Annotated in this window: 47 protein-coding genes (1 of these 47 cut by a window edge); 28 read left to right on the forward strand and 19 right to left on the reverse strand. The window is 64.0% G+C overall.

The window, feature by feature from the left end; all coding sequences use genetic code 11:
• Positions 1-39: 39 nt before the first annotated feature.
• Both EDF71_RS17405 and EDF71_RS17410 read left to right on the forward strand, forming a co-directional pair.
• Positions 40-1,029 carry an aromatic ring-hydroxylating dioxygenase subunit alpha gene (locus EDF71_RS17405; RefSeq protein WP_133857825.1) on the forward strand — a complete coding sequence of 330 codons (990 nt, stop codon included), beginning with the start codon at positions 40-42 and terminating at the stop codon, positions 1,027-1,029.
• 1 nt (position 1,030) lies between these two features.
• Positions 1,031-2,080, forward strand: a complete 1,050-nt coding sequence (locus tag EDF71_RS17410; RefSeq protein WP_133857826.1) for an adenosine deaminase — start codon at positions 1,031-1,033, stop codon at positions 2,078-2,080.
• A 53-nt stretch (positions 2,081-2,133) separates the two neighbouring features.
• Here EDF71_RS17410 and EDF71_RS17415 read toward each other — a convergent pair whose 3' ends face one another.
• Positions 2,134-2,598 carry an HIT family protein gene (locus tag EDF71_RS17415; protein WP_133857827.1) on the reverse strand — a complete coding sequence of 155 codons (465 nt, stop codon included), beginning with the start codon at positions 2,596-2,598 and terminating at the stop codon, positions 2,134-2,136.
• 450 nt (positions 2,599-3,048) lie between these two features.
• Here EDF71_RS17415 and guaD point away from each other — a divergent pair, with 450 nt between their 5' ends.
• From guaD to EDF71_RS17435, 4 genes are all read left to right on the forward strand, one after another.
• On the forward strand, positions 3,049-4,350 hold the full coding sequence (guaD, locus tag EDF71_RS17420; protein WP_133857828.1) for a guanine deaminase: 1,302 nt from the start codon (positions 3,049-3,051) through the stop codon (positions 4,348-4,350).
• Between the two features lie 102 nt (positions 4,351-4,452).
• The gene (gene dcd, locus EDF71_RS17425) at positions 4,453-5,019 is read left to right on the forward strand and encodes a dCTP deaminase (RefSeq protein ID WP_021027736.1); all 567 of its coding nucleotides are present in this window, start codon (positions 4,453-4,455) and stop codon (positions 5,017-5,019) included.
• 223 nt (positions 5,020-5,242) lie between these two features.
• Positions 5,243-6,124, forward strand: coding sequence for a neutral zinc metallopeptidase (locus tag EDF71_RS17430; protein ID WP_133857829.1), 882 nt, complete (start codon positions 5,243-5,245; stop codon positions 6,122-6,124).
• Between the two features lie 185 nt (positions 6,125-6,309).
• The gene (locus EDF71_RS17435) at positions 6,310-7,761 is read left to right on the forward strand and encodes a DEAD/DEAH box helicase (RefSeq protein WP_133857830.1); all 1,452 of its coding nucleotides are present in this window, start codon (positions 6,310-6,312) and stop codon (positions 7,759-7,761) included.
• A 59-nt stretch (positions 7,762-7,820) separates the two neighbouring features.
• Here EDF71_RS17435 and EDF71_RS17440 read toward each other — a convergent pair whose 3' ends face one another.
• Positions 7,821-8,663 (reverse strand): symmetrical bis(5'-nucleosyl)-tetraphosphatase, encoded by an 843-nt coding sequence (locus EDF71_RS17440; protein WP_133857831.1) that lies wholly within the window; start codon positions 8,661-8,663, stop codon positions 7,821-7,823.
• A gap of 53 nt (positions 8,664-8,716) precedes the next feature.
• Between EDF71_RS17440 and EDF71_RS17445 the strand changes: the two genes are divergently transcribed.
• The 5 genes from EDF71_RS17445 (at position 8,717) to EDF71_RS17465 (ending at position 18,120) form a co-directional block, all read left to right on the forward strand.
• Positions 8,717-9,997: a hemolysin family protein gene (locus EDF71_RS17445; RefSeq protein ID WP_347876678.1), complete on the forward strand. Its 1,281-nt coding sequence runs from the start codon at positions 8,717-8,719 to the stop codon at positions 9,995-9,997.
• Between the two features lie 120 nt (positions 9,998-10,117).
• On the forward strand, positions 10,118-10,405 hold the full coding sequence (locus EDF71_RS17450) for an H-NS histone family protein (RefSeq protein WP_021027731.1): 288 nt from the start codon (positions 10,118-10,120) through the stop codon (positions 10,403-10,405).
• A gap of 475 nt (positions 10,406-10,880) precedes the next feature.
• Positions 10,881-13,805, forward strand: a complete 2,925-nt coding sequence (locus tag EDF71_RS17455) for an aconitate hydratase (RefSeq protein WP_133857832.1) — start codon at positions 10,881-10,883, stop codon at positions 13,803-13,805.
• A gap of 158 nt (positions 13,806-13,963) precedes the next feature.
• The gene (locus EDF71_RS17460) at positions 13,964-16,822 is read left to right on the forward strand and encodes a bifunctional diguanylate cyclase/phosphodiesterase (protein WP_166656572.1); all 2,859 of its coding nucleotides are present in this window, start codon (positions 13,964-13,966) and stop codon (positions 16,820-16,822) included.
• Positions 16,823-16,911: 89 nt separating this feature from the next.
• Complete coding sequence (locus EDF71_RS17465) at positions 16,912-18,120, forward strand: FAD-dependent monooxygenase (RefSeq protein WP_133857834.1); 1,209 nt, start codon at positions 16,912-16,914, stop codon at positions 18,118-18,120.
• Positions 18,121-18,129: 9 nt separating this feature from the next.
• Here the strand turns inward: EDF71_RS17465 and EDF71_RS17470 are convergent, their stop codons facing one another.
• On the reverse strand, positions 18,130-19,401 hold the full coding sequence (locus EDF71_RS17470) for an MFS transporter (RefSeq protein ID WP_133857835.1): 1,272 nt from the start codon (positions 19,399-19,401) through the stop codon (positions 18,130-18,132).
• 176 nt (positions 19,402-19,577) lie between these two features.
• The gene (gene kynA, locus EDF71_RS17475; RefSeq protein WP_133857836.1) at positions 19,578-20,438 is read right to left on the reverse strand and encodes a tryptophan 2,3-dioxygenase; all 861 of its coding nucleotides are present in this window, start codon (positions 20,436-20,438) and stop codon (positions 19,578-19,580) included.
• Between the two features lie 107 nt (positions 20,439-20,545).
• On the opposite strand from kynA, the gene ada reads away from it, so the two are divergent.
• From ada to EDF71_RS17490, 3 genes are all read left to right on the forward strand, one after another.
• Positions 20,546-21,715: a bifunctional DNA-binding transcriptional regulator/O6-methylguanine-DNA methyltransferase Ada gene (ada, locus tag EDF71_RS17480; protein ID WP_133857837.1), complete on the forward strand. Its 1,170-nt coding sequence runs from the start codon at positions 20,546-20,548 to the stop codon at positions 21,713-21,715.
• Complete coding sequence (locus EDF71_RS17485; RefSeq protein ID WP_133857838.1) at positions 21,708-22,523, forward strand: 2OG-Fe(II) oxygenase; 816 nt, start codon at positions 21,708-21,710, stop codon at positions 22,521-22,523. Before ada ends, EDF71_RS17485 begins: the two co-directional genes overlap by 8 nt.
• Positions 22,524-22,630: 107 nt before the next feature.
• Positions 22,631-23,551, forward strand: coding sequence for a DNA-3-methyladenine glycosylase 2 (locus EDF71_RS17490; protein WP_133857839.1), 921 nt, complete (start codon positions 22,631-22,633; stop codon positions 23,549-23,551).
• Here the strand turns inward: EDF71_RS17490 and EDF71_RS17495 are convergent.
• Positions 23,545-25,083 (reverse strand): MFS transporter, encoded by a 1,539-nt coding sequence (locus EDF71_RS17495; RefSeq protein ID WP_208301077.1) that lies wholly within the window; start codon positions 25,081-25,083, stop codon positions 23,545-23,547. The two genes, EDF71_RS17490 and EDF71_RS17495, sit on opposite strands and share 7 nt — an antisense overlap.
• A gap of 106 nt (positions 25,084-25,189) precedes the next feature.
• On the opposite strand from EDF71_RS17495, the gene EDF71_RS17500 reads away from it, so the two are divergent.
• Entirely contained in the window at positions 25,190-26,098 is a 909-nt protein-coding gene (locus EDF71_RS17500; protein ID WP_133857840.1) for a LysR substrate-binding domain-containing protein, read from the forward strand.
• Positions 26,099-26,116: 18 nt separating this feature from the next.
• Here EDF71_RS17500 and EDF71_RS17505 read toward each other — a convergent pair whose 3' ends face one another.
• On the reverse strand, positions 26,117-26,698 hold the full coding sequence (locus EDF71_RS17505) for an XRE family transcriptional regulator (RefSeq protein ID WP_133857841.1): 582 nt from the start codon (positions 26,696-26,698) through the stop codon (positions 26,117-26,119).
• A gap of 66 nt (positions 26,699-26,764) precedes the next feature.
• Between EDF71_RS17505 and EDF71_RS17510 the strand changes: the two genes are divergently transcribed.
• On the forward strand, positions 26,765-28,198 hold the full coding sequence (locus EDF71_RS17510) for an L-lactate permease (protein WP_133857842.1): 1,434 nt from the start codon (positions 26,765-26,767) through the stop codon (positions 28,196-28,198).
• Here the strand turns inward: EDF71_RS17510 and EDF71_RS17515 are convergent.
• The 5 genes from EDF71_RS17515 to rtcR all read right to left on the reverse strand — a co-directional run bounded on the left by EDF71_RS17515 (position 28,173) and on the right by rtcR (position 34,817).
• The gene (locus tag EDF71_RS17515) at positions 28,173-28,874 is read right to left on the reverse strand and encodes a 3'-5' exonuclease (protein WP_133857843.1); all 702 of its coding nucleotides are present in this window, start codon (positions 28,872-28,874) and stop codon (positions 28,173-28,175) included. The two genes, EDF71_RS17510 and EDF71_RS17515, sit on opposite strands and share 26 nt — an antisense overlap.
• Positions 28,875-28,904: 30 nt before the next feature.
• Complete coding sequence (gene kynU / locus EDF71_RS17520) at positions 28,905-30,221, reverse strand: kynureninase (RefSeq protein ID WP_133857844.1); 1,317 nt, start codon at positions 30,219-30,221, stop codon at positions 28,905-28,907.
• A 72-nt stretch (positions 30,222-30,293) separates the two neighbouring features.
• Positions 30,294-30,971, reverse strand: coding sequence for an arylformamidase (gene kynB / locus EDF71_RS17525; protein WP_133857845.1), 678 nt, complete (start codon positions 30,969-30,971; stop codon positions 30,294-30,296).
• A 14-nt stretch (positions 30,972-30,985) separates the two neighbouring features.
• A complete protein-coding gene (locus EDF71_RS17530; RefSeq protein ID WP_133857846.1) occupies positions 30,986-32,353 on the reverse strand; it encodes an amino acid permease in 1,368 nt (455 codons plus the stop codon).
• Between the two features lie 847 nt (positions 32,354-33,200).
• Complete coding sequence (gene rtcR, locus EDF71_RS17535) at positions 33,201-34,817, reverse strand: RNA repair transcriptional activator RtcR (RefSeq protein ID WP_133857847.1); 1,617 nt, start codon at positions 34,815-34,817, stop codon at positions 33,201-33,203.
• 264 nt (positions 34,818-35,081) lie between these two features.
• Here rtcR and EDF71_RS17540 point away from each other — a divergent pair, with 264 nt between their 5' ends.
• From EDF71_RS17540 to rtcA, 4 genes are all read left to right on the forward strand, one after another.
• Positions 35,082-36,659 (forward strand): TROVE domain-containing protein, encoded by a 1,578-nt coding sequence (locus EDF71_RS17540; RefSeq protein ID WP_133857848.1) that lies wholly within the window; start codon positions 35,082-35,084, stop codon positions 36,657-36,659.
• A 741-nt stretch (positions 36,660-37,400) separates the two neighbouring features.
• A complete protein-coding gene (locus EDF71_RS17545; protein WP_133857849.1) occupies positions 37,401-38,621 on the forward strand; it encodes an RtcB family protein in 1,221 nt (406 codons plus the stop codon).
• Positions 38,622-38,664: 43 nt separating this feature from the next.
• A complete protein-coding gene (locus tag EDF71_RS17550) occupies positions 38,665-39,321 on the forward strand; it encodes a zinc-ribbon domain containing protein (protein WP_133857850.1) in 657 nt (218 codons plus the stop codon).
• 51 nt (positions 39,322-39,372) lie between these two features.
• A complete protein-coding gene (gene rtcA, locus EDF71_RS17555) occupies positions 39,373-40,443 on the forward strand; it encodes an RNA 3'-terminal phosphate cyclase (RefSeq protein WP_133857851.1) in 1,071 nt (356 codons plus the stop codon).
• Positions 40,444-40,472: 29 nt separating this feature from the next.
• Here rtcA and EDF71_RS17560 read toward each other — a convergent pair whose 3' ends face one another.
• The 6 genes from EDF71_RS17560 to EDF71_RS17585 all read right to left on the reverse strand — a co-directional run bounded on the left by EDF71_RS17560 (position 40,473) and on the right by EDF71_RS17585 (position 47,364).
• Positions 40,473-40,793, reverse strand: a complete 321-nt coding sequence (locus EDF71_RS17560; RefSeq protein WP_133857852.1) for a YkgJ family cysteine cluster protein — start codon at positions 40,791-40,793, stop codon at positions 40,473-40,475.
• A 114-nt stretch (positions 40,794-40,907) separates the two neighbouring features.
• The gene (gene proX, locus EDF71_RS17565) at positions 40,908-41,921 is read right to left on the reverse strand and encodes a glycine betaine/L-proline ABC transporter substrate-binding protein ProX (protein ID WP_133857853.1); all 1,014 of its coding nucleotides are present in this window, start codon (positions 41,919-41,921) and stop codon (positions 40,908-40,910) included.
• A 230-nt stretch (positions 41,922-42,151) separates the two neighbouring features.
• Positions 42,152-43,159 carry a glycine betaine/L-proline ABC transporter substrate-binding protein ProX gene (proX, locus tag EDF71_RS17570; protein WP_133857890.1) on the reverse strand — a complete coding sequence of 336 codons (1,008 nt, stop codon included), beginning with the start codon at positions 43,157-43,159 and terminating at the stop codon, positions 42,152-42,154.
• 163 nt (positions 43,160-43,322) lie between these two features.
• Positions 43,323-44,615 (reverse strand): glycine betaine/L-proline ABC transporter permease ProW, encoded by a 1,293-nt coding sequence (proW, locus tag EDF71_RS17575; protein WP_208301078.1) that lies wholly within the window; start codon positions 44,613-44,615, stop codon positions 43,323-43,325.
• Positions 44,612-45,916, reverse strand: coding sequence for a glycine betaine/L-proline ABC transporter ATP-binding protein ProV (proV, locus tag EDF71_RS17580; protein WP_133857854.1), 1,305 nt, complete (start codon positions 45,914-45,916; stop codon positions 44,612-44,614). Before proV ends, proW begins: the two co-directional genes overlap by 4 nt.
• 845 nt (positions 45,917-46,761) lie before the next feature.
• Positions 46,762-47,364 carry a TIGR00645 family protein gene (locus EDF71_RS17585; RefSeq protein ID WP_133857855.1) on the reverse strand — a complete coding sequence of 201 codons (603 nt, stop codon included), beginning with the start codon at positions 47,362-47,364 and terminating at the stop codon, positions 46,762-46,764.
• Positions 47,365-47,703: 339 nt separating this feature from the next.
• Between EDF71_RS17585 and acs the strand changes: the two genes are divergently transcribed.
• Together acs and EDF71_RS17595 are read left to right on the forward strand one after the other, a co-directional pair.
• The gene (gene acs, locus EDF71_RS17590; RefSeq protein WP_133857856.1) at positions 47,704-49,704 is read left to right on the forward strand and encodes an acetate--CoA ligase; all 2,001 of its coding nucleotides are present in this window, start codon (positions 47,704-47,706) and stop codon (positions 49,702-49,704) included.
• 159 nt (positions 49,705-49,863) lie between these two features.
• Positions 49,864-50,328 (forward strand): LapA family protein, encoded by a 465-nt coding sequence (locus EDF71_RS17595; RefSeq protein ID WP_133857892.1) that lies wholly within the window; start codon positions 49,864-49,866, stop codon positions 50,326-50,328.
• 91 nt (positions 50,329-50,419) lie between these two features.
• On the opposite strand, the gene EDF71_RS17600 is transcribed toward EDF71_RS17595, so the two are convergent.
• The gene (locus EDF71_RS17600) at positions 50,420-50,725 is read right to left on the reverse strand and encodes a c-type cytochrome (RefSeq protein WP_133857857.1); all 306 of its coding nucleotides are present in this window, start codon (positions 50,723-50,725) and stop codon (positions 50,420-50,422) included.
• 156 nt (positions 50,726-50,881) lie between these two features.
• Between EDF71_RS17600 and EDF71_RS17605 the strand changes: the two genes are divergently transcribed.
• Entirely contained in the window at positions 50,882-51,124 is a 243-nt protein-coding gene (locus EDF71_RS17605) for a TIGR04438 family Trp-rich protein (RefSeq protein ID WP_133857858.1), read from the forward strand.
• 245 nt (positions 51,125-51,369) lie between these two features.
• Complete coding sequence (gene ilvD / locus EDF71_RS17610) at positions 51,370-53,235, forward strand: dihydroxy-acid dehydratase (RefSeq protein ID WP_133857859.1); 1,866 nt, start codon at positions 51,370-51,372, stop codon at positions 53,233-53,235.
• A 112-nt stretch (positions 53,236-53,347) separates the two neighbouring features.
• Here ilvD and EDF71_RS17615 read toward each other — a convergent pair whose 3' ends face one another.
• Positions 53,348-54,355 (reverse strand): NAD(P)-dependent alcohol dehydrogenase, encoded by a 1,008-nt coding sequence (locus EDF71_RS17615; protein ID WP_133857860.1) that lies wholly within the window; start codon positions 54,353-54,355, stop codon positions 53,348-53,350.
• 188 nt (positions 54,356-54,543) lie between these two features.
• Here EDF71_RS17615 and EDF71_RS17620 point away from each other — a divergent pair, with 188 nt between their 5' ends.
• From EDF71_RS17620 to mgtA, 4 genes are all read left to right on the forward strand, one after another.
• The gene (locus EDF71_RS17620) at positions 54,544-54,912 is read left to right on the forward strand and encodes a helix-turn-helix domain-containing protein (protein WP_166656573.1); all 369 of its coding nucleotides are present in this window, start codon (positions 54,544-54,546) and stop codon (positions 54,910-54,912) included.
• A 58-nt stretch (positions 54,913-54,970) separates the two neighbouring features.
• Positions 54,971-55,990, forward strand: a complete 1,020-nt coding sequence (locus tag EDF71_RS17625; RefSeq protein ID WP_133857861.1) for a tripartite tricarboxylate transporter substrate binding protein — start codon at positions 54,971-54,973, stop codon at positions 55,988-55,990.
• Positions 55,991-56,323: 333 nt separating this feature from the next.
• Positions 56,324-56,530: a hypothetical protein gene (locus tag EDF71_RS17630; protein ID WP_133857862.1), complete on the forward strand. Its 207-nt coding sequence runs from the start codon at positions 56,324-56,326 to the stop codon at positions 56,528-56,530.
• Between the two features lie 121 nt (positions 56,531-56,651).
• Positions 56,652-56,946, forward strand: the beginning of a protein-coding gene (mgtA, locus tag EDF71_RS17635; RefSeq protein WP_133857863.1) for a magnesium-translocating P-type ATPase. 2,453 nt of this gene lie beyond the right edge of the window; only the first 295 of its 2,748 coding nucleotides appear in the window; it begins with the start codon at positions 56,652-56,654; its stop codon lies off the right edge, out of view.

Below are 56,946 nucleotides of genomic sequence, written 5' to 3' on the forward strand. Positions count from 1 at the left end.
CTCAGGGCAGCCTTGTCATTTATACAAAGAGATTCCCCGATGATCGAAGCCCAACAATGGCACCCGGTTGCCTTGTCTGATGCCGTGGTGAGCGCCCCGCTGCCGGTGCGCCTGCTGGACCAGGAACTGGTGCTGTGGCGCGATGCGCAAGGCCAGGTGCAGGCCTTTGTCGACCGCTGCCCGCACCGTGGCGCCCGCCTGTCGCTGGGCCGCGTGCAGGATGGCCAGCTGGAGTGCCCCTACCATGGCTGGCAGTTTGCCAGCGGTGGCCAGTGCGTGAAGGTGCCGGCCGTGCCCGCCTTTGTGCCACCTGCCAAGCACTGTGTCGCGTCCTACGGCGTGCAGGAGGCCCATGGCCTGGTGTGGGTGCAGCTGGCGCCCGACGCCGAAGGCCAGCCCGCCACGCCGCTGCCGGTGTTCGAGGCCGAGGCCGATGAGCGCCTGCGCAAGCTCAACTGCGGCCCCTACGATGTGGAGGCCAGCGCGCCCCGCATCATCGAGAACTTTCTGGACATGTCGCACTTCGGCTTTGTGCACGAGGGCTGGCTGGGCAGCCGCGATGCGACCGAGATGTCGCACTACGAGGTGGAGACCACGGAGAGGGGCGTGAAGGCCACCGGCTGCAAGGCGATCCAGCCCCAGTCGAACCTGCACTCGACCAAGCCCGCCGAAGTGGACTACACCTATGAGGTGACCGCTCCCTACACCGCCTTGCTGACCAAGGTGCCCGAGAGCGGATCGAGCAAGCAGGGCTGGCGCGAAGCGATTGGCCTCTTTGTCTGCCCGGTCACGCCCGAGCGCAGCCGCGTCTGGTTCCGCCTGGCCGTGGCTGATTTCGACAGCACGGACGAGCAGCTGCAGCAGTTTCAGCATACGATCTTTACCCAGGATCAGCCCGTGCTGGAGTCCCAGATGCCCAAGCCGCTGCCACTCGATGCCAAGGCAGAACTGAACTCACCGGCCGACCGCATGTCGGTGGCCTACCGCCGCTACCTCAAGGCCAGTGGCGTCACTTTTGGAGTGTGTTGAGATGTACACCGTCCCACAAATCGATGCCGCCCGCCTGCCGGACCTGCTGCGTGCCATGCCCAAGGCCGAGCTGCATATGCACATCGAAGGCTCGCTGGAGCCCGAGCTGATTTTTGCGCTGGCCCAGCGCAACGGCGTGGCCTTGCCCTATGCCGATGTCGAGAGCCTGCGCGCCGCTTATGCCTTTACCAACCTGCAGAGCTTTCTCGATATCTACTACGCGGGCGCCAGTGTCTTGCTGACCGAGCAGGACTTCTACGACATGGCCATGGCCTACCTGGAACGCGCCGTGGCCGACAATGTCCTGCACACCGAGATCTTCTTCGATCCGCAGACGCACACCGCCCGTGGCGTGGCCATGGCCGATGTGATCCAGGGCCTGCACAAGGCCTGTGTGGATGCGGAAAAGCGCTGGGGCATCAGCTCGCAGCTGATCCTGAATTTTCTGCGCCACCTGAGCGAAGAAGAAGCGCTGCAGACCCTGGAAGAGGCCCTGCCATACCGCGCCTACTTCAGCGGCGTGGGCCTGGACAGCAGCGAGGTCGGCAACCCGCCGGAGAAGTTTGCCCGCGTGTTCAGCCGCTGCAAGGACCTGGGCCTGCGCCGCGTGGCCCATGCCGGTGAGGAGGGGCCACCCGCCTATATCTGGGGTGCGCTGGACCTGCTGCATGCCGAGCGGGTGGACCATGGGGTGCAAGCCGTGCATGATGACGCACTGATGCAGCGCCTGCGTGATGAGCGCATTCCGCTCACCGTCTGCCCGCTGTCGAACCAAAAGCTGCAGGTCTTCCCCGACCTGGCCGACCACAATATGCCGCAGCTGCTGGCGGCCGGCCTGGTGGCCACCGTCAACTCGGACGATCCGGCCTACTTTGGTGGCTATATCAACGAGAACTTTGTGCAGCTGTTTGCCGCCACCGGCATGAACTCCGAGCAGGCCTACCAGCTGGCGGCCAACAGCTTTGAGGCGAGCTTTGTGCCAGCCAGCCGCAAGCAGGCCTGGCTGGGCCAGCTGCAGATGGCCTTTGCCGAGGCCGCCCGCCAAGGCTAAATGCAGCAAGGGCGCCGTAAGGCGCCCTTGTTCTTTGGTGGGTGTATAGAAACTTAAGCTGCCACTGGCACCGATTCGGACAGCATCGCATTGCGCAGCTGCAGCGCATAGCCTTCCAGCACGGCGCCACCGGGTTCCTTGCGCGGCCAGCTGAAGCTCACGCCATCATCGGCGTGGCGCGGCACCACATGCAGGTGGAAGTGCGCGACGGTCTGACCGCCTTCCACGCCATTGGCCTGGAGCAAGGTCAGGCCTGCGGGCTCGAAAGCGATCTTGGCAGCCAGCGCCACCTTGCGCGCGGTCTGCATCACCGCTGCCGATTCTTCGTCGGTGATCTCGAAAATATTGGCCGCATGGCGCTTGGTCGCCACCAACACATGGCCGGGGTTGACCTGGCCCAGGTCCATAAAGGCAATCGTCAAGGCGTCTTCATACACCTTGGCTGAGGGAATTTCTCCTTGCACGATTCGGCAGAAAATGCAGACACCGGCAGGGGACGGATCAACAAAATGCGGCATGGGCCAAGCCTCCTCCTTGGGCTTTGGTAGCAGCAGCTGCCTATACAGCGCGGCCACCAGTTGGTGAAAGGATTCTCTGCAAAACTCCCTGCCGTGGTCTGAACGCGGTCTCGGGCGATCCGCTGCGTTGTCTTCCTTGTCAATAGCTACGGCTATTGACTGCAAAAGACGCCTTGCGGCTCATCCCGATCCGCGTCCATACCGCTTGGCGAGGGTTATCCAGAAAATCCTTAACCAACAAGTAAAACAAACACTATAGACCGCAGATATGACCTGCGTATGCATCTAGGCCTGGGGTTTTCCCTGGTTAACGATGTGCGTCCTGTCAGCGTACTGCCCGTGTTGCACGCCGCCCGCGCCTGGCAGGTCCGGCAGGCCCTGCAGCGGCGCATAGAAACTATTGCTGCGCTTATATAACGGCAGCCTTTGGCAGCCGCTAAGCTTGGCGCCATGCATATTTACCGATCCGCCCTGTTGCGCTTTGCCGATGACGGCCAGGCGCTGTATGAAGAAGATGGCCTGCTGGCCGTGGCACCCGGCGCCGATGGGCGCGAGCGCGTGCTGGCCGCAGGCAGCTGGCAGGCGCTGTCTGCCCAGCTGCTGGCCCAGGCGGGGGCCGATGCCGTGGTCGAGCACCTGCCAGGCCGCATCATTGCGCCGGGCTTTGTGGACATGCACATCCACTACCCGCAGACCGATGTGATCGGCTCGCCCGCCAGCGGCCTCTTGCCCTGGCTCAATGACTACACCTTTCCCCATGAATCGCGCTTTGTCGATGCCCCCTACGCGGGCGAAGTCGCGCATTTCTTTGTCGATGAGCTGCTGCGCAATGGCGTGACCACGTCGCTGACCTTTGCGACCTCGCACCCGGCATCGGCCGATGCGCTGTTTGCCGAGGCGCAAAAGCGCCAGATGCGGCTGATCACCGGCAAGGTGCTGCAGGACCGCCATTCGCCTGACGGCGTGCGCGATGAGACCGAACAAAGCCTGATCGACACCGAGGCGCTGATCCGCCGCTGGCATGGGGTGGACCGCCTCGGCTATGCGATCACGCCGCGCTTTGCGCCCACCAGCACCGATGCCCAACTGCGCGGTGCCGGCGAGCTGGCGGCGCGCTACAGCGATGTCTGGATCCAGTCGCATGTGGCGGAAAACCTGGACGAGATTGCCTGGGTGCGCGAGCTCTTCCCCGACAGCCGCAGCTACCTGCAGGTCTATGCGGACCGGGGCCTGATGCGCGAGCGCGCCGTCTACGCGCATTGCATCTATCTCGATGCGCGTGACCGCGCGCTGATGCACGAGACCGGCACCGCTGCGGCCATCAGCCCCACCAGCAACCTGTTTCTGGCCAGTGGCTTTTTTGACTATGCCCAGGCCGATGCGGCGCAGATGCTGTACGGCCTGGCCAGCGATGTGGGTGGTGGCACCAGCTTCAGCCCCTTCCGCACCATGCTGGCGGCCTATTTTGTGGGCCGCGAGGGGCGCGACAAGCAGGGTCTGTCGCTGGCGCCCAGCCATCTGTGGTGGCAGCACACGGCCGGTGCCGCGCGGGCGCTGGGCCTGGCGGGCGTGGTGGGCAACCTGCAACCGGGCTGCGAGGCCGACTTTGTCGTGGTCAACCCACAGGCCACACCGCTGATCGCCCGCAAGACGGCGCAGGCCCGCAATCTGGAGGAGCTGCTGTTCAGCCTGATTGTGCTGGGCGATGACCGTCTGATCGAGCGCAGCCAGATCGCGCAGAAGGTCGGCTGATCCTGGTGCAGCGGTAGTGGAGCGAGGCCCCGGGGCGGCTGCAGATGCCGCCCGCTGGGGCCATGCCTTTCGCTACAATGCCGCCTAGGAGTTTTTTCAGACATGAGCATTCAAAGCGACAAGTGGATTCGCCGCATGGCGGAACAGCACGGCATGATCGAGCCCTTCGAGCCCGGTCAGGTGCGCCAGGTGGATGGCAAGAAAATCATCAGCTACGGCACCTCCAGCTATGGCTACGACATCCGCTGCGCCCGCGAATTCAAGGTGTTCACCAACATCCACAGCACCGTGGTCGACCCCAAGAACTTCGACGAGAAGAGCTTTGTCGATTTCGAAGGCGATTACTGCATCATTCCCCCCAACAGCTTTGCGCTGGCCCGCACCGTTGAGTACTTCCGCATTCCGCGCGATGTGCTGACCGTCTGCCTGGGCAAGAGCACCTATGCGCGCTGCGGCATCATCGTCAATGTGACGCCGTTCGAGCCCGAGTGGGAAGGTTATGTGACCCTGGAGTTCTCCAACACCACGCCGCTGCCGGCCAAGATCTATGCCGGCGAGGGCTGCGCGCAGGTGCTGTTCCTGCGCGGCGATGAGCCTTGCGAGGTGAGCTACAAGGACCGCAATGGCAAGTACCAGGGCCAGCACGGCGTCACCTTGCCAAAGGCCTGAAAACGCCCCGCCCAGTACCGCAGCCACTCCCGTCTTGGAGTGGCTTTTTTACTGGCAGGTGGCAGTGTGGCCCGGGGCTTTGCAAATTTTCTTCAATGGGGGCGCTGCAGGCGGTTTTTCTGCGCGCTCGGGAGCCGGTCTTACGGACCGGCCCACCCCAAATGCGCTACTGTAGGCGGATCAATAACAGAGGCAGTGCCAGGGCACTGCAAGGAGAGCGACCATGAAATGGGAAGGCAACCGCGAATCGAGCAATGTGGAAGACCGCCGCGGCGATGGCGGCGGTGGGGGTGGCGGAGGCTTTGGCCTGGGCGGGCGCAGCATCGGCATTGGCACCGTGGTGCTGGCGCTGATTGGCTGGGGCGTGTTCGGTATCAACCCGCTCACCACCATTGGCGTGCTCTCGGGTGGCGGCTCGCCCGCGCCCACGCAGCAAGGCCCGGCCAAGGCGCCGCCGGCCAATGACCAGGGTGCCAAGTTCGTCTCCACCGTGCTGGCATCGACCGAAGATGTCTGGACCGATATCTTTACCAAGGGCGGTGCCCAGTACCGCGCTCCGCGCCTGGTGTTGTTTACCGGCGTCACGCGCACCGCCTGCGGCACCGGCCAATCGGCGATGGGCCCGTTCTACTGCCCCGGTGACCAGAAGGTCTACCTGGACATGGATTTCTTCAACACCATGAGCCGCCAACTGGGCGCGCCCGGTGAGTTTGCACGTGCCTATGTGGTGGCGCATGAGGTGGGCCACCATGTGCAGAACCTGCTGGGTATCTCGGGCAAGGTCGATGCGATGCGCGGCCGCATCAGCGAACGCGAGCAAAACGCACTGTCGGTGCGCCTGGAGCTGCAGGCCGACTGCTATGCCGGCATCTGGGCCAACCATTCGCAGCAGGCCAAGAGCTGGCTGGAGCAGGGCGATATCGAATCGGCGGTGAATGCCGCCCAGCAGATCGGTGACGACAAGCTGCAGCGCGAAGCCACCGGCACCGTGCGCCCCGACAGCTTTACCCACGGCTCCAGCGCCCAGCGCGTGCGCTGGTTCACCCAGGGTTACAAGACAGGCAGCGTCCAGTCTTGCGACACCTTCCAGGCCGGTAGCCTGTGATGCACCGGGCCCAAGCCGCAAAAACCGGGCTGGGCCCGTCGGCTGCAACACCCCGGGCTGCAGTCTCTGGCAGCAGCATCTACGCTGGTCTGCCAGGATTTGCACTGGCGCGGGGCGAATCCGTAAGGCAAGACAGGGTTAAGCCAAGCGCCGATTTGTCTGCAGTGCGACAATAGGGGGCTTACATGACAAATTCTTTCTCCAACCTTCATCTGGCCGAGCCCCTGGCCAAAGCCATCTCCGAGATGGGCTACGCATCCATGACTCCCATTCAGGCACAGGCGATCCCTGTGGTGCTGACTGGCAAGGACGTCATGGGCGCGGCACAAACTGGCACGGGCAAGACAGCTGCTTTCTCACTGCCGCTGCTGCAGCGGATGATGGTGCACGAAAACAGCTCGGCATCGCCTGCCCGCCACCCGGTGCGTGCGCTGGTGCTGCTGCCAACGCGTGAGCTGGCCGACCAGGTCGCCCAGCAGATTGCCCAGTTCGCCAAACACACCAAGCTGCGCAGCACTGTGGTGTTCGGCGGCATGGACATGAAGCCCCAGACCCTGGAGCTGAAAAAGGGCGTGGAAATCTTGGTGGCAACGCCCGGCCGCCTGTTGGACCACATCGAGGCCAAGAACGCGGTGCTCAACCAGGTGGAGTACGTGGTGCTGGACGAGGCCGACCGCATGCTCGACATCGGTTTTCTGCCCGATCTGCAGCGCATCCTGTCCTTCCTGCCCAAAAAGCGCACGACCTTGCTGTTCTCGGCCACGTTCTCGCCCGAGATCAAGCGCCTGGCCGGCAGCTACTTGCAAGACCCGATCACGATCGAGGTTGCACGCCCCAACGAAACCGCATCCACCGTCGAGCAGCGTTTCTACGCCGCCTCGGACGACGACAAGCGCCGTGTGCTGACCAAGGTGCTGCGGGATCGCCAGATCCGCCAGGCCTTTGTGTTCGTCAACAGCAAGCTGGGCTGCTCGCGCCTGGCCCGCACCCTGGAGCGTGAAGGCCTGCGTGCCGCAGCGCTGCATGGCGACAAGAGCCAGGACGAACGCCTCAAGGCGCTCGAAGCCTTCAAGCAAGGCGAAGTGGATCTGCTGGTCTGTACCGATGTGGCCGCGCGCGGTCTGGACATCAAGGATGTGCCCGCTGTCTTCAACTTCGATGTGCCCTTCAATGCCGAAGACTATGTGCACCGCATTGGCCGCACCGGCCGTGCTGGCGCATCGGGTCTGGCCGTCACCCTGGTCTCGCATGCCGATGCCCGCCATGTGTCGGACATCGAAAAGCTGATTAAGAAAAAGATCGACGTCGAAAACTTTGGCCTCGACGAGCAGCCCCAGCGCGAGCGTTTCAACGATGGCAACCGCGAGCGCCGTGAGCGTGAAGCCGGCCGTGAGCGCGACAACTCGCGCAGCCGCGACCGCCGCGCACCCCGCGAAGACGAAGGCCAGGACCGCCGCGAGCGCTACCGCCCGGCACCCGTCTCGCGCGATCCCTTCTTTGACAAGCCCTACGAGCCCAAGGCGGCCGAGCCTGCTGCCTGGGATGCAAATGCCAAGCCAGCACCGGCACGCGGCCCCGGCATCAAGCCACGCCGCAAGGTGGCAGCGCTGTTCAAGCCTTCGCCTGCTTCTGAATAATCGCTGTAACGACGATGGACCAAGGCCTCAGCTAACCGCTGAGGCCTTTTTTGTTGCGCTCAGCCCGGCTGCTGGGCCTGCTCGCAATCCACATGGATCAGCTCGCGCTCAGCCAGGCTGTTGCCAAAGCGTACCGCGCTCAGGCAGCCGCCCCAGACGCAGCCGGTATCCAGCGCCAGCAGGTGGGGGCGTTGCAGATCGCCCAAGGTGGACCAGTGGCCAAAGGCGATGGTGGTGTTGGCAGTGGCGCGGCCGGGCAGGTCGAACCAGGCGGTCAGGCCTTCAGGGGCTTCGGCCAGGCTTTCGGTGCTCTCAAAATCCAGGCTGCCATCGGCATGGCAAAAGCGCATGCGGGTCAGCACATTGGTGATCATGCGCAGGCGCTCCATGCCACTCAGTTGCGGATCCCATTGCGCGGGCGTATTGCCATACATGGCTTGCAAGAAGCTGGTCAACGCGTCGCTGCGCAGCACGGCCTCTACCTCGGCGGCATAGCGCAGCGTGTCGGCGGCGTCCCAGCTGCGGTGCACACCGGCATGCACCATCAGCAATTGCTCGCCACCCAAGGTGTGCGTGCGGGCCAGCGGCTGCTGGCGTACCCATTCCAGCAACTGCGCGGCATCCGGCGCCTGCAGCACTTCCAGCAGGGTATCGCGCCGGGAGAACTTGCGCCGGCCATGCGCTGCGGCCAGCAGATGCAGGTCATGGTTGCCCAGCAAGGCCAGGATGCTGCCGTCCGAAGCCATGCAGCGGCGCAGGGTCTGGGCGGATTCCGGTCCCCGGTTGACCAGGTCGCCCAGCAGATAAACGGTATCGCGGCTGGGCGAGAAATCGATTTTGGTCAGCAGACGGCCCAAAGCGCTATCGCAGCCTTGGATATCGCCGATACAGTAAAGTGACATGCTTGTAGAACTACCTGTGAACTATTTTGTTAGACGTACTCTTGATCGCGCTTTTGACCTTGTTGAACGGGGTCTTCGCCATGTCCGAGCTGGCGCTCGCCAGCAGCCGCAAGTCCCGTTTGCTGGCCATGGCCGAAAGTGGCGACAAGGGCGCCAAGGCGGCGCTGGATCTGCTCAGCAATCCTACCCAATTTCTGTCCTCGATTCAGGTTGGCATCACCTCGATCGGCATGCTCAACGGCATTTTTGGTGAAGCAGCGTTCAGCGACGGGCTGGCGCAATGGCTGATCACCTGGGGCATGCCGACCTCGTTTGCCTCGGTGGTGGCCACCACCACGGTGATTATTGTCATTACCTTCATGACCATTGTGTTTGGCGAGCTGGTGCCCAAACGCATTGGCCAGATGTACCCCGAAGCGTCCTCGCGCATCATTGCGCTGCCGCTGACCTGGGTGTCCCGAATTGCCAAGCCCTTTGTGTGGCTGCTGGCCATTTCTGCACAAGGCGTGCTGCGCCTGCTGCGCATCAAGGATGAATCGGACCGCGCGGTGACCGAAGAGGAAATCGTCGCCAGCCTGGATGAAGGGCGAGACGCCGGCGTGATTGAGCACCACGAACACCAAATGGTGCAAAACGTATTCCATCTGGACGACCGCCCGCTGATTTCGATGATGGTGCCACGTGGCGATGTGGAATGGCTGGATGCCAATCTGACGGTGGCGCAGGCCTTGCATGAGGTGCGCGCCTCCAGCGGCAAGGGCGCGCATTCCTGGTACCCGGTTTGCCGCGAATCCCTGGACAACGTGGTGGGCCTGGTCAGCGTGGCGCAGCTGCTCGACGTGGTCGATACCCACAACACCTCGATTGCCAAGGTGGCCGTGGCGGCCAGCTATGTGCCTGAAACGCTGAGCGGTTTTGAACTGCTGGAGCAATTCCGTGCCCGTGCGGGCCGCATGATTTTCGTCGTTGATGAATACGGGGTGGTGCAGGGCATCATCACGCCGCGCGATGTGCTGGAAGCGATTACCGGTGAGCTCAAACCGGGTGCCGCCAGCGAAGCCTGGGCGGTACAGAATGAGGACGGTTCCTGGTACCTCGATGGCCTGATGCCGGTGTCTGAATTGAAGGCGCGTTTGGAAATCAAGGAGTTACCCGATGAGGACAAAGGCCGCTATAACACCCTGGCGGGCATGCTGATGGCGGAATCGGGCCATCTGCCGCCTTTAGGCGAAAAGATTTACTGCGCAGGCTGGGTATTTGAGGTGTTGGCGCTGGAAGGCAAGCGCGTCGACAAGGTAATGGCCCGGGTCGATGCGATGGGACTTGATTACTAAAAGTTACAGCTGGATGGGCCTCGTTTACCATTCCTTTAAATAGAAAAATGTGTGGGCTTACTCGGTTATTGCATTTTTAGGTATACTGCCCACGTTAACCGAATTGAATGGATATTAAACATGCCTACTTTGAAGGAAATCGATGCCCAACTGGCAGCCCTGCAACAACAGCGTGAAGAAGTTCGTCGCAACGAACTGAAGACCGCCGTCGATCAGGTGCGCAAGCTCGTGGCGGATTATGGCCTGACCGAACAGGACGTATTCCCTCCTGCCCGCGGCCGCTCGGCTTCCGCAGGCTCCAAGGTTGCTCCCAAGTACCGCGATCCCGCAACGGGCGCTACCTGGACCGGCCGTGGCAAGGCGCCAAAGTGGATTGAAGGCCAGGACCGTGAAAAGTTCGCGATTTAAGTCTGAAATCCTTCAAAGAAAAACCTGCTTCGGCAGGTTTTTTTTCGTTGCGGGGTCGACGGTTTGGGCAGCTTTATAAAAATTAGCACATATCTTCTTAATTTCTCCTATTTTTGTAGGACTGGATTGTCGCTAACTATCCCTTAAGCCATCTGTCATATCTGATCGATGCTAAATGTATGCAATTATTCATAGCGCCTTGCTATAATTGTCTTTGTTAATCTATAGGCTTATTCATTTTTTTTACGATTTTGTAGATTCTGTGGAGGCCTGGCAGCCGATTGGCAGCTTGTGGAGTGGTTCGCATTTCCATACCGATGTGCGGCCATGCCGGTGGTTAATGCGAAGGCGCAAACCAAGGTTGCTGATTGCATAGACGATTGCAGGGCTTAGGCTTTGGATGACATATGCAAGACCTGCCCCGGGAGTAGACTGTTTGCGGCGTTCGGTCTAATACCGCAAAACAGGAGTCACGATGAAATCAGGTGTGCAAGAGACAGCGCAACATGCGTTCGCCTCGACCTTCAAATCCCTCTCGATCGCTTCGTCCAAGAAGTCGGAAAAAGGCAGCAAGGGCAAGTTCTACTCGCTGCCCGAGCTGAGCAAGCAATTCCCCAATATCCAGCGCCTGCCGATGTCCCTGCGCATCGTGCTCGAGTCGGTCTTGCGCAATTGCGATGGCCAGCGTGTGCTGCCCGAGCATGTGGAGCAACTGGCCAACTGGAAGCCGCAGGCCGAGCGCACCGAAGAGATTCCCTTTGTCGTCGCACGCGTAGTGCTGCAGGATTTCACCGGCGTGCCGCTGCTCGCCGATCTGGCGGCCATGCGCAGCACGGCCGAGCGCATGGGCAAGAACGCCAGCGCCATCGAGCCGCTGGTGCCCGTCGATCTGGTGGTGGACCATTCGATCATGGTCGACTACTACGGCAGCAAGAACGCGCTGGACCTGAACATGAAGCTGGAGTTCGAGCGCAACAACGAGCGCTACCAGTTCATGAAGTGGGGCATGCAGGCCTTTGACACCTTTGGTGTCGTGCCTCCGGGCTTTGGCATCGTGCACCAGGTCAATCTGGAATACCTGGCGCGCGGCGTGCACCAGGACAAGCAACATGTCTACTACCCGGATTCGCTGGTGGGCACCGACAGCCACACGACCATGATCAATGGTGTGGGCGTGGTGGCCTGGGGTGTGGGCGGTATCGAGGCCGAGGCCGCGATGCTGGGCCAGCCGGTCTACTTCCTCACCCCCGATGTGGTGGGTTTTGAGCTCTCGGGCAGCCTGCGCGAAGGCGTGACCGCCACCGACCTGGTGCTGACCGTCACCGAAATGCTGCGCCGCGAAAAGGTGGTGGGCAAGTTTGTCGAGTTCTTTGGCGAAGGCACGCGCAGCCTGTCGGTGCCCGACCGCGCCACCATCGGCAATATGGCGCCCGAGTACGGTGCCACGATGGGCTTCTTCCCGGTCGATGACAAGACCATGGACTACTTCAAGGGCACCGGCCGCAGCAAGGCCGAGATTGCCGCGTTTGAGGCTTACTTCAAGGCCCAAGGCCTGTACGGCGTGCCCAAGGCCGGTGATATTGATTACTCCCAGGTCGTGCGCCTGGACCTGGCCACGGTGGCGCCGAGCCTGGCCGGCCCCAAGCGGCCACAGGACCGCATCGAGATCGGCCAGGTCGCTGCCAAGTTTGACAACTTGTTCAGCGCACCGGTTGCGCAAAACGGCTTCAACCTGCCGGCGGACCAGCTGGCTCGCCCGGTCAAGGTGCATATCAATGGCGCTGGCGAGACGGCCGAGCCGCAGACTAAGCCTCTGCCAGCCGGCTCGCCGCGCAATGCGGTCGAGATGGTCGCCAACAAGCCGGCCGTGGTGGACGAAGAAGCCGCGTTGGAAGCCGCCGATGCCCATGCCGAGCGCATCGAAGGCCGCGATGTGGACCTGCACAACGGCGATGTGCTGATTGCCGCCATCACCAGCTGCACGAACACCTCCAACCCCAGCGTGATGCTGGCGGCGGGCCTGCTGGCCAAGAAGGCCGTCAAGGCCGGGCTGCGGGTGCAGTCGCATATCAAGACATCGCTGGCGCCCGGCTCGCGCCTGGTGACCTTGTACCTGACCGAATCGGGGCTGCTGCCCTATCTGGAGCAACTGGGCTTCAGCATTGCCGGTTATGGCTGCACCACCTGCATCGGCAATGCCGGTGATCTATTGCCCGAATTCAACAGCGCCATCCAGCACCATGACCTGGTCTGCGCGGCCGTGCTCTCGGGCAACCGCAACTTCGAGGCACGCATCCATCCCAATATCCGCGCCAACTTCCTGGCCAGCCCACCGCTGGTAGTGGCCTATGCGATTGCCGGCAATGTGCGCAAGGACCTGATGACCGAGCCGGTCGGCCAAGGCAAGAACGGCCGTGACGTCTACCTGGGCGATATCTGGCCGACCACCGACGAGGTGCAGAAGCTGATGAAATTTGCGATGAATGGCAAGGCGTTCCGTGCCAATTACGAAAAGGTCAGCAGCGAACCCGGCAAGCTTTGGGAAAAGATCAAGGGCGTGACCGGTGCCACCTACACCTGGCCGGACAGCACCTATATCGCCGAGCCGCCTTTCTTCAAGGACTTCTCGCTGGCGGCGCCCGAGCCCGGTGCCGAGCAGCGCGACAATGCGGTGCGTAAGGCCCGAGTGATGGCTTTATTTGGCGATTCGATCACCACGGACCATATCTCGCCCGCCGGCTCGATCAAGGACAGCTCGCCCGCCGGCCAGTGGCTGCTGGCCAACGGCGTCAAGAAGAGCGACTTCAACAGCTATGGCTCGCGTCGGGGCAACCACGAGGTGATGATGCGCGGCACCTTCGCCAATGTGCGTATCAAGAACCAGATGCTGGCGGCCAAGCCGGATGGATCCCGTGAGGAGGGTGGCCTGACGCTGTACCAGAATCCGGGCGAGGAACAGGGCAGCAAGCTCTTCATTTACGATGCCGCCATGCGCTATATGGCAGCAGGCACGCCGACGGTGGTGTTTGCCGGTGAGGAATACGGCACCGGCTCCAGCCGCGATTGGGCGGCCAAGGGCACCCAGTTGCTGGGTATCAAGGCGGTGGTGGCGCGCAGTTTTGAGCGTATCCACCGCGCCAACCTGGTGGGCATGGGCGTGCTGCCACTGCAGTTCAAGCAGGGCGAGAGCTGGGAGACGCTGAACCTGCGCGGCGATGAGCTGATCGACATCGTTCCCGACCCCTCGCTGGCGCCGCGCAGCAAGGCCAAACTGGTCATCCAACGCGTGGATGGCAGCGTTACCGAAGCCGAGCTTGTGTTGCGTATTGACACGCCTATCGAGGTCGAATACTACAAGGACGGCGGTATACTCCCCTTCGTTTTGCGCCAGTTGCTGTAAGAGCTGACCTACGCGCGACTAACACGGGCCTTGTTTACAACGAGGCCCGTTTGCATTTGTTGACCGTTACTGGTCAAATAGATGGACGTTAGTTTACTTTTAATTACATTTAGCCAACGATGGCCCATCCTTACACCCCCTTGTCGCTTGGCAGGCGCATGCACGAGATCCACACGCGGATCATGTGGTGCTTGCTGGCTGGCGGGGTGCTGTTGGCGGGCTTGGTGTCCACCGATGCGCAGGGCGTAGGCTTTGCCCGGGCGCTGCAGACCTGGGTGCAGGTGCTGCTGCTGCTCGCCGCCCTGGCCACCTTGGGCTGGGGTGGGCGCCTGCTGCTGCAGGGCACCGCCGGCAGCGCCTTCATGGGCCGCCCGCTGTGGGTGTGCAGCGCCGTCGCGCTGGGCGGTTTTTCAGTGGTGCTGGCACTGCCGCTGCGCATGTCTGAACATGGCAGCCGGCCCGCCTTGTGGATGGAGTTGGCGGTCAACCTGTTGCTATCAATAAGCCTATTGATAGTCTCCATAGATTTATTGTCGTCTGCGCGGCGCAACAGCCCGGGTACCGTGGCCCGGGCCAGCCAGTGGCTGTACCTGCAAAGCAATCGCGCGGTGCTGACCGCAACAGCGCTCCTGGTGGCGGTCACGGCCGTGGTCGCGCAGGGCCTGGTCGATCTGGACGGCGTACGCCGCTATCTGTTGCCGCTGGGCATGCTGGCTTGCTGCGCCTGGGCTGCGCTGCAGAGCCGCCATTTTGCCGGCCAGTCCGGCCGCTGGACGGTGTTGAGAATCGCAGCCGCCTTGGCCGTGGGCGCCGCAGCTATCTTGTTCGGCGCGGGCAGCCACTGGGCCATGCTGCTGGAGCAGGCCGCCTGGTGCTATGCGCTGTCGGTGCTGGCGCTGGTGTTGATCATGGCCTCGCTGCGCCACAGCCTAGTCGGCTGGGCATCGGCCCATCCTTCGCGCCTGCAAGGCGAGGAATGGCTGGAGCAGGCCCCCATCGGTGTGGTGCGGGTCGATGGCACGGGCACCATCGTGCATGCCAACCGCACCCAACTGGACTGGCTGGGCGTGCCCAGCCTGGTGGACCAGCCTTGGACCGAGGCGCTGGCACCCAGCCTGCGCGGCCAGGCCCCGGATTGGCTGGCACGGCTGCGCGCCGGGCAATCGCTGGCCTTTGAACAAAGCATTGATACACCCCAGGGCCTGCGCCATTTCCAGACCGATATCCTCGTCGCCCCGCAAGGCCGTGATGCGCATGCCTTTATGCTGCTGTCGCACGATGTGTCCATGCAAAAGCTGATGGTCGGCCGTGTGCAGGAGCAACAATCGCAGCTGGTGTCGCTGGTCAGTGCGATTCCGGATCTGGTCGTGCTCAAGGGGGCCGATGGGCGCTTCTTGCACTGCAACCAGGCTTTTGAGCGCCTGGTGGGCCTGGCGCATGCGCAGATCATCGGCCGCACCACCTCGGACCTGGGCCTGCAAGGGCGCATGCCCTCTGATTGGGAAACCGACCTGCGCGCCCGCAACAGCAACACGCCGGTGGTCTATGAGGAGACCCTGCAGTTTGCCGACAACGGCTACCAGGGCCGTTTTGAGATCACCAAATCGGCCATCCGCGCCGCCAATGGCGAGGTCACCGGCCTGCTGTGCATCTGCCGTGACCTGGCCGAACGCAGCCGCGCCCGCAAGGAAATCGAGCGCCTGGAGTTCTTCGATGTGCTCACCGGCCTGCCCAACCGCCGCATGCTGATGGACCGTCTCGAATGGTCCATCATCGCCTGCAAGCAGCGTGGCACCTATGCGGCGCTGCTGTTCATCGATCTGGACAATTTCAAGGACCTCAACGATTCGCTGGGCCACCAAAAGGGTGACCGGCTGCTCTGCGAAGTAGGCAAGCGCCTGATTGCCAGCGTGCGCAGCGGCGATGTGGTGGCGCGCTTTGGCGGCGACGAATTTGTGGTGCTGGTCGAGAACCTGGGCGCGGAGCGCAACCAGGCCGAGGCCCATGTGCGCTCGGTGGTCGAGCATGTCATCACCCGCTTCAAGCAGCCGTTTGCGCTCGATGGCCAGTCCCACCACAGCACGCCCAGCATCGGCGTGACCGTGTTTGGCGACCATGAATCGCTGACGGTGCAGGAGCTGCTCAAGCGCGCCGACCTGGCCATGTACGAAGCCAAATCTGCCGGCCGCAACACGCAGCGCTTCTTTGATCCGCAGATGCAGGCCATCGTCAATGCGCGCGCCAACCTGGAAAGCGACCTGCGCCAGGCCATCCACGACGGCGAGCTGCAGGTGTACTACCAGCCGGTGATGAACGGCAGCGGCAGCCTGGTGGGTGCCGAGGCGCTGGTGCGCTGGCGCCACCCGGCGCGTGGCCTGGTCATGCCGATCGAGTTCATCGACCTGGCCGAGCAGACCGGGCTGATTGTGGATCTGGGCAATTTTGTAATGCGCACCGCCTGCGAGCAGCTGGCGCTGTGGGCAGCCAGCCCCTCCACCCAGGCGCTGACCATGTCGGTCAATGTCAGCCCCCGGCAGTTTCACAACCAGGGCTTTGTTGACGAGGTGCTGGGCATTGTGGCGCAGACGGGTGCCAACCCCGCACGGCTGAAGCTGGAGCTGACCGAGAACCTGCTGCTGGGCGACGTCAACGAGACCGTGAACCGCATGCGCCAGCTCAAGGAGCGTGGTGTGGGCTTCTCGCTCGATGACTTTGGCGTGGGCTATTCCTCGCTGGCCTACCTCAAGCGCCTGCCGCTGGACCAGCTGAAGATCGACCGCAGCTTTGTCAGCGATGTGCTGAGCGATGTCAGCGACGCGGTGATCGTGCGCACCATCCTGGCGCTGGCGCAGAGCCTGGAGCTCGAAGTGGTGGCCGAAGGCGTGGAGAACTCCGAGCAGGTGGACTTCCTCGTCAGCAACGGCTGCAAGCGCTTCCAGGGCTTCCACTTTGGCCGCCCGGTGCCGATTGGCGAGTTCGAGCGCCTGCACGGCTTCCCCAGCTTGCGCCCGGCTTGAGCCAAGCCATTCCCCGTTGCTGCAGCCAGCCACGAGGGCTGTTGCGCTAGCGCACAAGGCACGCCCTGCAATCTGGGCACAATGGCGGCATGCAAGAACAGATTTTGATTGCCGGCGGCGGCATCGGCGGCCTGGCTGCTGCGCTGGCCGCCATTCGCGCGGGTACCGAGGTGCGCCTGTCTGAGCGCGCTGCGCAGTTCAGCGAAGTGGGCGCCGGTGTGCAACTGGGCCCCAATGTCGTGCGGCGCCTGCAGGCCTGGGGTTTGCAAAGGCCGTTGCAGGCGGTCGCAGCCTTTCCGCAGGCGTTGGTGTCGCGCAATGCGATCAGCGGGCAAGAGCTGGCCCGGCTGGACCTGGGCGCGCAAGCGGTGGCCCGCTATGGTGCTGCCTACGCCACCATCCACCGCGCCGATCTGCACCAGCTGCTGCTCGATGCCATACGGCCCAGCGCTGACTTGCACCTGAATTTGGACAATCCCGTGGACTACCACGAGGACAACGGCCGGGTCGTCACCATCACCACCAAGCAGGGCAAGCAGATTGAAGGCGATGCGCTGGTGGGTGCCGACGGCCTCTGGAGCCGCACGCGGCTGCGCCTGCTGCATGATGCGCCACCGCGCGTGACCGGCCACCTGGCCTACCGTGCGCTGGTGCGCCAGAGCGATCTGCCGGTGGCTTGGCGCACTGATGTGGTCACCGCCTGGATGGGGCCGCGCTTTCATGCGGTGCAGTACCCCGTGCGGGGTGGCGATATGCAGAACCTGGTCATCATTGTGGAAGGCCAGGCGCCCGATGACCTGGAGCACTGGGACCATGCCGGCAATGGTGCGGACCTACAGCGTTGCCTGGCCGGCGCGCACCGCCAATTGCTGGGCCTGGTGGACGCGGTGAATGCCACAGGCGCGTCCTGGCGGCTCTGGCCACTGGCGGACCGCGCACCGATGGCTGGCCCCCAGGAGATGGCGCAGGGCCTAGTCGCGCTGCTGGGCGATGCCGCCCACCCGATGCGGCCCTACCTTGCACAAGGTGCTGGCATGGCGATTGAAGATGCCGCCGAGCTGCAGCGCGCCCTGACCATGCATGACCTGGAGATGCCACTGCGCCTGCGGCGCTATGCCCTCAACCGCTGGCAGCGCAATGCCCGGGTGCAGGCGCGTGCGATCCGCAATGGCGAGATATTCCATGCCCGGGGCCTGGTGGCCTTGGGGCGGGATACAGCGCTGCGAGCGCTGGGCGCCAAGCTGATGGATGTGCCCTGGTTGTACCGGGGCGATGGGTCTTCGGCCTCGGTGCTGTAGCCGCTCCGGTCAGCTGCGCGCCGGGGTCTGCGGCGCCAGCAAGGGCGACTGCGGCAGAAACCGGAAGGCCAGGCAGCCCAGCATCAGCATGCCGGCCACAAACAGCATCACATACTGGTAGATCTCGCCACCATGGTGCTGTGCATAGGAGGCGACGATGCCCGAGAGCCACTGCATCAGCGCGACGCCGAGGAACATGGCCATCGTGTAGACCGACAGCGCGCGGCCGGTGGTTTCCTTGGGATAGGAGGAGCGCACATCGGCATACTGCAGCACCGAATAACCCGAGGCCAGGCCCATGAACATGATCAGCGCCACCGTAGCGGCCGCATGGTGCACAAAGGCCAGCGCGCAGAAGATGCAGGCCATCACCGTCGCCCCGGCGATGATGCGGCGCCGGCGGCGCGCCGGGCCCGGGTCCAGCCGGCCAAAGATTGAGGGTGTGAACAGCGAGATCATCGAGACAATCAAGGCCACGTTGCCAGTCGCCACCAGCGAGAAACCGTAGCGGTCGATCAGCATGGGGCTGAGCCAGAGGCCGCGCACCGTCAGAAACGAGGCATAGCCGACCATGCCCATGATGGCGATGGCCCAGGTGTGAGGCACCAACAGCAGCCCGCCAAAGCCTTTGACGGCGGTGAGCCAGCTGGGCTTGGGCAGGTCATCGCTGGGCAGGTGCGGCTCATGCACGCGCAGAAATATCGCAATCCAGGACAGCGCACACAGCACCGCCAGCAGGCCAAAGCCCCAGCGCCAGCCATGGTGCTGCACCAGCCAGGCCAGTGGCGTGCCGGTAAACAGCAGGCCCAAACCCCCCACGCCCATGCCAACGCCGGACATGAAGGCAAAGCGGTCGCTCGGAAAATGCCGGGCAATGAACATGGTGCAGGCCAAGAAGGCCGGCGAGCAGCCAATGCCGATCAGCAGCTGGCCCAGCATCAGCCCGTGGTAGCTGGGCGCCAGTGCCGATATCAGCGAGCCGGCAATGGCCAGTGGGAAAGCGGTGAGCACGGTCTTGCGCAGGCCATACAGGTCCATGCCCACGCCCATGAAGAGCTGGGTCACCCCGAACGACAGGCCAAACAGCCCGGCAAAGGCGCCCAGCGATTCGGCCGAGAGCCCGAAATCGGTGCGCAGCCCATCGGCAATGATGGAGGTGACGGTGCGGAAGGCCTGGCTCAGCGAGAAGGCCGACAGCAAGGTCAGCAGCATGGCCCAGAGCAGGGTGGACGAGGGCGCCGCAGGGCGCCCGGTGGGGGAGGGTGTAAGTGGGACCGGCATGGCTGAGAGTGCGGGCAACAAGCCAGGGCCAGAGGGGGCCGGTCCTTTTGTATGCGCCATCGGCCAGCAGGGGGCGGGCGCGGCTTGTTATATGCGCCTGCCACTATAGAGGACTCTGGCCGGCTCTGCACGGCACAGTGTCACTTGGGGCAACCCCTGGGCGGGGTTGCTGTGGGTCAGAGGTTGGTGCGCAAGGTCCAGATCTCGGGGAAGAGCACCACGTCGAGCATTTTCTTGAGGTAGCTCACGCCGCCGGTGCCACCGGTGCCGCGCTTGAAGCCGATCACGCGCTCAACCGTGGTCACATGGCGGAAGCGCCAGAGGCGGAAGGCATCCTCGATATCGGTCAGCTTCTCGCCCAGCTGGTACAGGTCCCAGTATTTGTGCGGATCGCTGTACACGGTGATCCAGGCCTGCTTGACGCCTTCGCTCTCCACATAGGGCTGGGTCCAGTCGCGCTGCAGCGCCTCGGCCGGCACGGCAATGCCTTCGCGGGCCAGCAGCTGCAAGGCGATGTCGTAGAGCGATGGCGATTCATAAGCCGCCTGCACCTGGGCCAGCAGGTCTGCGCGGTGCGCATGGGGCTTGAGCATGGCGGCATTCTTGTTGCCCAGCGAGAACTCGATGCAGCGGTACTGTGCGCTCTGAAAGCCGCTGGATTTGGCCAGGTAGGGACGCATGGCCGTGTACTCGGGCGGCGTCATCGTCGACAGCACGGTCCAGGCACTGACCAGCTGCTCCATGATGCGCGAAACGCGCGCGAGCATCTTGAAGGCTTCGGGCTTGGTGTTGGCCTCGGGGTTGGCAATGGCCTGCATGGCGGCGCGCAGCTCATGCAGCATCAGCTTCATCCACAGCTCGCTGGTCTGGTGCTGCACGATGAACAGCATCTCGTCGTGCGCGGGCGACAGCGGGTGCTGGGCATTCAGGATCTCGTCCAGGTGCAGGTAGTCGCCATAGCTCATGTCTTTGCTGAAGTCGAGCTGGGCGCGCTCTTCATGCACAATGGATTCGGGCTTGCTGTTGGTGTCTCGCATGGTGTGTGGGGCAGTGGAAGCGGCTTCAATTGCAGCGCAAGAATGGCACTGCGCAACGGGGCCGCAAGGCCTAAAGTGGCTGCATCGATTGTACTGAGGTGATCCGTATGAAACAGTCTGCCCCATCCACACCACGTTCCACATCGGCTGCCAGCACGTCCAACGCCGCTGCGCTGGCCGCCAACCGCGCACAGCAAACCCTGGCCGATCCGCGCTGGGCCGATGTGCAAGGCCGCCACGCTGCGGCCGACGGCCGCTTTGTCTATGCGGTGCGCAGCACCGGCATTTTTTGCCGGCCGTCCTGCAGCTCGCGCCTGGCCAAGCCCGAGAACGTCAGCTTTTTCGACACCGCCGCGCAGGCCCAGGCCGCCGGCTACCGCGCCTGCAAGCGCTGCCAGCCCGAGGCCACAGCCAAACCCGGCCATGCGGCCTTGATGGCCCAGCTCTGCGACTGGATTGCCAGCGCCGAAGAAGAGCCCAGCCTGGCCGAGCTGGCCGAGCGGGCCGGCATGAGCCCCTTCCATCTGCAGCGCGTCTTCAAGGCCGCCGTCGGCGTATCGCCCAAGGCCTATGCCAAGGCCCAGCGCCGCCAGCGCCTGCAAACCGCGTTGGGCGATGCACAAGAGGCGCCCCGCGTCATCGATGCGATCTTTGATGCCGGCTTTGCCAGCACCGCCCAGTTGTACCGCGACAGCCAGGCCGTGCTGGGCATGACACCGCGCCAGTACCGCACGGGCGGCGCGGCGCAGCAGATCCGCTTTGGCGTGGCCGAATGCAGCCTGGGCCCCATCCTGGTGGCCGCCACTGCGCAGGGCATTTGCGCCATCTTGCTGGGCGACGATGCCGATGCGCTGGTGCAGGACCTGCAGCAGCGTTTTCCCAAAGCCCAGCTGGCCGGTGGCGATGCCGACTTTGAGCGCTGGATGGCCCAGGTCATCGGCTTTGTCGATGAACCCACGCGCGGCCTGGCACTGCCACTGGATGTGCGCGGCACCGCCTTTCAGCAGCAGGTCTGGCAGGCGCTGCGGCTGATTCCCGTTGGCAGCACCGTCAGCTACAGCGAGCTGGCACGCAAGCTGGGCATGCCCCAGGCGAGCCGCGCCGTCGCAGGCGCCTGCGCGGCCAATGCGATTGCTGTCGCCATTCCCTGCCACCGGGTGGTGCGCAATGACGGCGGCATCTCCGGCTACCGCTGGGGCGTGGACCGCAAGCGCGCGCTGCTGCAGCATGAGGCCGAGCTGGCGCCGCAGGCTCCGCGCGTGGCCCGCCATGGGTAAGCGCCTGGCCAGCGCTGCACAGGTTGCATTGCCGCTGGATGTGGAGACCAGTGCGACGCCAGCAGGCTTAGCCGCTGCCGACGCGGATGGCGCGGGTGTCGCGGGTGAGGCCGCCTTGCAGCGCTATGACTGGACTGCGGTCGGCAGCCAGCTGTACCGCCAAGGCTGGGGCTTGCTACCCCGTTTGCTGGATGCGGCGCAGTGCCAGCAGATGGCCGCGATGTACGACGAGGCTGCGCATTTTCGCAGCCGCATCCAGATGCAACGCCATGCCTTTGGCCGGGGCGAATACCAGTACTTTGCCTACCCGCTGCCAGCGCTGCTGCAGGCCTTGCGCACGTCGCTCTATGCCCGGCTGCAACCCGTGGCGGAGCAATGGCGCCAGCAGCTCACATCGGCTGCCCCGCCTTGGCCCGCGCAGCATGCGGCCTTGCTGGCCCAGTGCCATGCAGCGGGCCAGTTGCGGCCCACCCCGCTGCTGCTGCGCTATGGCGCAGACGATTACAACTGCCTGCACCAGGACTTGTATGGTGCGTTGGTGTTTCCGCTGCAGGTGATCGTGCTGCTGTCGCAGCCGGGCGAGGATTTTGACGGCGGCGAGCTGGTGCTGACCGAGCAGCGCCCCCGCATGCAGTCGCGCGTGCAGGTGCTGCCGCTCCAGCGTGGCGATGCGGCCATCATTGCGGTGCGCGAGCGGCCGGTGCAGGGCACGCGCGGCAGCTACCGGGTGCAGCACCGGCATGGGGTGTCCACGGTGCTGCGCGGCCAGCGCCATACGCTGGGCATTGTGTTCCACGACGCGGAATAGCGCGAAATCGCGCGTCGGGTGCCTGGAGACAGCCCCGATTTCATCGCCCAGCCCCCATCCTCTATAGTGGGGATCCACGGCAGCCGCCGCCATCTACCGACCACGCCATGCCCCTGGTTCTGCGCACCCAAGTCGCCCTGCCTGCCAACTACCGTCCGCAAGACATGCTGGCCCTGCATGCCCGCGATGCCCTGCAGGCCTCAGAGAAGGTCGAAGGCCTGCGCGTCAGCAAGGGCTTGACCTGGCAGGGCCAGCCGGCACTGCTGCAGCTGGAGCTGGCGGAGGGCGCCGCGCTGGCGGTTGCCAGCTTGGCGGTTGATGGGCCGGCCGACCCTGGCGAAGACCAGGCCGCGCTGGATGCGATGGTGGCGCGCATGCTTGGCCTGGGCGATGGGGTCGACCAGCTGGCGCTGCAGCATGGCAAGCACCCGGTGCTGGGCCCCTTGTTGCTGAGCCAGATGGGGCTGCGCGTGCCTGCCTGCAGCAGCCCGTTCGAAGCTCTGGTGTGGGCCATCACCGGCCAGCAGATCAGCGTAGCGGCGGCCATTGCGCTGCGCCGGCGCCTGATAGCGGCAACAGCCGTGCAGCACAGCAGCGGCATGCTCTGCCACCCCGATGCCAGCGCGCTGGCGGCGCTGACGCCTGAACAACTGCGGGCCGCTGGCTTCTCGGTCAGCAAGATCGCCACCCTGGAGCGCGTTTGCGCTGCCGTGCTGGATGGCAGCCTGCCGCTCGATGCCTGGGCCACCCAGCCCTTGCAGGCGCAAGACGCCCAGGCGATTGAAGATGCGCTGCTGGCCATCAAGGGCATTGGCCCCTGGACGGTGCACTACGCGCTGCTGCGCGGCTTTGGCTGGCTGGATGGCAGCCTGCATGGCGATGTGGCGGTGCGCAATGCGCTGGCCCGGCTGCTGGATGTGCCCAGCGTCTCGCAGCGCGAGGCCGAGCAGTGGCTGGGCGCGTTTGCGCCCTGGCGGGCGCTGGTGGCCGCCCATCTCTGGGCCAGCCTGTCGGCCAAAAGCTACTGAGCGGTCGCTTCGGCGCCCTGCAGCGCATCGCCGCTGGCCGGGCGCAGCAGGCCCAGCACCACCAGGGCCGAAACCGTGGCGATGGCCGCCAGCACATGCAGCAGCTGTGCAAAGGCCTGGCCATAGGCCTTTTGCAAACCCAACGCCGCTGCCGCATCGGGCTGGGCGGGCAGCAAGGCCAGCGCCTGGCGCAGCTCGCCCATTGCCAGTTGCTGGGCGGCAGTCTGCAGGCTGGCCACATCCAGTGCTGCCGGCAGGTGCGGCGTGATAAAGCCGGCCAGCATGGCGGTCACCATCGCCAGCGCAATGCCTTCGCCCGCCACCCGCACGGTGCTGAAAATGCCGGTGGCCATGCCGGCGCGCTCCTTGGGCACCAGGCTCACGGACAGCCCATCCATCAGGCCCCAGGGCAGTCCCGCGCCGCTGCCGATCAGCAAGAGTGGCAGCACACGCGCCATGCCATCGGCATCCACAGGCACCTGCGCCAGCCACACCAGGCCCCCGGCGGCCAGCAGCAAGCCAGCGGCTGAGATATGGCCGGCGTGGAACCAGCGCGTCAACCAGGCTGCGGCCAGCGGCACGACCAGCATCGGTGCGGACAGCGCCAGCATCCACCCGCCCGCTGCCACCTCGCTGTAGCCGCCAATGCCGATCAGCTGCAGCGGCAGCAGTACCAGTAACACCACATAGCAGTAGCAGGTCGCAATGGGCAGCACCTGCACGCCGATAAAGCGCGGGTAGCGGAACAGGCTCAGGTCCAGCATGGGCCGTGCCACCCGCCGCTCCACCGCAATGAAGAGCAGCAGCGCAACGGCCGAGGCCAGCAGCAGCGCGATGACCAGCGGGCTGCGCCAGCCCAATGCAGCGGCCTCCACCATGCCCAGGGTCAGCAAGGCCAGCATGCTGGTGAACAGCAGCGCGCCCGGCCAGTCCAGGCCCTGGGCTTGCGGGTCACGGGACTCACGCATGGCCCAGATGCCCACCAGCAAGGCCAGCAGCCCCAGGCCGGTGCAGAGCGCAAAACCGGCCTGCCAACCGGTGTGCTCGATCAGCCAGCCCGTCAGCAGCGGGCCAAAGGCCAGGCCGGTGCCAAAGGTGGTGCCCAGCAGGCTGAAGGCCTGGGCGCGCTGCGCGGCTGCAAACTCCTGCGCCAGCGCGGCCGTGCCGCCGGCCAAGGTGGCCGCAGCGGCCACGCCTTGCAGCGCACGCAGCAGGTCAATCTGCCAGACGCTGCGCGCCAGCATCAGCGCCAGACCCGCCAGGCAAAAGGTAGACAGGCCCAGCAAAAACAGCCGCTTGCGCCCCCACTGGTCAGCCAGCGCGCCAGCGGCCATCAGGCAACTGCCAAAGCCCAGCATGAAGGCATTGGTGATCCAGCCCAGGCTGGTGGCGCTGCCGCCCAGTGCGCGGCCAATCGCCGGCGTGGCCACGGCCCCGCCAGAAAAACTCAGCGGCAGCACCAGCGCTGCCAGACAAACGGATGCCAGAACCATCCAGGGCCCGCGCCAGGCGGCGGGTAAAACGCGATGCATAGCCAACTCCTGCAAAAACACGCTGTGCAGCTTAATGAGGAATGGATTGGCAATAAACAGGCCATTCGTTGTTTAATTAACAACCAAATGTCCGTAATATGCGCGCATGGACAACCTGAACCATATCGCCGCCTTTGTGCAGGCGGCCGAGCGCCGCAGTTTTGTGGCCGCTGCCCGCGCCTTGGGCATCTCGGCCTCGGCCGTCGGCAAGAGCGTGGCCAAGCTGGAGGCACAACTGGGCACGCAGCTGCTGGTGCGCACCACGCGGCGGGTGTCGCTGTCGCACGAGGGCGAGCTGATGTACACGCATTGGCGCCGCATTCTGGATGACCTGCAGGATGCGCAGGCGCTGCTGTCGAGCACGCAGAGCAGCCCCCGGGGCCTGCTGCGCATTGGCCTGCCCACCATCGGTTACCGCTTCTTGCTGCCAGTGATTCCGGCCTTTCGCGCGCGTTATCCGGATATCGAGCTGGACCTGGACTTCAACGACCGGTTGGTCGATGTGGTGGAGGCGCGCCTGGATGCGGTGATCCGCAGCGGGGTGCTGGCCGATTCCAGCCTCAGCGCCCGGCGCCTGGGCCTGTTCCGCTTTGTGCTCTGCGCATCCCCGGCCTATCTGGCGCAGCGCGGCCGGCCCCAGCGGCCCGAAGATCTGGCAGCGCATGACTGCCTGCGTTTTCGCTTTCCCACCTCGGGCAAGCTGCAGCCCTGGCAGATGGGCGGCGATACCGCCGAGGCCGCGCAGGATGCCGCCGCCCACCCGCCGGCGCTGACCTGCAACAACATGGAGGCCTTGCGCGGCGCAGCGATCGGCGGCCTGGGCATTGCCTATATGCCCGACTTTCTGGCCCGCGATGCGCTGGCTGATGGCAGCCTGCAGACGGTGCTGGACGACTGTCTGACCTATTCCGGCCAGTTCAGCATCCTCTGGCCTTCGGGCCGGCTGATGTCGCCGCGCCTGCGTGTGTTTGTGGACTTTGTGGCCGAGCGGTTGTTCCAGCCATCTTCGCAATAAAGGCGCAGCGTTGGGGTATTAGCCGCCGTGCGCAGGCGCTGCCACCAGCAGGATGAAATGGGCCACGCCCCGGCCTTCGTTGGCAAAGTGGTGCTCGGTGTCCATCGCCAGCTGGGCGCTGTCGCCCGCCTGCAGCAGCACCGAATCAGTACCGGTGAAGACGCGCAGACTGCCGGTCTCGACATAGAAGACCTCGCGCGTGCCCGGGCGGTGCGGCGCAAAGTGGCTGGAGGCCTGGCCGGGCGGCACGGCATAGTGCAGCAGCTCCAGCCCCGGCATCGGGTGGGCCAGGGCCAGGCGCACGATGCCAGTGTCCTCATGCACAAAGCGCGCATGCTCGCCCGCGCGGGTGATCTGCGCGGGCGCAGGGCTTTGCACCAGCTCGCTCAGCTCGCAGCCCAGGCCGCGCGCAATGGCCATGGCGTTGCGCAGGCTGACGCTGAGCAGGCCCCGCTCCACCCTGGACAGCGCCCCCGAGGTGACGCCGCTGGCCTGGGCCAATTGGTCCAGGGTGATGGCCAGCTGCGCGCGGCGGGCGCGCACGGCCAGGCCGAACTGCAGGTCGGAATCGGTGCTGGGTGGGGAATTTTCAGTCGACATGGATTGACTATATTTCGTGTAGGAAATATTATTTGCTTATATGCAATTTCAACAAGAGCTCTCCCAATGTACCTGTTCTTGAGTGCGTCACCGGTCCTGGCTGTCATCGCGGGGCTGCTGCTGGGGCTGCGTTCGCTGTATGCGGCGCTGATCGGTGTGGTGCTGGCGCTGGCCGGCTGTCTGCTGGCTTTTCCGCTCAGTGGGCCCGCGGCGCTGCAGGCCGTGGCCAGCTGGATGCCCGTGCTGGTCGAGGTGCTGCTGATCGTAGGCGGCGGCCTGCTGCTGTCCGAAGTGCTGCGCGCTGCCGGTGCACAAAAGGCCCTGGCGCAATGGGTGATGGGCCGCACCGGCGAAGGCGTGGGCGCCGTGTTGCTGGTGGTGCATGGCGTCACGCCCTTTGCCGAATCGCTGACCGGCTTTGGCATTGGCATCACCATCGGCATTCCGCTGCTGGCACACAGCGGTTTGCCGGCACGCAAGGTCGCGCTGATTGGGCTGCTGGGCCTGTGTGCCGTGCCCTGGGGCTCCATGGGCCCGGGCACCTTGATTGCGGCCACGATGGCCGGGCTCGGCTTTGATGCGCTGGGCGTGGCCTCGGCGGCGGTGAGTGTGATCCCGATGGTGGTTGTCGGTGTGGTGGCAGCGGGGCTGGCCAGTGCGCCGGGCCGGCGTGTGGGGGCCATGCTGCAGGGTGCCCTGTCGGGCCTGGTGCTGGCGCTGGCCATTGGGCTGAGCAATGCGCTGGCAGGCACCTCGGCCGCTGGTGCGCTGGGCGCCTTGCTGATGACCGTGCTCTGGCTCTGGCTGGGCCGGCGGGGTGCGGCTGCCTCTGCGGGCCAGGCTGCTGCGCCGCTCGGCCCCCTGGGTTGGCGCGCGCTGGCCGCCTATGGCTTGTTGCTGCTGGGCGTGTTGGTGGCGGGTGCCGTGCTGCGGGCCTTGCAAGGCGCAGGCGCCTGGCATTTGCTGGCATCACCAGCCTTGTGGCTGTTTGTGGCGGCGGCCTGGTTTGCAGGTGGCCTGCCGGCGGCCAGCAGCCTGCAGCGGGTGTGGCAGTCCTGGCGCCAGGTGGCGCCGGTCACGGGCTTGTTCATCGTGCTGGGGGTGGTGATGGCCGTGTCGGGCATGGCGGCGCAGCTGGCCCATGCCTTGGCGCAGGGCGGCAGCGCCTATGTGTTTGCCGCGCCTTTTGTGGGGGCCTTGGGTGGTTTTGTGACCGGCTCCAACACGGGCGCCAATGCCATGTTTGCGGCCACCCAGGCCGAGATTGCGCAGGCCCTGGGCGTGGCCGTGCTGCCCTTTATGGCGGTCCACAATGTCAGCGCGGCGCTGTTGCTGATGGCATCGCCCGGCAAGGTGGAGATGGCCTGCCAGCTGGTGCCCGGGGCGGCGCAGGCCGAGCGCGCCTGGGTGCAGTCCAAGGTGCTGCTGGTCACCGGGCTGGCGGTGCTGCTGATGGCGGCGCTGAATGTGCTGCTCAGCGCGGTGCTGCGGCAGCCTTAGGCGCCAAGCTGTGGGCCAGCTCGGGCAGCTGCGGCTGGGTTTGGCGTGCCGAGGTGTTGCTGAGCCAGCGGCCCAGGTGCTTGCGCTGGCAGACCTGCAGCTCGCTCAGCAGTGCATGGCTGGGGTCGGGGATATGCCAGCGGCTGCGCAGATCGGCCTGCATGCGCAGCAGCAGGTGGGCGGTCATCTCGGCATCGGCCAGTGCCCGGTGGGCCTTGTCGGCCGGCGGCAGTTGCAGGTGGCGCACGATCTTGCCCAGCGAGTGGCTGGGCGCCTCGGGGTAGAGGCGGCGCGACAGCAAGACCGTGCAGGCAAACAGGCTACCGACAGGCGCTGCGGCGGGGCTGGCCGCGCAGCCTGCGCGTTCCAGCTCGTCCAGCCAGAACTTGCTGTCGAACGATGCATTGTGTGCCACCAGCGGCGCCGTGCCGACAAAGTCCGCTGCCTCGCGCATCACCTGCTCTGAGGGCGCTGCCGCCTGCAGCATCGCGGTGGTGATGCCGGTGAGCTGGGTGATGAAGCTGGGCATGCGCTGGCCGGCATTCATCAGGTTCTGGTAGCGGTCCACAATGCGGCCGTTCTCGACCATGACAATGCCGACCTCGGCCGCCCGCGCGCCATGCGCCGGGCTCATGCCGGTGGTTTCAAAGTCGAGAATGGCGATGCGTTCGGACATGGCGGGCCGGGTGCTGGGCGTACTGTGCAATCAGGTCACCGCGTTGATGCGGTTGAACTCGGGCTTCTGCCATTCGCCCGATTCCAGCACCTGGCGCAGGTGCTCGACCGCATTCCACACGTCTTCAAAACGGGTGTAGAGGGGGGTGAAGCCAAAGCGCAGAATGTCCTTGTGCGGGCCGTTGCCGCCGTCGCCCTTGCGGAAGTCGCCAATGACGCCACGGGCGATCAGCGCCTGCACGATGGCATAGGCGCCGCTGCCCTGGCCGTCCACACCCGCGCCGTCGTCGCGGGTCAGGCAGACCTGGGAGCCGCGCGCAAAGATGTCGCGTGGCGTGGCCAGGCCCAGGCCGTAGCCGGCGCAGCGCGTCTCCACCAGCTCGATGAAGAGGTCGGTCAGCGCGATGGACTTGCGGCGCAGCGCCGTCATGCCGCCGTATTTCTCGGCTTCGCTGAAGATGTCCAGGCCGCACTGCAGGGCCGACAGCGCAATCATCGGCTGGGTGCCGCACATGTAGCGGCGGATGCCGGGCGCAGGCTGGTAGTCGCTGTTGAAAGCAAACTGCTCAGCATGGCCAAACCAGCCCGAGAGCGGCTGCCAGAACTTGTCGGTATGGCGCGCATGCACCCAGACAAAGGCCGGGGCGCCGGGGCCGCCGTTGAGGTACTTGTAGCTGCAACCCACGGCATAGTCGGCGTTGGCGGCATTCAGGTCCACCGGCACGGCGCCGGCGGCATGGGCCAGGTCCCAGACGGTCAGCACGCCCTGCGCATGCGCATCGCGCGTGACCTGGGTCATGTCGTGCATATGGCCGGTGCGGTAGTTCACGTGGCTCAGCAGCAGCACGGCCACGTCGGTGGTCAGGCAGGCGGGCAGCTCTTCGGGCTCGATCAGCACCAGCTCCAGGTTGTGCTGCTTGCACAGCGATTCGGCGATGTACAGATCGGTGGGGAAGTTGCTGCGCTCGCTGATGACCTTGGTGCGCGGTGCCGGGTCGGAGAACTCTTGCTGCGACAGGCGAATGGCTGCGCTCAGCACCTTGTAGAGGTTGACCGAGGTGGTGTCGGTGAACACGACTTCGCCGGGCTTGGCGCCAATCCAGGGCGCAAACTGGTCGCCCAGACGCTGGGGCAGGTCGATCCAGCCGGCATCGTTCCAGCTGCGGATGAGGCCCTGGCCCCATTCACGCTGCACCACATCGGCCACGCGCGCCGCGGTGGCCTTGGGCAGCGGGCCCAGCGAGTTGCCGTCCAGGTAGATCACGCCTTCGGGCAGGTCGAACAGGTGGCGCAGCGATGCCAGCGGCTCATGCTGGTCAACGTCGCGGCAGGCTTCCAAGGTGGTCATGGCTAGGTCTCTTTGTCAATGGTGGCGGGCAGGCGCTGGTGTGCCAGGCGCCCGCCGCAGGGGATGAGGGGTTCAGGCGGTGGCCTGATTGTAGGTGCCGGGCAGGGCGCGCAGCACGGCGCGCACCGGCGATGCATCGGCCTGCACAAGCTTGAGCGGCAGCGCGATCAGTTCGTAATCGCCTTCGGGCACGGCGTCCAGCACCAGGTTCTCCAGCACGCGCATGTCGTGGCGGCGAATGGTCTGGTGGCTGGGCAGGGCCTTGCTGTCGGCCGGGTCGATACTGGCGGTGTCAATGCCGATCAGGCGCACGCCCAGCGCCGCCAGGCGCTCCACGGTCTCGGCCGCATAGCCGGTCAGGCCGGCATCCCACTGGGTTTGCGGCATCTGCTGGTAGGTGCGCACCAGCACGCGCTCGGGCAGGTCGCCGCTGATCGCGTGTTCGATGTGCTGCCACTCGATCAGCGGGCCGCAGCCGATCGCATGGACCACGCGGCAGCGGCCCAGGTAGGGCGCCAGGTCAACCTGGCCGATGGTGGCGCCATCGGGCGCATAGTGCAGCGGCGCATCGGCATGGGCGCCGGCATGCGGGGTGCTGGTGATGCTGGCCACATTGACCGGGCAACCCGGCCCGATGCTGGCCACCCATTGCTGCTGGTAGGGCGTGTCGCCGGGGAACACCGGCATGCCGACATAGACGGGCGGCGAGATGTCCCAAAGGCTTGGCGCAGAGTGAGGCGTGTTTGGCATAGCTATGCAATGTATCAGCGCTTGCGGTACCAGATCAGGTAGACGGCGGTCATCACCAGCAGCATGGGCACGCCGATCAGGGTGGTCATGTGGAACACATCGGTGAAATAGGTGGTGATGATCACGGCCAGCATCAGCACGGCGCCCAGCAGGGTCAGCACCGGAAAGCCCCACATGCGGAACTGCAGGCGTTCACCCGGATGCTCGCGCTGCCAGCGGCGGCGGAAGAAGAGGTGGGTGACAAACACCATGAACCAGGCAAACATGGCGCCGAACATCGAGATCGACATCATCAAGGTGAGCGACTCCTCGGGCTTGAGCACATTGAGCACCATGGCCACGGCCATGCCCAGGCAGGAAATGGCAATCGCGCCCATCGGCACGCCCCGGCTGTTGACCTTGCCCAGCGCTGCTGGCGCATAGCCGCCGCGCGAGAGGCTGAACATCATGCGCGAGGTGACATAGAGCTGCGCATTCATCGCCGAGAGGCTGGCGACCAGCACCACAAAATTGAGCACGCTGGCTGCGCCGGGGATGCCGACGATCTCCATCACCTTGACGAAGGGGCTCTTGTCGGTGCTGGCATGGCTCCAGGGTACGATGGCCAGCATCAAGGCCAGCGACAGCAGGTAGAACAGCACCAGGCGCAGCACCGTGGTCTTAAACGCCGAGGTGACCGCCTGGCGCGGGTTCTGCGCCTCACCAGCGGCAATCGCGATCGACTCCAGGCTGAGGTAGCTGAAGATGGCGACGATCACCCCCACCCAGGTGCCCCACCAGCCATTGGGGAAAAAGCCCCGGTCGGCGGTGTAGTTGGAGAACCCTACACCCTCGGGCCGCGAACCGAACACCACATAGGCGCCGATCAGGATAAAGGCAACGATGGCCACGACCTTGATCATCGAGAACACATACTCCATCTGCCCAAAGGCCTTGACGCTGGTGGCATTGACGGCAGCCAGAATGACCGAGAACAGCGCCACCCAGACCCATTGCTCCACCTCGGGGAACCAGTACTTCATGTACTTGCCGACGGCGGTAACCTCCATCCCCACCGCCAGTACCACGGCCGCCCAGTAGGCATAGCGCACCACAAAGCCGGCGAGCGGGCTGAGGTAGTGCTCGGCATAGGCGCCGAATGATCCGCTGGTGGGATGCGCGACGGTCATCTCGGCCAGGCAGCCCATCAGCAGCAAACCAATGAGCGCGCCGATGGCGTAGCTGATGAGCACGCTGGGCCCGGCGAAGCCGATGGCAAATGCGCTGCCCATGAAGAGGCCGGTGCCGATAGCGCCGCCGATGGCGATCATCGTCATTTGGGCTGCAGTGAGTTGCTGCAGCAGCCCGCTTTCGCGGCGGGCAATGGATTCAAAAGGGGACACGGGTGATTTTGCCTGTTATGCCTGTGGTGGCGCTGGGGTGGCTTTGGTTGCTGCCTCTGCGCGCGAGAAGGTGAGGATTTTAGGATTTGTGGGAAATCCATGTTGTCTGGTTTTTGTTGCTGTGCGATTTGGCCTTATCTTGTTGCTTGCTTGCTTGCTTAGCTAGCAGCTGCTGGCCGGGTCTCGCCCCGGCGGGCGAGGTACTTTTCTTGCGCGGCCAAGAAAAGTACCCAAAAGAAGGCCGACCCTACTGACTGCGTCCCTTCGCTTCGCTGCGGGCAACCTGTGGTGCGCGGGCATGGGCTGCACCGCGAAACTCACTACGCGCCAGGGCGCTCCGTTCAAACAGACGCGGTGAGTCAGTTCACGAAGCAGTTGCACTCTGCGGTGCAACTGCCCAGCCCATACCCTGTGCTCCTCGGCGCATTCAGAAGGGGTGGTGCGCAGACGCAGGCCATCGCTGCGCTCGGCATTCAAACAGGCCGAGCGCAGCGATGGCCTACTGGTATTTGGCTGTTGTTTGCATCCCCCCTTTTGCATGCGCCTGGGGCGTGGTGTTTGTGGGGTGGCGCTGGCACCGTAGAGTGCCAGCGCTTCGTCAACTAGCTTGCCGCGTCTGTTCGAACGGAGCGCGCAGCGCGTAGTGAGTTTCGCGGCACACCCCACAAACGCCACGACACAGGTTGCCCTTCGCAACGCGAAGGGCCGCAAGCAGCAGGGGCGACCTTCTTTTGGGTACTTTTCTTGGTCGCCAAGAAAAGTACCTCGCCCGCCGGGCGAAATCCGGCCAGCAGAAATCAACCAAACAGCAGTCGCTAAAAAGTATCAATAAAGCAGAGCATCCACCTCAACGAGCAGAACAAACCAAATCCCAACTCAACCCAAACTTCTGCAAATACTTGCGCAACCGATCCGCATCATTCACCACCGCCCGCTGCGCCCGCGAAGCCTGAAACAACTGCCTCCCCGCCTCCGACAAACTGCTAGAAGCACGACACACCCGCACCACCGACGCCAACTGCATCCGGTCAAACAAATCCATCGCCTCAATGGCATCACCAGGCAACAAGGCCTCCAACGCCACGTCAGCAGAACCATCGACAGACGAAGCCACAGCCTCCGGCCGCTGCCACAACCACTGCAGCCGACCAATCTCCGCCTCCACCTGGCCCTCGGTGATGCGACCACTGGTCGACAAGGTCGCCAGCCGCGTCACGCTCGCATGCAGATCGCGGAAATTGCCGCTCCACAGGGCTTGCGGGCTCTGGGCGAACTGCAGGTAGCGCTTGCGCGCCTCGGCGTTGAAGCGCTCGGTGCGGTGGGTTTGCTGGGCGTGTTGCACCAGCAGGTGGTCGATGTTGGGCTCGATGTCTTCGCTGCGCTGGGCCAGGCCTGGCAGGTTGTAGGTCCAGAGGTTGATGCGGGCGAACAGGTCTTCGCGGAAGCGGCCGGCGCTGACCTCCAGGCGCAGGTCGCGGTTGGTGCCGGCTATCAGCTGGAAGTCGCTGCTCACCTCCTTGTCCGAGCCCATGGGGTAGAAGCGCTTTTCCTCGATGGCCATCAGCAGCATGGCCTGCTCGTCGGCGCCCAGCTCACCGATTTCGTCGAGAAAGAGCAGGCCCTGGTCGGCGGTGCGCAGCAGGCCGGCGCGCTCGGTGGCGGCGCCGGTGAACGCCCCTTTCTTGTGGCCGAACAAGGTGCTGGCGGCGCTGTCGCCGCGCAGGGTGGCGCAGTTCACCTCGACAAAAGCGCCGCTGATCTGGTGGCGGGCCTTTTTCAGCTCGTACATGCGGCGCGCCAGAAAGGACTTGCCCGCGCCCGTCGGGCCCACCAGCAGCATGGGTGCCTGGGAGCGGCCTGCCACTTGCTCTATCTCGGCGATCAATTGATTGAAGCGCGGGTTGCGGGTGGGGATATGGCTTTTGAGAAAGGCCACCGCATCCTGCTGGGCCTGGGCATGGCGGGTGGCCAGCGCGTCATAGCGCGACAGGTCCAGGTCGATCAGCGCATAGTTGCCCGCTGCGCCATCGATCTGCCGCTTGGGCGGTGAGGCCTGCAGGATCACGCCGGGTATCGCGCGCGATTCCGCCAGCAGGAACAGGCAGATCTGCGCCACATGGGTGCCCGTGGTGATGTTGAGCCAGTACTGGGCCTGGTCGCTGTCGAAGGGGTAGCTGCTGGTCCAGTCGTAGAGCGCGCCGTAGACCTCTTCAAAGTCCCAGGGGTCGCGGATCGGCAGCTCCACCAGGTGGACTTCGGTCTCGGGGCTGACCGTGGCAATGTCCTTTTGCACCAGCCGGGCCAGGTCCACATGCGAGCGCGTGTAGAGCAGCTCCATGCGGGCCACCACCATGTCTTCATGCTGGGTGACTGCGACAGAGGGCCGCCATTTGCTCCAGCGGCCCGCGCCGCGCCCGCTGTCGAGCTGGGTGCCGAGAAAACCGATGACGGTGATAGGTTTCATGCGAGTGCAATCTTGAAGACGATTCCATATTCTAAATAGCATAGCTAAAAAGATAAAAATAACGAGACGATGTCCAAATGGAAATTGGCGGTGGAATGAAAATTTATATTTAAATCAATAATTTATTTGTGGGTGAGTGCTGGATATAAAAGTTGGCACGCTTTTGGCAATAAACCTAACAAGCGCCACGTGGCGTGTGTTGGGGAAAGCAGAGCAGGGTCTCTGCTTTCCCGAGGCGTTGAATGAACAAGAAAGAAGAACACCATGGTCAACCTGCAACTGTTTCGAAGCTACAAGGGCGCCCAGCTGGCAACGGCGGATACCACCAACCAATCGGGTGTGGCGGCCTATGCATTGGGCCCGCAGCACCAGCTGGCGCAAATGGCGCTGACCGGCTGCCTGAGCCAGACTTTTTATGCCAGCCCGCAGGACCAGCTCTCGCAACTGATAGAGGTGCTGGCCACGGTGGATGCGCCCTTTATTGCGAAGACGGCCATCTATGCCCGTGAGCGTGGCTATATGAAGGACATGCCTGCCACCTTGGCGGCGGTGCTGGCCGTGCGGGATGTGGAGCTGCTGGCGCAGATCTTTCCCCGTGTGGTGGACAACGGCAAGATGCTGCGCAACTTTGTGCAGATCCTGCGCAGCGGAGTGCTGGGGCGCAAGTCGCTCGGCACCCGGCCCAAGAAGCTGGTGCAGCAGTGGTTGCTGACGGCGACGGAAAAGCAGCTGCTCAACGCCGCCATCGGTAGCCAGCCTTCGCTCGCCGATGTGCTGAAGATGGTGCACCCCAAGCCCCAGGAGGCATGGCGCGCCGCCTGGTTTGCCTGGCTGATTGGCAAGTCGTATGACGAAGCCAGCCTGCCACCCATCACCTTGGCGTTCGAGCGCTTCAAGCGTGCGGTGGCCCAGGGCCAGATGCCCGAGCAGGTGCCGGAGGTGCCGTTCCAGATGCTGACCGCGCTGGGCCTGGGTGCGCAGCAATGGGCGCAGATTGCGAGCCAGGGTTCGTGGCAGATGCTGCGGCAGAACCTGAACACCTTGGCGCGCCATGGTGTGTTCGAACTGCCCGGGATGGCTGAGCGCGTGGCCGCCAAGCTGCAGGATGCGGCAGCCGTGGCCAAGGCCCGTGCCATGCCTTACCAGCTGCTGTCGGCCTACCAGGCTGCGGGCCAGCAGGTGCCGGCTGCCGTGGCAGAGGCGCTGCAGGATGCGATGGAGCTGGCAACGGCCAACGTGCCGCAATTTGCGGGCCGGGTCGCCGTCTGCCCTGATGTCTCTGGTTCCATGCACTCGTCGGTGACGGGTTACCGGGCCGGTGCCACCAGCGCGGTGCGCTGCATCGATGTGGCTGGCCTGATGGCGGCTGCCGTGCTGCGCAAGAACCGTGAGGCGCGGGTGCTGCCCTTTGAGTGCAAGGTGGTGCCGATGTCGCTCAACGGCCGTGATTCGGTGATGACCAATGCCAGCCGCCTGGCGGCTGTGGGCGGAGGCGGTACAAACTGCAGTGCGCCGCTCAAGCTGCTGGCCGACGAGAAGGCAGCGGTGGACCTGGTGATCCTGGTCTCGGACAACGAGTCCTGGGTGGATGGCAAGCGCGTGGGTGCGACGGAGACGATGCAGCAATGGGCGCGCGTCAAGCAACGCAACCCCGCTGCCAAGCTGGTGTGTATTGACATCCAGCCCTATGCGACGACGCAGGCGCAGGAGCGTGCCGATATCCTGAATATCGGAGGTTTCAGCGATGCGGTATTTGATGTGGTGGCCCGTTTTGCCGAAGGCAAGCTGGGCGCCGAACATTGGGTGGGCGAGATCGAGCAGATCGTGTTGTCTGCCCAGTGAGCTGTGTTTTATCTGCTGTTGGCGAATGCCGGTGTGACTACATTCCAAAACTGTTGCGTCACACCACCTTCTGGTCGCCAACGGTGGATATCGACAATGAATAAGGTTTAAAAAGTTTGGGTGGCCTGCGGCGAATGCCGGTGAAATTACAGCCTATAGAGCAACTAACACGGCCCAGCAAACCGCAGGTTTGCGGTTGAGACTAGGCGTCAAGCCGCAGGCAGTACAAGCGTACGACAAGGCTTGGCAACGACGTATCAAGGGTTGTGTTAGTGGCTCGTAACGCTCGAGGGAGCAGGTTCGAGTCCTGCCGGCGCTAGTCGTAGCTCATGGGTAGAGCGCGAAAACATTTCACCTTTTTAGTCGCTGCAGGTTACCCATCTGTATGAGATTTTTGGTTTGCGCGAATGCTGGCAGGACTACATCCGGAACGCCGGGGGTTCGAATCCTCAGCCGGGAAACCGGTGTGGCAGTTGTCTTGCCGACCCTGGTCGCGCTTTTGTTTGGATAGTGTTTTTGGGAAGGTTTGCATCGCTGGCTGCGAATGCCGGTGGAACTACATCCGAATCCGGAGGTGCGGGTTGGAATCCCGCCAGGCCTGCAAGGGCCTGTAGCTCAGTGCCAGAGCGCCGGAAGTGTTTCACCAAACCCTGGTCGCAGCCCAGAGGTGCTCACCGTGTACCGCCCTACAAAGTCATCGCTGTCATACAGCGGTGTGAAGATAAAGAAGAGAGGTAAGAGATGTCGCAATACAACGAAATGCAAGTGCCTAACGGCGTCCCCGTGAAGATGTGGACCAATGGTGTGCCGGTCGAGGCCGAAGCGCAGAACCAGCTGGCCAATATCTCGCGCCTGCCGGTGGTGTTCAAGCACGTGGCGGTGATGCCTGATGTGCACTTGGGGATCGGTGCCACCATCGGCTCGGTGGTGCCTACGCTGAAGGCCATCATCCCGGCCGCGGTGGGGGTGGACCTGGGTTGCGGAATGATGGCCTGCAAGACCACGTTGACGGCCAGCGATCTGCCCGACAACCTGGCGCCGATCCGCGCTGCGATCGAGCGGGCTGTGCCGGTCGGTATGACGCCCAAGCGTTATGGCCGCGACAAGGGAAGCTGGGAGACGCCGCCCGAGGAAACCGATGCCGCCTGGACGGTGCTGGTGAAGGAGTTCGAGGAGATCTGCGAAGCGCACCCGCGCATCAAGAACACCAACAACTACAAGCACCTGGGAACCCTGGGTACTGGTAACCACTTCATCGAAGTCTGCCTGGACGAGAACCAGGCGGTGTGGATCATGCTGCACTCGGGCTCGCGCGGGGTGGGGAATGCCATTGGCACCCACTTCATCGAGCTGGCCAAGAAGGATGCCGAGCTGCACCAGCGCAACCTGCCCGATAAGGACCTGGCCTATTTTGAAGAAGGCGCTGCCTACTTTGGGGACTATGTCAAAGCGGTGGGTTGGGCGCAGAAGTTTGCGCGTGCCAACCGCGAGGTGATGATGGTCCGCGTGATCCATGCGCTGAAAAAGGTGATCACCAAACCGTTCGAGACGCACCTGGAAGCGGTGAACTGCCACCACAACTATGTGCAACGCGAGACGCACTTTGGCCAGGAGGTGTTTGTGACCCGCAAGGGCGCGGTGAGCGCACGCCAGGGTGAGCTGGGCATCATCCCGGGAAGCATGGGGGCCAAGAGCTTTATCGTGCGCGGTAAAGGCAACCCCGAAAGCTTCAACAGCTGCAGCCACGGTGCCGGTCGCACGATGAGCCGGACCAAGGCCAAGAAGCTGTTCACCGTCGAGGACCAGAAGCGCGCCACCGAAGGGGTGGAATGCCGCAAGGACGCCGAGGTGATCGACGAGATCCCGATGGCTTACAAGGACATCGACGCGGTGATGGCGGCGCAGAGTGACCTGGTGGAGGTGGTGTACACGCTCAAGCAGGTGGTGTGTGTGAAGGGGTAGAGAAGGGGGCGGCCATGGGGCCGCCACCCTGAGGAGAAGGGTGATGAAGAGCAATAAGCAACGCAAGACAGAGATCAAGCAGCGCCGTTGGGCCCGTATGGAGCAGCAGCGCACGGTGGCCCTGCTGCCGGCCATGCCGCATGCAGCCTTGGCTGCAGATACGCAGCTGCTGGCCCTGATCCATGGGCAATCTTTTTGCCATGTCGATTACTACGTGGATATCAGCTACAGCTGTTGTGATTGCGGTGCCGCCTGTGTCTGGACCGCCCAAGACCAGAAGTGGTGGTGCGAGCAACTGCAAGGCAACCTGTATGCCGGTGCCAGCCGCTGCAAGGACTGCCGTGCCCGGCACCGCGCCTGGCGCCAAAGCCATTGCGATGCGGCCGAGATGGCGGCTTTGCGTGCGCTGTGGCGTGACCGCCCCGATGCGTCGGCACGTGCCCGTGTGAATGCAGCCTTGCAGGCCAAGGCCCCGGATCTGCGTTGCCTGGCAGCGCAGGCCCTCGCCTGGTGGTGGGTGCAGTTTGGCGATCAGCCCGCGCATGCGCAGCTGGAAGCGCTGAGCCTGGAGCGCAGCTGGGCACCGCGCATCGACCGCATCCTGCGGCACGAGCTGGAGCTGCGCCCCGGTGTGCATCGCGTCTGCCGGGTAGTAAGCTATCCGCGCGTCACGATGGGTGCTGCGCTGCCCGGCCACTGAGCCCATCCAATTGAATCAGAAGAAGAACACAGAGTGAGGGAAACGATTCCAATGCAACGCACAAGCCAATCGATAGAAAAGGGCCTGGTCGAGATCGACGGCTCGCAAGGCGAGGGCGGCGGCCAGATTCTGCGCACGGCGCTGGCGCTGTCGGTCATTACGCAAAGGCCGCTGGCGATGCACAGCATCCGGGCCAAGCGCTCCAAGCCAGGGCTGATGCGCCAGCACCTGGCCTGTGTGCAGGCGGCGCAGACCATCAGCGATGCACAGCTGTCGCCCATCGGCGCGGGCGTGACGGAGCTGCAGTTTGCGCCGGCGACGCTCAAGGCCGGGGACTACCGCTTCCCGATTTCCGGCGCGGGCAGCGCGATGCTGGTGCTGCAGACGGTGCTGCCGGCGCTGCTGATGGCCGATGCTGCCAGCACAGTGCAGCTGTCGGGCGGCACGCACAACCCGCTGGCGCCCAACTTCCATTTCATCGAGCGCGCCTATGCGCCCTTAGTAGCACGCATGGGTGCGGGGCTGGATATGCGGCTGCGCCGCTATGGCTTTTACCCGGCGGGGGGTGGCGAGGCGCTGGCCTGCATCAGCCCAGCAGCGCAAGGGCTGCAGCCTTTTGACCTGCTGGCGCGCGGCATGCTGCAGGATGTGTCGGTGGAAGCGGTCTGCGCGGCCGTGCCGCGTGGCGTGGCCATGCGCGAGTTTGATGAGCTGGCGCGGCTGACCGGCTGGGACCGGCGCGCGATGGAGCTGCTGCCGGTGAGCCAGCAGGAAGGCCCGGGCAACCTGCTGCAGGCCACCTTGCGCTATGACCATGTCACAGAGCTGTTCTGGGGCCTGGGCGCGCATGGGGTGTCGTCCGAAGCGGTGGCGCGCAAGCTCTGCCAGGATCTGCGCGATTACCAGAAAAAGCCCGATGCCGCTGTCTGCGCCTACCTGGCCGACCAGCTCTTGCTGCTGCAGGCGCTGGCCGTGTGGCAAAGCGGCCAGCCCGCAGCCTTCAGCTGCAGCGAGGCCACCGAGCACCTGCACAGCAATATGGCGGTGATTGCGCAGTTCCTGCCGCTGCGCATGTCGATCGAGACCGCCAGTGCGCCAGTGGTGCGCATCGCCCCGCTGTAGCGAGGCGCGTAATGGCGTTGACGGGCTGGCTAGTACAGCCCGCCTTCCAGCGCCTGCATGCCATGGCGCAGGCGGGCCTTGTTGCAGGCCTCGCTGCCAGCGGCAAACTCCCGGCAGGGCGAGGGGCGCCATTCATAAATGCCGCAGGCGGCTTGCTGGCCAATGGTGCCGGTCAAGGCCGCGCAGCGCGGGCGGGCATAGTCGGTGCCGCGCATGCGGCAGGTGGAGTCGTTGACCTCTTCGGCCAGGCCCGAGGGCACGCGGCCGCCGTTGCTGTCGCATTCATGGACTGAAAAATCAACGCGAAAGCTGGCGCAGCAGGCGCCGCAACTGAGGCAGGGGTGGGTCATCGGGCGTGGGGGCGTGGGCGTTGTTTGGCCGGTATTGTAGTTTTGCGCCGCAGAAAGCCACAAAAAAGCCCGCTGGGTCAGCGGGCTCGGTGTGCGGTGTAGCAGGCGCCAGGCTTACTTGGCAGCCAGCGCTTGCTTGATCCAGCCATCAAACTTGGCCTGGTGGTTCTTGATCCAGGCGTCGGCATGGCGCTGGATGTCGGCAGTCTTGTTTTCGCCATTGCGCATCAGCAGGTTCTGCGCGGTGATGTCCTCGATGGGCACCTGCATCAGCGCAAACAGCTTGGCGGCAGCCGGGTTGGCATCGGTCCACTTCTTGTTGGCCAAGATGTACTGGTTGTTCACCTTGAAGCCATAGTTCTTGCCATTGGGCAGGCGGGTGTCGTCATCGCCCTTGGCGTTGGGGATGTTGGGCACCTGCAGCCAGACGACATCCTGGCCGGGCTTGAGCACGCCGTTGACCCAGTAGGGGGTCCAGACATAGTAGAGCACGGGCTTGCCGGATTGGTAGCGGGCAATGGTGTCGGCAATCAGCGCCGCATAGTTGCCCTGGCGGTGGGTCACTGTGCCTTCCAGGCCCAGGCCCTTGATGTGCTTGTTGATCGCCAGCTCGCAGCCCCAGCCGGGGTTGCAACCGGTCAGATCGGCCTTGCCGTCGCCATCGGTGTCAAACAGCTTGGCGATCTTGGGATCCTTGAGCTGCATGATGTCGGTGATCTTGTACTTCTCGGCCGTTTTCTTGTCGATCAGGTAGCCCTGGGCGGCATTGGTCGAGAACATGCCTTCGCGGTAGAAGACCTTGGCGCCGCCGTTGCGCTCATAAAACTCCTGGTGCAGCGGAATCCAGTGGTTGGCCATGAAGGTGGCATCACCCTGGCCAACAACAACGTGCTCGGTGCCGTTCTCCAGGCCCTTGGGGTCTTTGACGGTGTAGCCGAGCTTTTCCAGCGCACGCGACACGATCAGGGTCTGGAACAGCTCTTCATCGACGGTGCCCAGCAGGGGCAGCACATCCTTGCCCTTGCCGGGCAGGTCTTGCGCCTGGGCGACGGGGCCCCAGGCCATCAGTGAGATGGCGGCGGCGCAGGCCAGGTGGATGGGGCGATTGAGGCGGTTTTTATAGGTCATGGTCTTCTCCTTGGATTGAAACGCGATGCGCAAGGCGCGCACCGAGAGGGAACATGGGCAGCCCGGGGGCAAGACGGCGCCAGGCCCGGCCGGTGGTGCCGGGTGGCTGGTGTGCAGCTTGCGGGGGCTTGGTGCTGGGCAGCGCTGGCGCTGCAGCGGTGGGCAGGGCGGCATGCCCTGGGGGAGGCACCGGCCCGGCAAGAAGCTGCCGGGCGATCGGTGCTGCAGACTTACTGGGCCTTGGCGGCGTCCAGCGCCGTCTTGACCCAGCCGTCAAATTCGGCCTGGTGGGCCTTGATCCAGCCGTCGGCATGGCGCTCGATATCGGCAGGCTTGTTCTGGCCTTCCTTCATCGCCAGGTTCTGGGCGTTGATGTCGGAGACCGGCAGCTTCATGATCGCAAACAGCTTGGCGGCCGCGGGGTTGGCCTCGGCAAACTTCTTGTTGGCGACGATCTTCTGGGTGTTGAGCGGGAAGCCATAGTTCTTGCCATTGGGCAGGGCGGTCTTCAGATCGGCCTGGTTGCCGGGCAGTGCGGTGAACGGCACCTGCAGCCAGACGACATCACGGCCGGGGCGCAGCTCGGCGCTGACCCAGTAGGGCGTCCAGGTGTAGTACAGGATGGGCTTGCCGGACTTGTAGCGCGCAATCGTGTCGGCCATCAGCGCGGCATAGGTGCCTTGCACATGGGTGACGGTATCGCGCAGGTGGTATGCGGTCAGCTGGTGCTCGATCGCGCCTTCGCAACCCCAGCCGGGGGTGCAGCCGGTCAGGTCGGCCTTGCCGTCGCCATCGGTGTCAAACAGCTTGGCAATCTTCGGGTCTTTGAGCTGCTCGATATTGGTGATCTTGTGCTCGTCGGCTGTCTTCTTGTCGATCAGATAGCCCTGAACGGCGCTGGTCGAGTACTCGCCTTCGCGGTAGAGCTTGTCGGCGCCGCCGGCGTTCTTGTAGAAGTCGGCCTGCAGCGGATCCCAGTGGTCGGCCATGTAGGTGGCGTCGCCGTTGCCAATCGCCACGTGGGCGGTGGCGTATTCCACCTCGCGGATGGGCTGGACGTCATAGCCCAGCTTTTGCATGGCCTTGTTGACCAGCAGGGTCTGGAAGGTTTCTTCGGCGATCGAGCTTTGCAGTGGCTGGACCTTGATGCCCTTGCCAGGCAGATCCTGGGCCATCGCATGGCCGGCGGCAGCCAGGCCAGCGGCCAGCACGCTGGTGGCCAGCAGGCTTTTGACCATGCGGGTCGGGGCGGCGAAGGCCTGCCAGGAATGGGGGGTGAATGTCATGGATGCTCCTTGTTATGGGTTCGGCGCAGGCGCAGTGCGCGCCGCCGATCAATGTGCAAATGGGGGCCAAGCGGGCAGGCAGGGCAGCCAGCGTTGGCGGCTGCCCTGGCGGGGCTTAGGCGGCAGGCACGGCGTCCTGCGTGGCGGGCTTTTGGGCCTGCTTTTGTGCCTGGGCTTGGGCCTGTGGCAGCGGCTGTGCCAGGGGCTTGGGCGCAGGGCTGGCTTCAGGCTTGTGCAGGGCGCGGGCGATGATGCCGGCCGGGCCGGTTTGCCACCAGTGGCGCACGCCACGGCGGGGCTGGCCCATGGCCTGGGTGATGCGGTCCAGCAAAATGGCCAGCAGCACAATGCCCAGGCCGCCGACGGTGGCCAGGCCCATGTCCAGGCGGCCAATACCGCGCAGCACCATCTGGCCCAGACCGCCCACGGCGATCATCGAGGCGATCACCACCATCGACAGCGACAGCATCAGCGACTGGTTGATACCGGCCATGATCGAGGGCATGGACAGCGGCAGCTGCACCTTCCACAGCAATTGCAGAGGCGAGGCGCCATAGGCGCGGCTGGCTTCGATCAGGTCAGGGCGCACCTGGCGGATACCCAGGTTGGTCAGGCGCACCAGCGGTGGCAGCGCAAACACAATGGTCACCACCACGCCAGGCACATTGCCAATACCGAACAGCATCACCACCGGCACCAGGTAGACGAAGGCCGGGGTGGTCTGCATGGCATCGAGCACCGGGCGGAAGAACTTCTGCGCGCGGTCGCTGCTCGCCAGCAGAATGCCCAGTGGCAGGCCGATGATGATGCAGAAGGCCAGCGAGGTCAGCACCAGCGACAGGGTGACCATGGCCTCATGCCAGATACCCAGCATGCCGATGATCAGCAGCGACACCACGGCCCCAATGGCCAGGGCGCCGCCGGCAAATTGCCAGGCGATCAGCGCCAGAATGGCCACCATCGCGAGCATGGGGATGGCGGTCAGGAAATGCTCCACGCCCGTGAGCGTGCCGTCAATCGGCGCGCGCACGGTCTGGAAGAAGGGGCGGAAATTGGCGACGACCCAGGTCAGGCCGCTGTTGATCCAGTCCTGCACCGGCAGGCTGCCATCCCAGAGCTGGCTCAGGTGGAAACCGCTGTCGTGCGCGACTTGCGCATGCTGCGCTGCAGCCTGGGCGGCATCGGCGGTCTGGCCTACGGCGTCGGGGCCGCCGAGCCAGTCGGTATTGCCCGAGACATTGCCAACGGCCTGCCAGGGGTCATCGCTGACGGTAGCGGGTGCCGGGGTGCTGGCTATGTCGGTGCCGGTCCAGGCGGTGGCCGCGCTGGAACTGGTCGATGCGGTATCGGCCCAAGGGTCGGCAGCGGCAGTGTTCTGGGCGATGGTCATCGTGTTGTCGGTACTCATGCGGCACTCCTGTTGTCGTTGTTGTCGATATTGGCGGCTTCAGCGGCAGCGGCCTCGGTGGCCGCTTGCATGGCGATCACGGCGGGGTCGGTGGGCGGCACGGGCGGCGTGTCGCGGTCCAGGAAGCGCAGCAAGGTGTTCTTGCTGATGGCGCCGACAAAGCGGCCATCGGCGCGCAGCACCGGCAGCGGGCAGGGTGCTTGCGCCACCTGGCCAAACAGATCGGCCACCAGCGCGTCTTCGGCAATCGGCTCGACCTTGTCCAGGTAGGCATGCTGCAGACCCAGCGGGCCGACATGGCCCTTCAAGGCATTGCGCAAGGACTCGGTCGAGACGGTGCCCAGGTACTGCTTGCGGGGCGAGACCACATAGGCAAAATCCCGGTCCTCGTCCTGCAGCAGCTGCATCGCGGCACGGGCGCCGCGCTGGTCGCTTTCCTTGACGATGGTGATACCACGGCGGGCGATATCGGCGGCCTTGAACACCGCTGCCGCATCCACGCCCTGGATAAAGGCGCGCACATACTCGTTGGCGGGGTTGCGCAGAATGTCATCGGGTGTGCCGACCTGCTGGACCATGCCATCCTTCATGATGGCGATGCGGTCGCCAATGCGCATGGCTTCGTCCAGGTCATGCGAGATGAAGACGATGGTGCGGCGCTTGATTTCCTGCAGGCGCATCAGCTCGGACTGCATTTCGGTGCGGATGATGGGGTCGAGTGCCGAGAAGGCCTCGTCCATCAGCAGGATCGAGGGGTCAGACGCCAGCGCACGGGCCAGGCCCACACGCTGCTGCATGCCGCCCGACAGCTCATCGGGGTAGCTCGCACCCCAGCCGGCCAGGCCCACTTGCTCCAGCGCTTGCTCGGCGGCGGTGAGGCGCTCTTCGCAGCCCACGCCGGCCAGCTCCAGGCCAAAGGCGGTGTTCTCGACCACGGTGAGGTGGGGCATCAGCGCGAAGGACTGGAACACCATCGAGATGTCCTTGCGGCGCAGCGCGCGCAGCTTGCTGTCCGACAGCTGGTTGATGTCCTGGCCATCGACGACGATGGCGCCGCTGGTGGGCTCGATCAGGCGATTGAGCATGCGCACCAGGGTGGATTTGCCCGAGCCCGACAGGCCCATGACGACAAAGATTTCACCGGCTTCGATGGTGAAGTTGGCGTCAAACACGCCGATGGAGTTGCCGGTCTTCTCCATGACTTCTTGTTTGGTGGCGCCTTTGCGCACCAGTTCCAGTGCGGCTTTGGGGGAATCTCCGAACACCTTGAAGACGTTCTCGATACGGATTTGTTTGGCCATGCGTGGCTCCTCCCTAAGTTGTAGTGGCTACAACGCTGAAGACGCCCACAAAGGGGCGTCGTCCAGCACGGGACCGTCAATCTCTCAACCCTGATGCCGATAGCTGCGCCTGGCGGTCAAAGCGACCGCCATGGCAAGCCCTCGTGGGCAGGACACACAATGTGACCAACAATTTCTGCCTGTACCGGGCATGCATGCCAGAAGCGAAGGGCTCAAGGGTCGAGCCAGGTACAGGGTCTCTCGTGCGCATTGAAACCCGATCGTTTCAATCACGCGAGCGCGGCGGACACTGTAAAAAGGCCACCACGCCGGGGCATCAGGGCCGGGAATATTCCGGCCTGTTGACGGACTTTGGCGTGGCGCCAAAGACCCGACGGAGACGATCCGCACCTGTCAGAAAGGCACGGATTACCTGCGTTGCAGGTTGTAAAACATTCCTTAAGTATACGTATTGGAAATATAGAAGTCAAAAAAAGCGGGTTTCATCCGGGCGAATTTGGCCTTGCAAACGCCGATTTGCAGCATCTGATTTCTGCGATGCTACTTTTTTAATAGCAACAAAAAACCAAATATGGTCGGATCAAGCGGTCGGGGTTCTGAAGTGTTAAAACACATTTAGTTTCAATTTCTCGCCAAACCTCTCCGCAAAAGACCCTAATTTTGGCAATTGCGTACCGATCACGTTGCTTGTGCTGTGAATGCTGTCTTTTAATGGTAAATAACTACCGATATCCGAAACCATGCGGCTGCCGTGTAGGAATATTTCGCCAATCCGGATCGCCCAAGCGCCCATGAAAAAGCCCCGCAGGGGCGGGGCTGGTGTGATGCGCGCAGCGGCTGCTGGATCAGTGGCTGTCCTTGTGGCCAGGGCCGGCGGGGTGCAGGATGCGGTCGGTCCAGGCAATGGCCAGAGCCGACAGCAGGAAGACCACATGGATGATGGTCTGCCACATCAGCACCTTCTCACTGTAATTGGGTGCATTGATAAAGGTCTTGAGCAGGTGAATGGAACTGATGCCGATGATGGACAGGCCCAGCTTGACCTTGAGCACCGAGGCATTCACATGGCCCAGCCATTCGGGCTGGTCGGGGTGGCGGTTGAGGTGCATGCGGCTGACAAAGGTCTCGTAGCCGCCCACGATCACCATGATCAGCAGGTTGGAGATCATCACCACATCGATGAGGCCCAGCACCACCAGCATGATGATGGTCTCGTTGAGGGCGGTGATCTGGACATCGGGCGAATAGCCCACCGAGGTGACGAGGATGCGCAGCGCGGTATCGCTGCCAAAGGCAGCTTCAACCAGGTGCAGCAGCTCAACCAGGAAATGCCAGACATACACCAGCTGGGCAACGATCAGCCCCAGGTAGAGCGGCAACTGCAGCCAGCGGCTGGCAAAAATCAGCGCCGGCAAGGGGCGCAAGGGAGCATTTTGAGGCAGAGACATGATGGAGGAGGAAGTGGAGAAGGCGCTGCTGGACTGCGATGTATTTGGAGTTTTTCGTTGTGCCGGCCAAAGGTGAGTGGTTGCGGTGCCAGCCTGCCTGCGTGCTGGCTCACCCCGGCGGACATGCAGCCAAAAGAGCGACGCGGATTGTAGCCAGCCACCTGCGTCTTGCGTGTGGCGATTGCCAAAATTCGTCACCTCGATAGGGTGGTTGATTTTGGCTATGGATCTGCCGCTGGCGGAAGCCCGCCACGCATGCGGCTGTCAGATGCATGTAAGTGCGCCGGTCCACAGTAGCAGCGATTTTCATACCTACAATGTTTGCAAAGGAGACAACCCATGACAGCCCCAGCCCAAGGAACGATTGAATCCGTTCTGGTCGAAAACCGCGTTTTCCCCCCACCCGCCAGCCTGTCTGCCAGCGCCCGTGTCGGCAGCATGGAGGCCTACCAGGCGCTGTGCGCCGAGGCCGAGTCCGACTTTGAAGGCTTCTGGGCCAAGCGTGCCCGCGAGCATGTGCAGTGGACCAAGCCTTTCACCGAAGTGCTGGACCAGAGCCAGCCACCGTTCTTCAAGTGGTTCCAGGATGGCGAGCTGAACGTCAGCGCCAACTGCCTGGACAAGCACATCGGCACGCCGGTGGAGAACAAGACGGCGATCATCTTTGAAGCCGATGATGGCCAGGTCAGCAAGATCAAGTACCGCGAGCTGCTCGACAAGGTCAGCGCCTTTGCCAATGCGCTCAAGGCCCAGGGCGTGCAAAAGGGCGACCGGGTGCTGATCTATATGCCGATGACCGTGGAAGGCATTGTGGCGATGCAGGCCTGCGCGCGCATTGGTGCCACCCATTCGGTGGTGTTCGGCGGCTTCTCGGCCAAGGCGGTCAATGAGCGCGTCATCGACGCCGGTGCGGTGCTGATCATCACCGCCAACTACCAGATGCGCGGCGGCAAGGAGCTGCCTCTGAAGGCGATTGTGGATGACGCGCTGGCCATGGGTGGCTGCGACACCGTCAAGAAAGTACTGGTGTTTGAGCGTACTGCCACGGCCTGGAACAAGGTGGAAGGCCGGGATGTGAGCTTTGGCGAGGCACTGGCCGGCCAGAGCAAGGAATGCGCGCCGGTGCCGGTGAATGCCGAACACCCGCTCTTCATTCTGTACACCAGCGGCTCCACCGGCAAACCCAAGGGCGTGCAGCATGCCAGCGGCGGCTATGTGCTCTGGGCCAAGATGACGATGGAGTGGACCTTCGACCTGCAGCCCAGCGACGTGTTCTGGTGCACGGCCGATATCGGCTGGATCACCGGCCACACCTATATCGCCTATGGCCCGCTGGCCGCTGGCGCGACCCAGGTGGTCTTTGAAGGCGTGCCCACCTTCCCCAATGCCGGCCGCTTCTGGCAGATGATCGAGCGCCATGGCGTCTCCATCTTCTACACCGCGCCCACGGCCATCCGCTCCTTGATCAAGGCGGCTGACTCGGACGACAAGGTGCATCCGCGCAACTGGAACCTGAGCAGCCTGCGCATTCTGGGTTCGGTGGGGGAGCCCATCAACCCCGAAGCCTGGATGTGGTACTACCGGAACATCGGCGGCGAGCGCTGCCCGATTGTCGATACCTTCTGGCAAACGGAAAACGGCGGCCATGTGATCACGCCGCTGCCCGGCGCCACGCCGCTGGTGCCCGGCTCTTGCACCCTGCCGCTGCCGGGCATCATGGCCCAGATTGTTGACGAGACCGGCAAGGAACTGCCCAACGGCACCGGCGGCATCCTCGTGATCAGCAAGCCCTGGCCCTCGATGATCCGCACGATCTGGAACGACCCCGAGCGCTTCAAGAAGGCCTATTTCCCCGAGGAAATGGGCGGCAGCATCTACCTGGCGGGCGATGGCGCGGTGCGCGATGCCAAGACCGGCTACTTCCGTATCACCGGCCGCATTGACGATGTGCTCAACGTCTCGGGCCACCGCATGGGCACGATGGAGATCGAATCGGCGCTGGTGTCCAAAACCGACCTGGTGGCCGAGGCCGCTGTGGTGGGTCGGCCCGATGACATGACCGGCGAGGCGATCTGCGCCTTCGTCGTGCTCAAGCGCTCACGCCCCACCGGTGACGAAGCCAAACAGATTGCCAAGGAGCTGCGCGACTGGGTGGCCAAGGAAATCGGCCCCATCGCCAAGCCCAAGGACATCCGTTTTGGCGACAACCTGCCCAAGACGCGCTCGGGCAAGATCATGCGCCGCCTGCTGCGCTCGATTGCCAAGGGTGAGGCGATCACGCAGGACACCTCCACCTTGGAGAACCCGGCGATCCTCGACCAGCTGTCCGATACGCACTGATCGGCAAATGTCAACAAATGGCGCGCTGGGGCATCCCAGCGCGCGAAGTTGTTGTTAAAGCTGGAAAAGCGCTGGGAAAGTGCCAGCATTGGCTGACAAGCCATGGCGCATGGACCGTGCTATGGTCTATGCGTTCTATCCATGCCATCAAATTCCACTATGCGCAGCATTCTTCTTCTCATCATCGCCGTGCTCATCGGCGGCCTGGCGGCCCTCAACTGGGAGGTGCTGTCCACCCCCTCTGAAGTCAACCTGGGCCTCAGCACCATCCATGCCCCGCTGGGCGTGCTGATGCTGGCACTGACGGTGCTGCTCTGCGTGATCTTTATCGCCTATGTGCTGTCGCTGCAAGGCTCGGTGATGCTGGAGGCGCGCCGCCACAACAAGGAGATGACGGCGCAGCGCGAGCTGGCTGACAAGGCCGAGGCATCGCGCTTTACCGAGCTGCGCCAGGTGCTGGAGAGCCAGCATGCTGCGGGCCAATCTGCCTTGCTGGCCCGCCTGGCAGAGCTGGAAGCCCATCTGGTCGCCCGCGCCCAGGAGTCGGACAACAGCAATGCCGCCTATATGGGCCAGATTGAAGACCGCATGCGCCAGGTCGAGCCACCGCGCAATACCTTCTAAACCGCTGCAGCCCACCGCAAAAAAGCCACCTTGCAAGGTGGCTTTTTGTTGGCATGGGCCTGTGGGGCCCGACCTGCATGCGACGCGTGGCTTACTTGAGGGTCAGCACCCAGGCTGCCAGTTTCTTGGCATCGGCTTCGCTGACCTGGGTGTTGGCGGGCATGGGCACGGGGCCCCAGACGCCAGCGCTGCCCTTGATGATCTTCTGGGCCAGCATGTCGGCGGCGCCAGGCTGGCCTGCAAACTTGGCGCCAATATCTTTGAATGCGGGGCCCACCACTTTCTTGTCGACCGAATGGCAAGCCATGCAGTTCTTGGATTGGGCCAATGCCTGATCAGCCCACGCAGGTGCGCTGGCCGACAAGGCCAGTGCCGTGGCAATCAGAATACGGTTCATCGTGTCTTCTCCTTAGCGCATGAGGTACATTAATTCTAATGGCTCGCTGCAAGCGCAGATTCTTTGGACTGCGCGGCGGCCATGATGTTCCGCAACCGAGAACACTTTACGAGCCCGATACCCAAGTGGCCAAGCGAGCGAGAAGAGGGAGAGACCATGTATTTTCTGATCCTGGGGATCATTCTGTTGTTGTTGAAGTACCTGGAAATCGGCCCGGTCGCGGCCTGGTCCTGGCTGACCGTGCTGGCGCCCTTTGGTCTGGCGGCGCTGTGGTGGGCCTGGGCCGACTGGTCGGGTTACACCAAGCGCAAGGCGATGGAGCAGGAAGATCTGAAAAAGCAGCGCCGCCTGCAGAAGTCCAAGGAAGCGCTGGGCCAATCGGCCCGCCGACGCCGCTAAGGCAGCCGCCGCCGCGCAGCAACCGCCTGGGGGCGGTTTTTTTCCGTCCGCCCGCTGTCCCTACCGCCTTTACTGGCTGGAACCCGAGTGTCTCCGTCATTTGCCCAGCTGCGCCATAATCAGCGCTCACATCGGCGTGCACTCAAGAGGTTCTCGCCAACTTGCCCGCTGGCCCTGGCGTATATCCAGGCCCGCACTATGCAAGACAGGCCGCATTCTTATTGTTTACTGATTCGTACACCACGATGCCCGCATACCGTTCCAAAACCTCTACCGCCGGTCGCAACATGGCTGGTGCCCGCTCCTTGTGGCGCGCCACCGGCATGAAAGACGACGATTTCTCCAAGCCCATCATTGCGGTGGTGAACTCCTTTACCCAGTTCGTTCCAGGCCATGTGCACCTGAAGGACCTGGGCCAGCTCGTAGCCCGCGAGATCGAGGCTGCAGGTGGCGTTGCCAAGGAGTTCAACACCATTGCCGTCGATGACGGCATTGCGATGGGCCACGACGGCATGCTGTACTCGCTGCCCAGTCGCGAAGTGATTGCCGATTCGGTTGAATACATGGTCAACGCGCACTGCGCCGATGCCATGGTCTGCATCTCCAACTGCGACAAGATCACCCCCGGCATGCTGATGGCCGCGATGCGCCTCAACATCCCCGTGGTGTTTGTCTCGGGCGGCCCGATGGAAGCTGGCAAGGTGCGCCTGGCCGTGCCTGCTGCTGACGGCAGCAAGACCATCCAGATCAAGAAGCTCGACCTGGTCGATGCCATGGTGATGGCCGCTGACAGCAATGTCAGCGATGCCGATGTGGCCGAAGTCGAGCGCTCGGCCTGCCCGACCTGCGGCTCCTGCTCGGGCATGTTCACCGCCAACTCGATGAACTGCCTGGCCGAAGCGCTGGGCCTGGCCCTGCCAGGCAATGGCACCGTGGTAGCGACCCACTCGGACCGCCAGCAGCTGTTCAAGCGCGCAGGCCGCCTGATTGTGGACCTGGCCAAGCGCTACTACGAGCAAGACGAAGCCACCCTGCTGCCGCGCGCCGTGGGCATCAAGGCCTTCGAGAACGCGATGACGCTGGACATTGCGATGGGCGGCTCGACCAACACCATCCTGCACTTGTTGGCGATCGCGCAAGAGGCGGAGATCGACTTCACGATGACCGACATCGACCGCATGTCGCGCACCGTGCCGCAGCTGTGCAAGGTGGCGCCCAATACCAACAAGTACCACATCGAAGACGTGCACCGCGCAGGCGGCATCATGGCCATCCTGGGTGAGCTGGACCGCGCCGGCAAGCTGCACACCGATGCACCCACCGTGCATGCCAAGACCATGAAGGACGCGCTGGACCAGTGGGACATCGTGCGTACCGAAGACGAGGCCGTGCGCACCTTCTACATGGCAGGCCCTGCCGGCATCCCCACCCAGGTGGCCTTCAGCCAAAGCACGCGCTGGCCCAGCCTGGATCTGGACCGCGCCGAAGGCTGCATCCGTTCCTACGAACACGCCTTCTCCAAGGAAGGCGGCCTGGCCGTGCTGCGCGGCAATATCGCGCTGGACGGCTGTGTGGTCAAGACCGCCGGTGTCGATGACTCGATCCTAATGTTCGAAGGTTCGGCCCATGTGGTCGAGTCGCAGGACGAGGCCGTGGAAAACATCCTGAGCGACAAGGTCAAGGCCGGTGATGTCGTGATCGTGCGTTACGAAGGCCCCAAGGGCGGCCCCGGCATGCAGGAAATGCTCTACCCGACCAGCTACATCAAGTCCAAGGGCCTGGGCAAGTCCTGCGCACTGCTGACCGATGGCCGTTTCTCGGGTGGTACCTCGGGTCTGTCCATCGGCCACTGCTCGCCAGAGGCAGCTGCCGGCGGCGCCATTGGCCTGGTGCAGAACGGTGACCGCATCCTGATCGACATCCCCAACCGCACCATCAATGCGCTGGTGAGCGACGAGGAATTTGCCAAGCGCCGCGAGGCACAAAATGCGCTGGGCTGGAAGCCTGCCAAGCCGCGTCCACGCAAGGTGTCCACCGCTTTGAAGGCCTACGCCAAGCTGGTGACCTCGGCCGACAAGGGTGCAGTGCGCGATATTTCGCTGTTGGACTGATCGTCTGCCGCCCAACGAACAACCGCCCCAGGCGCAAGCCCGGGGCGGTTTTTTCATGGGGCGATTGGCGGCAATGGGGCAGACGGCAGAGCGCTTGCGCTGCCGTGGCCGCTTACCAGCTCAGGCAGATCTTGCCAAAGTGCTGCGCGCTGATCTGGTGCGTAAAGGCATCGGCGATTTTCTCCAGCGGGTAGCTGCTGTCGATCACCGGGCGCAGCGGCAGTTGGTCCAGCGCGCGCACCAGGTCTTGTTGCTGCTCGCGGCTGCCGACGATCAGGCCTTGCAGGGTTTGCTGCTTACGCATCAGCTCCAGGGTGGGCACATCGCCGGCAAAGCCGGTCAGCACGCCGATCAGCGCGATATGGCCGCCCACGGCGCAGGCGCGGATGGACTGGGGTAGGGTGCCGGGGCCTCCCACTTCCACGACGATATCGGCACCGCGACCGCCGGTGGCTTGCAGCACCGCATCGCCCCATTCGGGCTGGTCGCGGTAGTTGATGACGGTGTCGGCACCCATGGCGCGCAGGCGCTCTGCCTTGGCGGCACTGGAGGTGGTGGCAATCACCTTGGCGCCCATCGCTTTGGCCAGTTGCAAGGCAAAGATGGACACCCCGCCGGTGCCCAGCACCAGCACGGTTTGCCCGGCTTCGATGCGGCCATCGACGACCAGGGCGCGCCAGGCGGTCAGGCCGGCGGTGGTCAGGGTGGCTGCTTCTTCATGCGTATAGCCTTTGGGCGCATGGGTAAAGGCCGTGGCGGCCATCGTGACCTGCTCGCGCGCAAATCCATCGATTCCATCGCCAGGCACGGTGGCAAAGGTAGAGGGCACTAGCTTGCCCGATAGCCACAGCGGGAAAAAGCAGGAGACTACGGCGTCGCCCACGGCGAACTCGCTCACCCCTTCACCGACTGCCGTCACCACGCCGGCGCCATCGGCCATCGGGATGCGGCCATCGGCTGTGGCCGAGCGGCCGGCGGCAATGGCTAGGTCGTGGTAATTGAGCGAGCTGGCGTGCAGGCGCACCTGGATCTCTCCGGCGCGCGGTGCTGCGGGGGCTGGCAGATCGACCAGCTGCAGGCGGTCCAGGCCGCCGGGGGCCGCAAGTTGTATGGCTTTCATGGCGTTTCTCTTTCCTTGGTTGGCATCACAAAGGCTGCAGGCTGCAGCCACCCGGCCATCATGCAAGCGCTAGCCTCGGAAAGCCAGAACCGACATATTTGTGGTCTAGTATTAAAAATGTAAGCAATGCATGGGCATTGGCTTGGCGCTAGGATGGGGCGTTTGTCGTCTGCCGGGGAGCCAGGGATATGAAGCGTTTGAACAGCAAAAGTGGTTGCGCGGTGGAGGTCACCTTGTCGGTGATGGGTGGCACCTGGAAGCCGATTGTGCTTTTCCACTTGATGCATGGCACCAAGCGTTTCAGCGCGCTGGCGCGTGCGATCCCCAATGTCACCCAGCGCATGCTGACCTTGCAGCTGCGCGAGCTGGAAGAGGCTGGCATTGTTGCGCGCACCGTCTATGCCGAGGTGCCCCCGCGCGTGGACTACGCACTGACCGAGCTGGGGCGTAGCCTGGAGCCAGTGCTGATTGCGATGCGCGACTGGGGCATGGACTACGCCCAGAGCCAGGGGCTGCAGGATGACGGGCAGGGCGTACAGGCCAGCTGCGCTGCTTAGTGCAAGTTTCCCGCGCAGGAGGATAATTCTGGTCTCTGCGTTTTAGTCGCCGCCTGCCATGATCTCCCGCTTTTCCACCCTGCGCCCCTTTGCGCTGCTGCTTGCTCTGGTCTGCCTGGGTCTGGCAGGGGCTGGCCATGCGCAGGCGCAGGCGCAGGCACAAGAGCGGCGTCCGTATCCGAGCCAGCCCATCAAGCTGGTGGTGCCCTTTGCACCCGGTGGCTCGACCGACATCGTGGCCCGCTTGATAGCAGATGCGATGCGCGAGCCGCTGGGCCAGCCGGTGGTGGTGGAGAACAAGGCAGGGGCCGCAGGCTTGATCGGGGCCGAGGCAGTGGCCCGTGCCCAGCCCGACGGCTACACCATTGGCGTGGGCACGATCAGCACCCTGGCCGTCAATACCGTGATGCTCAAGTCGGTGCGCCGCGATCCGCTTGAAGAGCTGGCGCCGGTCATCGCGCTGGCGCAGATACCGTCGGTGTTCTCCGCCCATCCCAGCCTGGGCGTGACGGATCTGCAAGGCCTGGTGGCTACCTTGCGCGCCAAGCCCGACCACTACACGATTGGATCGGCCGGTGTGGGCTCCATCGGCCACCTGATTGCCGAGGCGATGAACGAGGCGCTGGGCGTGCGCCTGCGCCACATTCCCTACAAGGGCCAGGGCCCCGTCATCAACAGTGCGCTGTCGGGCGAGACCCAGGTGCTGAGTGACCAGTACCCCTCGTCCAGCAGCCTGGTGCAGTCCGGGCGGCTGCTGCCTTTTGCGGTGGCCGCGCCCCAGCGGCTGCCAGCGCTGCCGCAGGTGCCTACCTTGGCCGAGGCAGGCTACCCGGCCCTCAACCGCCTGGCCATCACCTGGTTTGGCGTGGTGGCACCGGCGGGCACGCCGCCAGCGGTCATCGATGCCCTCAACCACGCAGCCCGCGATGCCTTGCGCCAACCCGCTGTGCAGGCGCGCCTGGACCAGCTCGGTGTGGTGCCCATGGGTGGCAGCCCGCAACAGTTTGCAGTGCTGATCAGCGATACACGCAGCCAGATCCAGCAGCTGATGCAGCAGCGCAAGCTGGTGCTGGACTGAGCCTTCTGAAAAGCGCAGGTAAAGAGCGCGTTGTTCTTTCTCAACCACTGGTGCTTTTGTGGGCCTTGATCTACAATCCGGCCAGCTTTTTTATCAGGAGAAACCCTGTGGACTTACCGAGTTGTTGGCCAACGGCCAACCGACCACAGGCAAGGTAATCGCAAACGCCCCAGCTTTGCGCGCTGCCTTGCCCAACCAGGCGGGCAGCTGTGAGGCGCCGTAGTTTCTGTCAGTTAGACCTACGCCCCTACTGCATCCCATTTTGATCTTCCAGTCTTGCCCCGTGGCGAGCGCCGTTCGAGTGCGCCGCCCCGCCGGGTGTGGGAGCTTTTCATGCCACTGCGTATGTCTTCGCTGGCCTCCTTGCGCGCACCGCGACGCCAGGCTGCGCCATGGGCTGTTACGCCTTGCTGCGGCCTGGGCTCGGCCCGCCGCATGCCTCACCAGCTCGCGACCCTGCTGCGCCGCCGTGCCCCCATGGGCAAGGCGGCTGCGCAGTCCTGCTCGGCGTCGGCTGCATTGGACCCCTTCAGTCGCTGATCTTTCTTCTCTGTGATGTGCATGTGGGCGGCCGCGCTACCGCGGCGCCTACCTGCACGCCTGTATGGATTGCAGACGCCATGCGGCGCGGCGCAGCCGTGCCCTGGCTGGGAGATTGGTCATGTTGAACCTGCTGAAGAATGGATTCGTCAACTTTCTGCGCTCGCGCCACTGGGGCGTGCATTTCCGCCGCTTGCCCATGTTTGAGCAACTGGCCCACACGCCGGTGGACGCCGGCATTTCCAAGGCCATGGGAGAGCGGCTGCGCAACGCCGCCCATGCCGCTGAACCCGCATTGCTGGAAAGCCTGAACACCAGCCGCCAGGGCCTGGACGATGCGCAGGTGCAGCAAGCCCGTGCGCAAGCGGGCTGGAACACCATCTCGCAGGACAAGCCCATGTCCCGCACCGAGCACC

It is taken from the genome of Comamonas sp. JUb58 (assembly GCF_004364775.1).
Lineage (GTDB): Bacteria > Pseudomonadota > Gammaproteobacteria > Burkholderiales > Burkholderiaceae_C > Comamonas.

Excerpts from the sequence above, each read along its gene's own strand:
- proX (WP_133857853.1), bottom strand. The coding sequence starts at position 41,921 with ATGACCTATAAAAACCGCCTCAATCGCCCCATCCACCTGGCCTGCGCC.
- proV (WP_133857854.1), bottom strand. The coding sequence starts at position 45,916 with ATGGCCAAACAAATCCGTATCGAGAACGTCTTCAAGGTGTTCGGAGAT.
- EDF71_RS17450 (WP_021027731.1), top strand. The coding sequence starts at position 10,118 with ATGCCTACTTTGAAGGAAATCGATGCCCAACTGGCAGCCCTGCAACAA.
- EDF71_RS17430 (WP_133857829.1), top strand. The coding sequence starts at position 5,243 with ATGAAATGGGAAGGCAACCGCGAATCGAGCAATGTGGAAGACCGCCGC.
- EDF71_RS17410 (WP_133857826.1), top strand. The coding sequence starts at position 1,031 with ATGTACACCGTCCCACAAATCGATGCCGCCCGCCTGCCGGACCTGCTG.
- EDF71_RS17630 (WP_133857862.1), top strand. The coding sequence starts at position 56,324 with ATGCCACTGCGTATGTCTTCGCTGGCCTCCTTGCGCGCACCGCGACGC.
- ilvD (WP_133857859.1), top strand. The coding sequence starts at position 51,370 with ATGCCCGCATACCGTTCCAAAACCTCTACCGCCGGTCGCAACATGGCT.
- proX (WP_133857890.1), bottom strand. The coding sequence starts at position 43,159 with ATGGTCAAAAGCCTGCTGGCCACCAGCGTGCTGGCCGCTGGCCTGGCT.
- EDF71_RS17545 (WP_133857849.1), top strand. The coding sequence starts at position 37,401 with ATGTCGCAATACAACGAAATGCAAGTGCCTAACGGCGTCCCCGTGAAG.
- EDF71_RS17510 (WP_133857842.1), top strand. The coding sequence starts at position 26,765 with ATGTACCTGTTCTTGAGTGCGTCACCGGTCCTGGCTGTCATCGCGGGG.
- EDF71_RS17620 (WP_166656573.1), top strand. The coding sequence starts at position 54,544 with ATGAAGCGTTTGAACAGCAAAAGTGGTTGCGCGGTGGAGGTCACCTTG.
- EDF71_RS17505 (WP_133857841.1), bottom strand. The coding sequence starts at position 26,698 with ATGTCGACTGAAAATTCCCCACCCAGCACCGATTCCGACCTGCAGTTC.
- EDF71_RS17560 (WP_133857852.1), bottom strand. The coding sequence starts at position 40,793 with ATGACCCACCCCTGCCTCAGTTGCGGCGCCTGCTGCGCCAGCTTTCGC.
- ada (WP_133857837.1), top strand. The coding sequence starts at position 20,546 with ATGAAACAGTCTGCCCCATCCACACCACGTTCCACATCGGCTGCCAGC.
- EDF71_RS17540 (WP_133857848.1), top strand. The coding sequence starts at position 35,082 with ATGGTCAACCTGCAACTGTTTCGAAGCTACAAGGGCGCCCAGCTGGCA.
- EDF71_RS17490 (WP_133857839.1), top strand. The coding sequence starts at position 22,631 with ATGCCCCTGGTTCTGCGCACCCAAGTCGCCCTGCCTGCCAACTACCGT.
- EDF71_RS17435 (WP_133857830.1), top strand. The coding sequence starts at position 6,310 with ATGACAAATTCTTTCTCCAACCTTCATCTGGCCGAGCCCCTGGCCAAA.
- dcd (WP_021027736.1), top strand. The coding sequence starts at position 4,453 with ATGAGCATTCAAAGCGACAAGTGGATTCGCCGCATGGCGGAACAGCAC.
- EDF71_RS17440 (WP_133857831.1), bottom strand. The coding sequence starts at position 8,663 with ATGTCACTTTACTGTATCGGCGATATCCAAGGCTGCGATAGCGCTTTG.
- EDF71_RS17455 (WP_133857832.1), top strand. The coding sequence starts at position 10,881 with ATGAAATCAGGTGTGCAAGAGACAGCGCAACATGCGTTCGCCTCGACC.
- EDF71_RS17595 (WP_133857892.1), top strand. The coding sequence starts at position 49,864 with ATGCGCAGCATTCTTCTTCTCATCATCGCCGTGCTCATCGGCGGCCTG.
- EDF71_RS17465 (WP_133857834.1), top strand. The coding sequence starts at position 16,912 with ATGCAAGAACAGATTTTGATTGCCGGCGGCGGCATCGGCGGCCTGGCT.
- EDF71_RS17405 (WP_133857825.1), top strand. The coding sequence starts at position 40 with ATGATCGAAGCCCAACAATGGCACCCGGTTGCCTTGTCTGATGCCGTG.
- EDF71_RS17550 (WP_133857850.1), top strand. The coding sequence starts at position 38,665 with ATGAAGAGCAATAAGCAACGCAAGACAGAGATCAAGCAGCGCCGTTGG.
- kynU (WP_133857844.1), bottom strand. The coding sequence starts at position 30,221 with ATGACCACCTTGGAAGCCTGCCGCGACGTTGACCAGCATGAGCCGCTG.
- guaD (WP_133857828.1), top strand. The coding sequence starts at position 3,049 with ATGCATATTTACCGATCCGCCCTGTTGCGCTTTGCCGATGACGGCCAG.
- EDF71_RS17485 (WP_133857838.1), top strand. The coding sequence starts at position 21,708 with ATGGGTAAGCGCCTGGCCAGCGCTGCACAGGTTGCATTGCCGCTGGAT.
- rtcR (WP_133857847.1), bottom strand. The coding sequence starts at position 34,817 with ATGAAACCTATCACCGTCATCGGTTTTCTCGGCACCCAGCTCGACAGC.
- EDF71_RS17625 (WP_133857861.1), top strand. The coding sequence starts at position 54,971 with ATGATCTCCCGCTTTTCCACCCTGCGCCCCTTTGCGCTGCTGCTTGCT.
- EDF71_RS17500 (WP_133857840.1), top strand. The coding sequence starts at position 25,190 with ATGGACAACCTGAACCATATCGCCGCCTTTGTGCAGGCGGCCGAGCGC.
- EDF71_RS17460 (WP_166656572.1), top strand. The coding sequence starts at position 13,964 with ATGCACGAGATCCACACGCGGATCATGTGGTGCTTGCTGGCTGGCGGG.
- proW (WP_208301078.1), bottom strand. The coding sequence starts at position 44,615 with ATGAGTACCGACAACACGATGACCATCGCCCAGAACACTGCCGCTGCC.
- EDF71_RS17515 (WP_133857843.1), bottom strand. The coding sequence starts at position 28,874 with ATGTCCGAACGCATCGCCATTCTCGACTTTGAAACCACCGGCATGAGC.
- EDF71_RS17415 (WP_133857827.1), bottom strand. The coding sequence starts at position 2,598 with ATGCCGCATTTTGTTGATCCGTCCCCTGCCGGTGTCTGCATTTTCTGC.
- EDF71_RS17470 (WP_133857835.1), bottom strand. The coding sequence starts at position 19,401 with ATGCCGGTCCCACTTACACCCTCCCCCACCGGGCGCCCTGCGGCGCCC.
- EDF71_RS17495 (WP_208301077.1), bottom strand. The coding sequence starts at position 25,083 with ATGCATCGCGTTTTACCCGCCGCCTGGCGCGGGCCCTGGATGGTTCTG.
- kynB (WP_133857845.1), bottom strand. The coding sequence starts at position 30,971 with ATGCCAAACACGCCTCACTCTGCGCCAAGCCTTTGGGACATCTCGCCG.
- EDF71_RS17615 (WP_133857860.1), bottom strand. The coding sequence starts at position 54,355 with ATGAAAGCCATACAACTTGCGGCCCCCGGCGGCCTGGACCGCCTGCAG.
- rtcA (WP_133857851.1), top strand. The coding sequence starts at position 39,373 with ATGCAACGCACAAGCCAATCGATAGAAAAGGGCCTGGTCGAGATCGAC.
- EDF71_RS17585 (WP_133857855.1), bottom strand. The coding sequence starts at position 47,364 with ATGTCTCTGCCTCAAAATGCTCCCTTGCGCCCCTTGCCGGCGCTGATT.
- EDF71_RS17605 (WP_133857858.1), top strand. The coding sequence starts at position 50,882 with ATGTATTTTCTGATCCTGGGGATCATTCTGTTGTTGTTGAAGTACCTG.
- acs (WP_133857856.1), top strand. The coding sequence starts at position 47,704 with ATGACAGCCCCAGCCCAAGGAACGATTGAATCCGTTCTGGTCGAAAAC.
- kynA (WP_133857836.1), bottom strand. The coding sequence starts at position 20,438 with ATGCGAGACACCAACAGCAAGCCCGAATCCATTGTGCATGAAGAGCGC.
- EDF71_RS17600 (WP_133857857.1), bottom strand. The coding sequence starts at position 50,725 with ATGAACCGTATTCTGATTGCCACGGCACTGGCCTTGTCGGCCAGCGCA.